Consider the following 56,791-nt stretch of genomic DNA (forward strand, 5'->3'; position numbering starts at 1 on the left):
TGGGGGCGATCAAACTCTAGCTCGGCCCGGCATTCGCAAGAACGTCGACCTGCCATTTCACGATCCGTCCCCCATCGCCGGAGAAGGATGGCCGTCCTCTCCGGCGCTTCTTTATCTCAACAAGAAGGGTGGAAATCATAAGACAAGCCTTTCCGGGTTAGATTGAAGCATTCTGCCGGAGCAGGTTTTCGTCAGGGCAAAGGCGATTGGCGAAGGGCATACCCCAAGGTACGTCCGAGCCAATCGCCTTTGATCCTGGCTAGAGATGCCCGGCCCACCGGCCGCACCGCTTCGCCGTGGCGAAGCGATGTGCGTCCGGCGATTCTGAAGTCTTGCAGATTTGCCAGCCAAATCTGCGGGAGGGTTGGCTGAAACAGGGCGGCTGATCGACCGGCCGGCTTGGCCGTAGGGCTGGGCTACGACGCGCGCCGGCCGGTCGACCATCCGACCCGTTTGAGCCAACAGAATGCTTCAATCTAACCCGGAAAAGCTCCAGTGCAATAGACGACGACTTCCTGCTCTATTTCGCGGCAGAGCTGCTCATATTCGGTGATCAGCGTATCTTCTCTCGGACGCTCATTTCGGAACCGATCCAATGCATCGACGGCAAGGTCATAGGCTTCAAACATCTCCCCCAGTGTCTCGCTGGTCACGTCAGCGAGACGATGACGAACATCGGGCAGGCGGAGCATCAATTTCCTTCGTCCACGCTCTCGGCTCATAGTGTAACTCCGGATATTTGCACGCACCGGTAAACAATCCGAACTCGATGGAACCCCGTTCGTTCCCCCTCACCTGCTCCGATCATCCGTCCGGCGGTGCGCTCGCAGAACGGATGCGCATTTCCAGGTCAATGTGCAGCAGAACAGGATTCAAGGCTCCCGGTCGTCCGCATCCAGGGCTTTCACGGTGACTGCGGCGACGATGCCGGTCAGCACAATGCCCGCAAAGCCGATCATCAACGCCAATATCCGCGACGAGATATGTTTGGGGGTAAAATCGCCGTAGCCGATCGTCAAGCCGGTGACGAAAGTGAAATACATGGCTTCGTCAATGCGCCAGTTTTCGATACGCCAGATTGCGAGCCCGGATCCGACCATCAGGGAGACGATCGCTGAGACGATTGGCCAGATCACATGAAGCTGCCTTGCGAGCGCGACGAAAAACAGCCGCCGCATCTGTCTAGGGTTCGATATTCGGCCAGTTCTTACCGACACCTTTCGACCTCCCTGCAATTGGTTCAGGACATTCATAAGACTGACGCAGTCCATGGGGCTGGAATCCGCGCGCCCCACATTCATCCCGTGCACCATGCTTGCCAAGGCAACCGCTGCGGTGCCCTACCTCGATGCTCTCCAGACCCGCTTCATAAGCCCCGATCGGGCAGAACATATAAAGTCGTGGCGAAGATCATGTAAACCATCAGCACCAATATGCCGACGAACCACGCCGAACGCCCGCTGTTGGTAACGAACATCGCCGTCATGGTCGCCAGGAAAACCATGACGACAACGCCCGGCGAAAACTGCAGATCCATCGGTGTCGGACCGATGACGTAGCTCAACAGCACAAGCACGGGCGCCACGAACAAAGCTATCTGCGAGGCGCTCCCGAGCGCGATGCCGACGCTCAAGTCGAGGCGGTTCTTGCGCGCACCGGAAAATGCCGAAGCCATTTCGGCTGCGCCGCCGACCAGTGCGACGACGATGAAACCGACAAAGGCAGGCGTCATTCCAAAAACCTTGGCAGCCTCCTGCACGGACTCGACGAAGATCTCGCTGACCAGCGCGACCAGTATCGTGACACCGGCAAGCGTGGACAATGCCAGGCCAATCGGCCACGGGGTTTCGTCCGCCTCGGCGTGCTCGGCGGCGGCAAAGAGCTCGCGGTGCGTCTTCAGCGTGAACAGCAGTCCCAGCGCGTATCCGACAATAAGCAGGATGGCCAAGCCTAAGCTGAGCTTGTTAAGCACTTCCGTAGCCGAGGTCGAATCTGAAGCAACCGCCGACGGTATCAGCAGGGCGATGGTGGCGAGGAACAGCAGGCCGGCCTGAAGACGCGCATTGGCTCGGTTGAATTCCTGAGTGTGATGCTTCAGGCCGCCGAGCAAAAACGAGGCTCCCAGCATGAACAGCGTGTTGGTGACGATTGCACCGGCAACCGATGATTTTACCAGCGTATACTGTCCGGCACGCAGGGCGGCCAAGGCGATGACAAGCTCCGTCAGATTTCCCAGCGTGGCGTTGAGCAGTCCGCCAGCGGCGTCGCCGGTTTTTGCCGCAACGGACTCGGTGGCGTGACTGAGGAGGCCAGCCAGGGGTATCACGGCAAGGACCGACAAGATGAACAGCAACGTGTGAGCCTCGGGGGCAACGCGCGCCGCGACAAAGACCACCGGCACCGCAACGAGCAGCCAAAGCATGGGGTTGGCACGAATTTCTTTCCAAAGGAGGTTCACCCGTCACTCCCCGTTCAGTTGCTTCAGGCGTGCCGCGGGTTACGGGTCAATATGACCTGCTCCGGGCGCGCCAGTTGTTTGACGGTTGATGATCCGTCATGCAGGGCTACTCCGGCAGCGCTGTTTGCCGGAAGAATGTCACCGTCGCCTCATCCGGCGGCCCGAACCAGGTTGTGAAGAATGTCCGGAAATCCGGCCCGGCATAGGTTTGGCTGAGCGCACGATCGACGGCAAGGCGGAAGTCCTCATCGCCGCGCGCCAACTCAAGAGCGAGCGCTTCGTAGGTGAAGTGGCGCTGCAGGACGATCAGATTACCGGAATTGTCACTGCGGGCGGCGGCATCCATGAGGATCGGCATGTCGCCGAAGAGCACCGCCGAACTGCCGTCCATGACGCGCTCGATCCCCTGCTGGTAGTTGTCGACCGGCGCAGCCGTTGCCGCGAGTTGAAAAGTCTTGATCCTGTCGCTCAGCCAGCCTTCGCTCGTCGTGCCCGCGATCGAGGAGAAGGTCTTGTGCTCCAGGATCGTGCGGGCCGGTGAACCACGCCAGAGCGGACGGCTGGAGGGTTCGCCATATTGCAGCACTTCGCGCAAAGCCAGCGGCGAGCTGGTGCTCAAGAGCGCGCCGGTGCCGCTTGGGAAAATCGGGATGGAAAACGACACCTGCTGCCGCCGCGTCAATGTCACCGGCTCCGCAGCGCAGACAAGATCAGCCGTACTGCTTCCTATTGCCTGCATCTTGGCGTCGCCTGAAAGCGAAACCCATTCGACATCGAGCTTCGGCAGGTTCAGCTGTGCCCTAAGACTATCGGCAATCTTGTTGCAGAGGGCGACGGCATAGCCGTCCGGCCGTCCCTGTTCCCCGTTGAAGGAAAAGGGCCTTGCATCCGGATCGTAGCCGAGCTTCAGAGCGCTGCCCGCTTTGATACGGTCGAGCGTCTGAGCCTGCACGGGCATGCCGAAGGCCAACATGGCCGCCGCGGTGAGCACAGAGGCGGCGATACCCGCCCAGCGATCATTTGTTCCTGACATGTCTGATCCTCCTCTCTTACTCGGCCGGAAGCTGGTTCGTGTTGCTGGCGAAACGCGGGGCGATCAGGCCGTAGATGATGAAACCGATGCCTGTGACGATCATGCCGCCGAGAACCGCGTCCTTGCCGGAGGCATAGATGGCGAAGACGCTGTAGGCCATGCCGACCAAGGCGATGGTGGCGTTCAGCCGATATTTCGGCTGTGGCACGCGGGCGGCCTTCATCATGACGAAAAGGGCAGACAGCGCGATGATATAGGGCAGTACGTTGGTGACGACGGCGAGGTTGACGAGCGCCGAAAACTGTTCGCTCAACGTCGGCGAAATGGTCATCAAGGCAAGGCATGTCTGCACGATGCCGAGAATGATCATGCCGGCCACGGGCGCCCCCATCTCGTTCACCCGCGAGAATATGGATGGGAACATCCGCTCGTCGGCGGCGGTTTTCGCCGTCTGCGCGATCGTAAACTGCCATCCGAGCAGCGAGCCGAGGCAGGCCAGTACGGCAAGCGCCATGACGATGGAACCAACCGTGGAATTGAACATGGTGGCATAGGCGAGTGCAAAGGGCCCCGTGGAGCTGGCGAGATCCGGATTCGGCACGATGCCCTGAATGACCGTCGTCGACAGGATGTAGATGACGGCCGCACCCAGCGTGCCGAACATGCAGGCGAGCGGCACGTCACGCTTGGGATTTTCGACGGCATCGGAATTCTGAGCGGCTGATTCCATGCCGAGGAATGCCCAGAGGGTCAGTGAAATGCTCGATCCCATGCCTTGCCCAAGCGTCAGGCCTTGCGGATTCCAGGCGGCGGCGAAAGTGCTGGAGCTGAACCAGAGCCAGCCGATGATCGACAGCAGTCCAACGGGCAGGATGACGCCCCATACCGTGACCGAACCAATGCGGCCGGTGATGCGCGGTCCACCGAAATTGGCGGCCGTGGTCAGCCACAAGAGCACGATCAGCGCCAGGCAGGTCATGATCGGGGTCGAGGTCAGCACCGGAAAGAACCCGGCCAGGTACCCGACGGCCGAGATGCCGATCGCCACATTGCCGACGGCAAGCGACAGGAAATACAGGAAGAACACCATGAAATAGCCGTCCTTCCCATAGGCATCCTCCGCATAGGCGGACATGCCTCCGGGCCGCTGATTGAACAGTCCGGCCTGGGCGAAGCCATAGGCGATCGCCATCGAGCCGATGGCGGTCACAAGCCAGGAAAGCAGCGAGATCGCCCCGACCTGCGCCATATTGGCGGGCAGCATGATGATCCCCGACCCCATCATGTTGACGGCGACGATGAAGGTGAGTTGCACCAGGTTCATCTTTTTCTTGGCCGTGGCCTCGGCCGCAAGATGCATCGTGTTGTCGGTCATGACGAAGTCCTCCCTAAAGCGCGTCGCGTTCCTTCAGAATGGCTTGATCCACGCTTTCATTCTTTGTTTTCACTCAATGTCGCTACCGCAAAGCCGCTGCGCACTTTTCGTGACATGCTCCAGCCCTACTCGCGGACGACATATGTGTGAAACTTGATCCGCCCATCGATCCGCTCCTGGAACACGCCCTGGACCTCGTAATTGAAGCCGGGGAAGCGGTTGAAGGATTCTTCGAAGGCGAGGAAATAGTCCCGCATCGGCCGCGCCCTGTCGTCCCAGCGCTCTCCCGGCACGATCACGCCGATACCGGGCGGATAGATCAGCGCCAGCGTCGCAGAGATGCGGCCGGCGGCTTCCGTCAGCGGCACATAGTCGACATTGTTGGCGACCAGTGCCTCATAGGCCTGCTTGGGTGCCATCGCCGGTTCGGGGAAGCTCTCGGAGCGGAAGCAGAGGCGCTGCAACTCCTTGACCCCCGCCTCGCGGTAGAAGGAATGCATCTCATGGCAGACCTGGCGGACGCTATAGCCGGCATAACGCTCGCGATGGGCGGCGAAGACGGTCGGCAGCACTTCCTGCAGCGGCGCATCGCGGTCCCACAGGTTCTTGAACTTGACGAGCTTGGCGACGAGCGTGTTCAGCTTGCTCTCGTCTTCGGCAGGTGTCAGGAGGAAGAGCAGGCTGTTCAGGTCGCATTTTTCAGGCACGACCCGCTGCTCGCGCAGATAGTTGGCGACAACGGTCGCCGGAATGCCGAACTCGCGATACTCGCCGGTCTTCCGGTCGATGCCGGGGGTCAGCAGCGTAAGCTTGTTGGGATCGACCATGGTATAGCCGGGCGCATAGCCGGCATAACCGTGCCAGCTCGCCTCCGGATCGAACCGCCAGCATTGCTGCTCGCGTTTCAGTACCTCCGTCGCGACATCTTCCCACTTGGCGGCGGCGAGATCGCCGGTGTGCTTGGAGCCCGAAACCGTCACCCTGTCCGGCACGAAAGGATCGAAGAACCACTGCTCCTCCGGGGTCGCGGCCTTGGTTTCGTAATGCTCCACGAAACCGCGCAGCTTCTTGCGAACCTCGATCCCGAGCTCGATGCATCGGTCCCAGAGCATCTCGCCGGCCTTGCCCTCATGCACCTTGGCATTGACGTCGAGCGAGGCGAAAAGCGGATAGAAGGGAGAGGTCGAAACGTGCATCAGCAGCGATTCATTGAAGCGCTTGTGTTCGACGAACCTGCGCTGGCCCTTGATATGTTCGTCCCGCTTGTGGATCTGCGATGCCTGGGAAAAGCCGGCGCCCTGCTTGTGGACCGATTGCGTGGAGAACAGCCCGGGCATATCAGCCCTGAGGTCCTTCAGCCGCATCGGGCTATGGCCCTCGAAGAGCGGGTGGAAGGCGTTGTAGCCGATCCAAGCCTCGTCCCAGAGCACGTAGTCGCAGAGATGGCCGAGCTTCTCCATGACCTGGGCGACATTGTAGATGGTGCCGTCATAGGTCGCGAGCTGGATGCAGGCCAGACGGAACGGCCTTTCCGCCTCCGCACGGCTCTTGTCGGCGACGAGTGGGTGCTCCTCTATCTTTTGCCGCAGCCAGCTTTCGTCCCAAGCCGACCAGTCGACCGCGCCGATCATGCCGAAGGAATTGCGGGCGGTCGGCAGATAGATCGGGATGGCGCCGGCCTGCACGAGAGCACCCTGATGCAGGGATTTGTGATTGTTGCGGTCGAAGAGCACCAGATCGCCGCTGTGCAGTACCGCATTGGCGACGACCTTATTGGAGGTGCTCGTGCCGTTCAGGATGAAATAGGTGCGGTCCGCGCCGAAGATGCGCGCCGCCTGCTTCTGGGCTTCGACGGCGGGGCCTTCATGGATCAGGAGGTCGCCAAGATCGACATCTGCGTTGCAGAGATCGTTGCGAAAGATGCTCTCGCCGAAATATTTGAAGAAGATCTGTCCGGCCGGCGATTTTCGATAGAACTGGCCGCCCTGATGCCCCGGGCAATCAAAGGCGATATTGGCCTCGCCGTCATAGGCCATCAAGCCGCCGAAGAATGGCGGCAGCAGCGATTTGCCGTAATTCACGGCGCTGGACACGATCTGCTTGGCATAGAAGGTCGGCGTCTGCTGGCCGAGATAGACGAAACCATCCACCTCGCCGGCCATCTCGACGACATCCATATCCGCAATCGTCAGCGTATCGGCCATCGCCCAGATCGGCGTGCGGAAACCGATATCCCTGACGGAACGAAGGAAGCTGCGTGCCGAAACCAGCCGCCCGCCCTCGACCGAGCCGATATAGGCGCCGACGTCAGCATCCTCTGACACGTCGGCCGAATAATCGTCGCGCTGTTCCACCTCGAAGCCCTGGGCGGTGATCTGTGACACCAGTTCCTGCGCCTGGGCATTGTCGCGATCGATGATCGCGACGATCTTCAGCATCTTGTGGAACGGTATTGCGACCGTCGGAGATTTCACGTCGCGCGGGATCATTCTTGCCCCTCCCCTGCGATGCAATCGACGAGGTAGCGGCGACCGCCGTCACCGGGCGCGAAGCGAAGGCCGTGGATATCGGTTTCGAAACCGGGGAATTTTCTGTCGAAGTCACGGGCGTAAAGCAGATAGTCCTGAATGGACTTCGTCGACTGGGTGATCCGTTCGCCCGGCATGATCAGCGGAATGCCGGGCGGATAGGGAACGATCATCACGGCAAGGATGCGATTCATGAGGTCGTCGATCTCGACGCTCTCGATCCGGCCCTTGACCAGCCGGTCATAAGCATCGGCCGGACGCAGTGCCATGTCGGGCAGGACCGTATACATTTCGCGCTGCGCCTTCGGCACGTCGTCCTTGCGATAGATCGCGTGGATCTGCTCGCAGAGATCTTTGAGCCCCATTCCGGCATAGGCTTCCGGATGTGCCGCGGCCAGTGCCGGCAGTGCGCGGGTCAATGGCGCATTGGCGTCATAGAGATCCTTGAAATTCAGCAGTTCGGTGACGAGCGTGCTCCACTTGCCGCGGGTGATACCCATCGAGAACAGCACGAGGAAGGAATAGAGGCCGGTCTTCTCGATCTCGATGCGCCGCGAGGACAGGAACTTGGTGACGACCGCCGCCGGAATGCCGTGATCATCCATCACGCCGCTGGCCGAGAGGCCCGGCGACAGGATGGTGACCTTGATCGGGTCGACCATGACATGGTTTTCGGCAAGGCCGGCAAAACCATGCCAGGCATCATCCGGCTTCAAGACCCAGTCGGCACGGGTGTCGGTCGGCGTCTGCCCGGCAATCGTCGGCTCCCAGACGTCGAACCACCAGGTGTCTTCCGTCTGTTTCCTCACCGCGTTCATCGCCCGGCGGAAGCTGATCGCCTCGTCGATCGTCTCCTGGATGAGCGCGCGTCCGGCCGGCTGCTCCATCATGGCGGCCGCGACATCGCAGGAGGCAATGATGCCGTATTGCGGCGAGGTCGAGGTGTGCATCATGAAAGCTTCGTTGAAGCGGGTGATGTCGAGACGTTTGGTCTCGGCATGCTGGATATGGATCATCGACGCCTGCGAAAGGGCGGCCAGCAGCTTGTGCGTCGATTGGGTGGCGAAGGTGATGGCGTTTTGCGACCGCGCAGGCTGATTCGACGAGATCGCGTGGAAGCCATCGTAGAATTCGTGGAAATTGGCGTAGGCGTACCAGGCTTCGTCGAAGTGCAGCACCTCGACCGCGTCGCCGAGCGACGCCTTGATGGCATCGACATTGTAGCAGAGGCCGTCATAGGTCGAGTTGGTGATGACCATCAGCCGGACCTTGCCGCTGGTCTGCCCGGCAAAGGGGCTTGCGGCAATCTTGCCGGCAATCGACTCCGGCGTGAACTGGTCCTTCGAGATCGGACCGATGATACCGAGCCCGTTGCGCGAGGGCGTCAGATAGATGGGCGTCGCGCCCGTCATGATCAGCGAATGCAGGATGGACTTGTGGCAATTGCGGTCGCAGAGCACGAGATCGCCGCGCGCCACGATGCCATGCCAGACGATCTTGTTGGCAGTCGAGGTGCCGCCGACGACAAAAAAGGTCTCATCGGTGCCGAAAATGCGTGCGGCATTGCGCTCCCCCTCGGCGATGGGACCGACATGATCCAGCAGCGAACCGACGCTGCCGACCGATACGGAGATATCGGATCGCAGCGTGTTTTCACCGAAGAACGTGTAGAAGAGCTGGCCCACTGGGCTCTTGCGAAACGCGACGCCGCCGCCATGGCCGGGCGTATGCCACGAATAAGCGCCTTCCAGCGTATAATCCATCAGCGCCTTGAACATCGGCGGCGGCAGCCGCTCGAGATAATTGCGGGCTGCCTGCGCGATGGCGCGCGCCATGAATTCCGCCGAATCCTCGAACAGGCGGAAAAAGGCGTTGGCATGACGCAGAACCGCTGTCGGCACGTCTTCTGCGGTGGTGTCATCGCCGAACAGGAAAATCGGCAGCCGGTCATTTCTCTGCCGCTTTGCGGCGAGCACCTCTCCCAGCACCTGCCAGCGCGTCGTCTTGTCTTCGGTGCCGTCGACGGATACCAGCCAGCAGGACTCTGTATTGAAGACATGCACGAGACGGCGGGCGTCCTCATAGGAAACGCCGGAGACGATCCGGAACCCTTCCCTTTCAATGGCGGCGGCGAGATCGCGCATACCGCGTCCGGCTGCGCTCTTGCCGTCAAAATCCTCGTCGATAACGGCTATCGGAAATGCCGTCTGGAATTCCATGCGTTCCTCCAGAACCTGACGTCAAGGCTACGGCCGCCGTGCAGACCGCTGGATCTCAGGTTGAAGGATCGTACATGACGGGTCGTGCAGCGTCCTTGATTGCAATCAAGGTGACGCGAAGCATTTCGATGTCGCCGAAGGACTTGGATTTTGATCAGGCTATTCGGCCCACTCCGCATCGGCGGTGAAGGCGATCGTCAGCCAGCGATTGGCGCTTTCGTCGCCGATCGCGTTCCCGATCTCATCGCGGAGCGCGTCCCATTCCTCCACGGTCTTTGCCGGAAGCCCTTCAGGGACGATGAAATAGAGTTCGATCTGCATCGCGCGGCCGACCCGGGCAACATAGGCTCGGTGCGAGAGGAAGCCGAGCCGGCGAACCGTTTCCGAGGCGACACGATCGACATGCTCCTGGAGGTCGACAGGGGCGATCAGCAGGATCTCGGTGAACGCCCTCCAAACGGTGCCGATCGGAAGCGGGACCATGATGAGGCAGACCAGCGCCAGAACCGCCGGGTCCATATAGCTGGCAAGCCAGGCAGCCGGCGTCGCCTGCACGGCCATGCCGATCAGGAATGCAATGAGCAGGGCAAGCGCAATGCCGCCCGACATGATCCAGGCCTTGATGTCCAGCGAGATGAAATCGGATTTGATGCGGGCGTTCAGCCTGACGCCGAGAAAGGCCATGGCGGCGCAAACAAGCAGGGTCGCCGCAGAATAGGCGATCGCCATGCCGAAGCGCAGTTCGTGACCGCCGTTCAAGATGCTGATGATCGCGCTGATCAGCGCATAGATGCCAACTGTCATCAACAGGCAGCCGTTGAGCATCAGCACGATGGGCTCGAGATGCCAGAAACCCATGGTGAAGCGGTTCCGGATTCTGCCGGACCGAGCGTCGCTCTGCGTCGATTTCAGGATCAGGCTCGAAACCCAGAGCGCAAGTCCGGTCATCGCCGCATCGGCCAGCGAATAGACGCCGTCGAAGGCGATCGAGAAAGAGCCGGAAAGAATGCCGAAGACGACCCCGAGCGTTGCCACCACGACGGTCGCCGCGATCGATATCCGGAGAAACCCCTGCTCGCTCAGCATCGTCGACCCCGCCTCCGCTTCGGCCCGTCATGCGACATGCTTTAGCAGCTTTATCCCGATGACGAAGGTAGTCTAGGCCAGCCCGGCGGACTACGCATTGATCCGGATTGCGGCAGCCGGTTTTTGCAACGACAATTGCGGTTTGATGGCGGTCCGCAGAGACATTGGCTCCGGGCAGCCGTCTCTCGGGGGAAGCTCATGACGACGTCGCCAAATGGCAAGAGCCTCGGACTTGCTGCCTGCACCGCCATCGTGGTCGGCAATATGGTGGGATCGGGCTTTTATCTTTCACCGGCCGCGGTCGCGCCCTATGGCAACCTTGCGATTGTCGTCTGGATCGTCATGGGCGCCGGCGCGATTTGCCTGGGTCTGACCTTCGCGCGCCTGGCGAGCCTCGTGCCCGCTGTCGGCGGCCCCTATGCCTATACCAGGCTCGCCTATGGCGATTTCGCCGGCTTTCTGATCGCCTGGGGCTACTGGATATCAATATGGACATCGCTGCCCGTCATCGCGATTGCCTTTGCCGGCGTGATGGTCGATCTCTTCCCTGCCCTCGCCAATCGCTTCGCCGCGACCGTGCTGACGCTCGGCGTGATCTGGGCGGTCGTGCTCGTCAATCTTCGCGGTGTTCACGCGGCGGGTGTCTTCGCGCAGGTCACGACCTACGCCAAGTTGCTGCCTTTCGGCGCCGTTGCCATTATCGGCCTTCTCTACATCGATCCGTCGCATTTCGCCGAATTCAATCCAAGCGGTCAGCCGCTGCTGCAGTCCTTTGCGACACTGGCGCCTCTCACCATGTTTGCCTATCTGGGGCTGGAATCGGCTACGGTTCCGGCCGGCGACGTGGAGAATGCGGAGCGGACAATCCCACGATCGACCGTGCTCGGTATCTCCATCGCCGCTGCCCTTTATGTGTTCGGCACGATCGTGGTGATGGGCCTCGTGCCGCGTGAACAGCTCGTTAAGTCGGTTGCGCCATTTTCCCAGGCGGCAGGGATCATGTGGGGACGCCCCGGCGAGTTGGCGATCTCGCTTGCAGTCCTCGTGTCCTCCATTGGCGCGCTCAACGGCTGGACCCTGCTGATGGGGCAGGTTCCGATGGCTGCCGCCCGCGACGGGCTATTTCCGCCGCTTTTTGCCCGGCTTTCCCCGCGGGGCGTGCCGGCATGGGGCATGACCATCTCGGCCTTGTTCGCAACGCTCCTCGTGCTCGTCCAGGCGCTCGGCTCCGAAGGCTTTGCCGCCGTCTATCGGCTGATGGTCGGGCTCAGTACCATGGCAGCCGTCGTTCCCTATGCTTTCTGCGCGCTTGCCAGAAGCCTCATTGCGGGCGTGTCTGATGGGCGGATGCCGCGGGTCAGCGCGATCGAGCTTATCGCGTTCGTCTTTGCGATCTTCACCCTTTACGGCTCCGGCGCCGAACCGGTGCTCTACGGCCTCGTGCTGCTGATGCTCGGCATCCCGGTCTATGTCTGGCAAAGACGCAATGCGGCTGGCGCGACGGACAAGGAGACGGCCGCGAGCGCCGTAACGCAACCGCTCCCGTCTCAGGACAAGTTTGCCTGACGGACCACGCCGTCAGGCGTGCCAGCTCAAGGTGTCAAAACGCTCGTTGATGATCGTCCCACGGTCGCCGCGAACCATCCCGGCAATATCGGCAAGGGTGCCAATTGCGGCCGTCTTGCCGTTTGCCCGTGCAAAATGGCAGGCAGCATCGACCTTCGGTCCCATCGAGCCGGCCGGGAAGGAGAACTGGTCGAGATCGCCGGGACGAGCGCAATGGATCGCCTTTTGGGACGGCTTGCCCCAATCGACACAGACAGCCTCGGCATCCGTTGCCATGATCAAGAGATCGGCATCAAGTTCGCGCGCCAGCAGTTCCGAGCACAGATCCTTGTCGATCACGGCTTCGATGCCGATCAGCTTCCGATCGGCGCCCTTCTCGTACATCGTTGGAATACCGCCGCCGCCAGCGCAGATGACGATGGTGCGCTGCTCCAGAAGCCAGCGGACGGGCCGGATCTCGAAGATGCGCTTCGGCGCCGGCGAGGCGACAACGCGTCGCCATTTTTCGCCGTCCTGCTTGAAGATCCAGCCTTTTTCCCCACGAATCCGATCCGCCTCGCCCTTGTCGTAGACCGGCCCGACGAACTTGGTGGGGTTCTGGAAACCGGGATCTTCGGCGTCGACTTCCACCATGGTGAGAAGTGTCGCTAAGGGCTGCTCGAACGGCAGGAGGTTGCCGAGTTCCTGTTCCAGCATATAGCCGATCATGCCTTCGGTCTCGGCGCCGAGAACATCGAGCGGATAGGCCTCTTCTGGTTTGTAGGCCGCTCCCTGGAGCGCGAGCAGCCCGACCTGCGGACCGTTGCCGTGGGTGACGACGATCTCATGTTCGGCCGCCAGTGGCGCGATCGCCTCAGCGGCGGTGCGCGCATTTCGCCTCTGGGTATCGGCGGTCATCGCTTCCCCGCGCCGGAGAAGCGCATTGCCGCCAAGCGCAATGACCACACGCATGCTAATCTCCCAACGTGGCGACAAGCAGTGCCTTGATCGTATGCAGACGGTTCTCCGCCTGCTCGAAGGCGACATTGGCCTCGGACTCGAACACGTCGTTGGTGACTTCGAGGCCGTTGTCCATGCCGTAATCTTCGGCGATCTGCTTGCCGAGTGTGGTTTCGGTGTCGTGGAACGCCGGCAGGCAATGCATGAATTTGGTCTGCGGATTGCCTGTCGCCTTCATCAAGTCCTGGTTGACCTGGTAGGGCGTGAGCAGCTTGATGCGTTCGCGCCAGACGTCTTTCGGCTCGCCCATCGAAACCCAGACGTCGGTGTGGATGAAATCGACGCCCTTGACGGCCTCGTTGGGATCTTCGGTGACCAGCAGCCGCGCGCCCGAGGCCTGCTGCAAATCCCTGGCGATCTTCATATATTCTTCTGAAGGCCACAGCGACCGCGGGCCGCAGATGCGCACATCCATGCCGAGCAGGCAACCGACGATCAGCAGGGAATGCCCCATATTCGAGCGGGTGTCGCCGACATAGGCATATTTGATCTCAGCGATCGGCTTGTCACTGTGTTCGCGCATGGTCATGACGTCGGCGATCATCTGCGTCGGATGATATTCGTCGGTCAGGCCGTTGTAGACAGGCACCCCGGCGTATTTTGCCAGCGTCTCTACGCCTTTCTGTGCCGAGCCGCGATATTCGATCGCATCATACATGCGCCCCAGCACCCGCGCCGTGTCCTTGAAGGATTCCTTGTGGCCGATCTGTGAGCCGGATGGATCGAGATAGGTCACGTTGGCGCCCTGGTCCGAGCAGGCCACTTCGAAGGCGCATCGCGTTCTCGTCGAGGTTTTCTCGAAGATCAGGCAGATTTCCTTGCCCTTCAGATGCTCCTGCTCGGTGCGGGCATATTTGGCCCGCTTCAGGTCGCGGGCGAGATCGAGGAGATAGCGGAATTCCCGCGGCGTATAGTCCTGCACGGTCAGAAGCGATCGATTGCGCAGATTGAAACTCATGGTCTTGCTCCGTCGTCTGGTTCGTGGATGGAAAGGTCAGTAAGCGGGGTCGCGCCAGATTGGGCATGTCATGCAGTGCCCGCCACCACGCCCACGTCCGAGTTCGGAGCCGCGAATGGTGATGACCTCGATACCTGCCTTGCGCAGCAGCGTATTCGTGTAGGTGTTGCGGTCGTAGGCGACGACGACACCGGGTTCGAGTGCAACGACATTGTTGCCGTCGTCCCATTGTTCGCGTTCGGCCTGATAGGAATTGCCGCCGGTCTCGACGGTTCGCAGCTTCGGCAGATCGAGCGCTTCGGCGACGACATCGAGCATCGGCTTGCTTTCGGGATGGATCTCGAATGTGCCGTCGTCGTCCTTGGGATGCATGCTGTAGCAGCGGATCTGGTCGACCACCTCGGCAAACAGCGTGACGACGTCACGGTCGCAGAAGCTGAAAACAGTATCGAGATGCATGGCCGCGCGGCTCTTTGGCATCAGGCAGCCGATCACCCGTTTCGCCGCCTTGCTTCTGAAAAGGGCCTGAGCCACCTGGCCGACGGCCTGATAGGTGGTGCGCTCGCCCATGCCGATCAGCACCGTGCCGTTGCCGATCGGCATGACGTCGCCGCCTTCCATCGAGGCGTTGGCGAATTGATGGTCGGCATCACCCCACCAGATCTGGAAATCGCCGCCCTGGAAGATCGGATGAAACTTGTAGATGGCACGCTGGACCAATGTCTCGGCGCGTCTCGCCGGCCAGAACATCGGATTGCAGGTCACGCCGTTATAAATCCAGCACGAAGGGTCGCGTTGAAACAGCGTGTTGGGGATCGGTGGGATGACGAAATCGCTTTCCGGCAAGGCGCTGAGCATCAATGCCTTGGCCTTGACATCGGGCAGGTCGGCAATCGCGATGCCGCCGATCATGAATGCGGCAAGCTGTGTGGACGGCATTTCGTCGAGCCATGGCCGCATCGCCTCGGCAACCTGCGAGCCAAGCACGTTCGGGGTTATGCGCCGGTCGAGGATGAAATCGCGCGCCTGCTTGTTTGAGAGCGTCTGACCGAGCAGATCGTGGAGCTCGAGAACCTCGACTCCCCTTTCCTGCATCTTCAGGACGAAGTCATAGTGGTCCTTCTGCGCCTCATGGACCCAGATAACATCGTCAAAAAGAAGATCATGGCAGTTTGCAGGCGTCAGGCGCTGATGAGCCAAGGATGGTCGGCAGACCATGACGGTTCTCAGCTTTCCGACCTCAGAATGAACACCGAAACCACGCATGTGGTCCTCCTTCCAGCCATCGCCGGCTCTTTGAACAGCGTCAGATTATTTTGGCCGGTCCACTCATGTCATTGATTGCAGACAAGGTGCGGTGCAGCATTTGACTCCGGTGCCGCCCAGCACGTTGAAATGTCGGCGCTCAGTGAAGATCCGACCTATCGTCTTGCCGTATCTGCCATGCGCGCCAATGGGTGGGATGAACGTCCAGCATCTCGCCTGTCAGGGCATTGGCCCATCCCCTTGCCAGGCGCTGGCAGGGAAAAACCAGCGCGTGGATACCATCGCCGTCGATGACGGCGAGTTCGATATCCTCTTCGAATGGAGCTTCGACGACCAACCGCCACTTCACCGAACCCTCCCCGATCGTGCACGAGCGTCGACTGGATACGGGGCTGTTCTTAGGCAGGCCGGTCGCTCGCCCGGCATTGGTTCCCCAGCCGGCGCTTGGTGGGCGGCGGCGCAACGACATCATTGTTCCGCCCTTCCGTTAGAAGATGAGGTCCTGGGCTCCAGCAACACTCATTCAATATAGAAGGTCAGGTTGCCGTTGCGGGCGCGCGTCACCCATTCTATTTGGTTGGGCGTCAGCTTCTTGGCCTTCAGTTGCTGGACGAGCCACGTGTTGGAACGGATAGCCGCCCGGATTTCCTTCACATGTTCTTCGCTACCAGGCGAAGGCATGGAGCCAACTTCAACCGCAGTTCGAAAGCTGACGATTGAAAACCGCTTGTTGTGATAGGTTTTGATGTGCCCCGGCAGGCTTTCGGCCCAGTTCATGCGCCGGTATTCCTTGCGGGTCTGCTGGGCGTCGACAGGCGCCGCAACCAACGCCGCGGTCGCAATGGCGATAGCCAGGGCAATCTTCTTCATCTTCCTGCTCCTCAAGTGGCCGTGTGCCCATTGCCTGCCAGAGTAGCGGAAGAGTGAGCTCGCGGCATTGAGCCGGATCAATGGAGGGAGCCGAACCAAAAACTTAAGGCAGGTCAGGCTTTTCGGTCTGTCACTGGCACGGAGATACCCATAGAGGCTACGCGATACTACACCGACCCCTTTCCCAAAGGTGGTAATCTCAAGTCCTTGTGAGGGGCAAAGAGCCCGTCAAGGGGCTGACCGGCTCAAAGGGCGGAGGAAACCATCGTGTCCATCAAGATGGAGGCGCCGCATGTTGACGAATGCGATCGCATTGACCCGGACGTCGCCGGACGAACCTCGTTCACGGGCGGGATAACAGGGCGCGACCGGCCAGGCGCTTTGCGTGCGGAAGATGGCGAGCCGTCGATAGACTGGATCCGGCAATTCTATCAACACCTGCCGGACGCGGTGTTCTTCATCACCGACTGCCACCGAATTTCGGCCTGCAACGGGGCCGCTGTGGCGTTGTTCGGTTATGAGGAAGACGAATTGCTTGGTCAGAGGATCGACCTTGTCTGGTATCCGACGCCGGATGTTCCGTTGAAGGGACGCTGGGCGGACAGGGGAGTGGTGCGGGCCGGTGTGGCGATGACCAGGAGCGGCGTCCAATTTCCGACCGCCATGACGATCATCAGACAGCAAGACGGCAAAGGACACTTCTCCGCGGTGATCTTCGAGGACTTCCGCACCGAGCGCGAGACTTTGCAGCGTGTTCAGGAGCTTCAGCGTGAGCTTGCCCGTATCGCCCGAATAGTTGGGCTCGGGGAAATGACATCGACGCTGGCCCACGAACTTGCCCAGCCGCTGACGTCGATCGCCGCATACGCGCAAGGTTGCGCGCGGCTTGTGACGAAGGATCGTCATGGCCACGGCGAAGAACTCCGTGAAGCCTTGTCCGAGATTACGCAGCACGCCCTGTGGGCGGGAAAGATTGTGCAGAACATCAGGGAATTCGCCAAGCGCGGCGCCGACGAGAGAAAGATTGAAGCGATGCACGCGCTCATCCATGAGGCGACGGCGTTCGCGCTTGCCGGATCCCAGCGAAACGGCCTTCGCGCCGATTTTCAGCTCGTAGCGGAACGGGACGTCGTGCTTGCCGACCGGGTCCAGATCGTGCAGGTGCTGACGAACCTTGTTCGCAACGCCGTGGAGGCTACCGACGGTATTGCGCAGCCGCATATCACCATCCGAACCAGAACCGACGATTTATCCCGTCTCATTGTCGACGTGTCCGACAATGGCTGCGGAATTGCGGTCGACATCGAAGAGGCGCTGTTTCGTCCCTTCGTGACCAGCAAACCGCGCGGCCTCGGCATGGGCTTGGCGCTGTCCAAGCGCATCATCGAGGCGCATGGGGGCCGCATAAGCGCGCGCAATCGAATGGATGGCGGTTCTATCCTTTCGTTTTCCCTTCCGCTGGTGGAGACAACAACCAATGGCAAACGACCTTACGATCCATCTCGTCGATGATGAGGAGTCGCTCAGGCGATCTTTGACGTTTCTGTTGGTGTCGGCAGGTTTCGCGGTTCGGACCCATAGCTCTGCCAAAGCCTTTCTGGAACTGTTGCCGCTTTCGGGACGAAGCTGCCTCGTGACGGACCTGCGCATGCCCGAAATTGATGGCATCGAGCTGCTCCAGCGCCTGCGCCGTTTGAGACTGAACGTTCCGGTCATTGTCATTACCGGTCAGGGCGATATCGCCGCCGCCGTCCGGGCAATGAAGGCCGGCGCGTCGGATTTCCTTGAAAAGCCCGTCAGAGAAGAGGCGCTGATAGCCGCGATCAACGCGGCGGTGGGACAGAAGCGCCCCGGCGGGGCCGTCGCTGATTCTGAGAGCGTTGCAGCACGGCTTCGCCAGCTCACGGAGCGCGAACACCAGGTTCTGGCCGGCGTTCTTGATGGCTTGCAGAACAAGATGATCGCCTATCAGCTTGGTATCAGCGCACGCACGGTCGAAGTCCACCGCGCCAATGTGATGGCGAAAATGGGCGCCCGCAATCTGGCGGAACTCATGCGGATGGCCATCACCCTCGATACGGCAGCGCAGCCTGTCGAAACCGCCAGGGCCTTGTCCGACCACGGTGCTTGGACGCCTGCCCGATAGGCCCGGCACCGCGCCAAAGAGCTGCCGGTGATCGGGCTTCCGTAGCGATACTTAAGGGGTTTCTCGAATATCAGAGCAGACGGCGATTGGTTATGTTGCCAGACGATTGGGGGTGACGCATATGCTTCAACACCACGCGACCATAAGGCAAACGGCAATTCCGGGCCGCCGACATGGAACAGCTGTCGGAACAACCAGAGATCAGTCGATCAAGCTCAAGGCCAACGAGACAATCTACAGCGAAGGCGAACATGCACTTGCGATCTATCAGGTCGAAACCGGTGCGGTGCGGATTTATCGCCTGATGGCCAGCGGACAGCGATATATCCTAACATTCTGCGGCGAGGGCGAATGGTTCGGCCTTGAAACCGGGAATGTTCGAACCGACTTTGCGGAAGCCGTCTGCGAGGCCTCCATCAAGCCCTTTCGGACCAACCAGAACGCAGTCGTTCCTGTCGACCTTCTTCACATCGCGCTGACGAACCTGGCAAAGGCGCAGCACAAGCAGCTCGTCATCACCGAGCAAAGCGCGCTGAAGCGGGTCGCGGCCTTCGTTTGCGAAATGGCCGACCGTCATCCGAAGGATCTGGAATTCGACATGATGATGTCGCGCAGCGATGTGGCCGACTATCTCGGTCTGACCGTCGAAACCGTTGCCCGCTGCTTCACGAAACTCCGCGAAAAAGGCGTCCTTTGCCTGAAAGGCAAGCTGCAGCGCGTCGTTCGCCTTCTGGACCGCGACGCGCTCATCGCGCTGACCATCTGATGCATGACGCCCGGAAGCGTGGACGATTCCGGGATAACGTCCTGGCCACAGCAAAGAAGCCAAAGCGCACCGCTGAATCAAGTTTCATACGGTGCGCTCAGCGGTCATGGATTGAAATCGATCGTGCAAAGGGGGATTGAACAATGAGATGCCTATTCTGCCGGAGATCGAATGCAGCGGTCACAACATGCATTGCGGTCCTGCTGTCGCTGGCGACCTTTCCACTCGCGATCGTTCAGGCGCAGGACGATCCGTTTGAGCAATTTCCCTTGGTCATCCAGTGCAAGTCCAACGAAACCTACCACACTTTCTACCTGTCGCGCATTTCACAGGATGGCATCGCAACCTATCGGGCATCCGAACGGATCGCCGGCACGATCACCCTCGACGGCAAGGCCAAGGCAACCGGCAGTGAAGGTGGAGGCACATGCGTCGGCAAGACCTTGACTGAGCTTCGCGCCTCCCATCAAGCCTACGATCTGAAACGCTAGGCTATATGGCCCCTTGAGGCTCGACCCGCAGAGGTCGATGCCTGATTGCTGGAACCGGCCGAGACCGCAATCTTGCTGTAAATCATGCAAAGTGAAGCCCCATATCTCACATGTTCCAGCAGCAGGCTCGGCTGCGGCCGAGAAGGAATGACCGATTTGGAGCCGTTAGCGGCCTGGCGGCTTTTGGCTGCCGAGGAACGATAGCTGATGCTCTCCAGCGTTACGCTGGGACCAAGCCACGCACCATACGGAACATCATAGGAAATGACCGGGGTCCATCGGGCAAGCCAACCAGATACCCAGCACGAACATGCTGTTCGATCGAACCGCGGGCGTCGTCAGAAAGTGCCGTCAATGTGCTTGTGGTGCTGCCTGGGCCGTCGGTGAACGTAGCCCAATAATCCGCGAAGGACGCATACTCGCAATCCACGACAATGGGAATCTCGGTCACGTCAACGAGGCCGATCTTCCGCCACAGCGTCGCCTGACCATCAGGCCAGAAGAGCTGACGTCCCGCCCGCATGGATCTCAGCGTTGCAAAGTCGGCCTCAAGCACGGCGCCGGTGTTAATGACGAGGTCAAATGCGGGCATGCCACCAAAGAACTGAGTAACGGCGGACGCGACCACGCCGCCTGGACGGGTCACGCGCTTCATCTCGGCAACGACCTGTTCAATTTCCGGGATGACGTCCAGGGCCAGGGTGGAAACTGCCGCATCGAAAGAGTTGGCGTCGAACCGCAGTTGCCGGACATCGCCGTGTTCATATGCGATATTGGGGTGAGATCGTCGACGGCGGGCTCCTTCCAGGTATCCCTCCGATGCGTCAACACCGATCACATGCGCTCCCGCCTCGGCCAGGGCTTTCGACAACACACCCGTCCCACATGCCACATCGAGCACGCGACTGCCCGGAGCAACATTGGCACGGGTGAGAAATGGTCTCGCCAGATGTTCGCTCCAGCGCCCTATGAATGACTCGTAGACGTCGGGATCGGCCCAATTGTATCGCAGTTCTGCGGTTTCCATGGCGCCATCCTCCCTTGATCAAGAATGGACATTACCACGGCCAAACAGGTCGCGCGTATCGCCGTCACGCCGGGCAGTCCAGCGGAAGCTTATTAGCACTTCTCAAGAAAACATGACATAGCGGAAGCCCCTGGAATCACACCGGCCCTCCGTCGGACGGTGTTCCGAGGTATCGCGTGTTTGACTGCCATCACACCCGAAGATCGTGTACTGTGACCAGAAGTCGTAGTCGAGGGATCATCGGACATGGATGAGGAGGGCCTGGCTGAGATCTCAGCCCGGTATGTTCACTTCGCCGATACGGAAGCCCACGGCCGTTCGCCGCTCTACGAGGCGTTGGCTCGTGCGGTTGCTGGAGACCGGGAGACACTCGGCTTCCTATCGACCCTCCCGGACACCAAAAGGCAACCGAACCTTCTGCTTGCGGCGGTGCGTCACCTGTTCGGCACGCCGAAGGGCTGGACCGAGTTTCGTCAGGTGCTCCTGGCCCACCCCGATGCAGTCCGTTCGCTGATGCTCGAGCGGTCGACACAAACCAACGAACCAGGAAGGTGCGCCTCGCTGCTCCCCGTCCTGGCGCGATTGCCGCAGCCGCTGGCGCTCCTCGAGGTCGGAACCTCCGCCGGGCTCTGCCTCATGCCCGACCTCTATGGCTACGACTACGGCCGCAAGGCGATCCGCCCACCCTCGATGGCCTCCGAGCCGCCTGTCTTGCGTTGCTCCGTCAGCGAGACGACCCCGTTGCCGACGGCCGCGCCACACGTCGTCTGGCGAGCGGGGCTGGACCTCAGCCCAATCGATGCTTCGGATGCTGCGCAAGTCGCATGGCTTGAGACACTGGTCTGGCCGGAGCAGACGGAACGGCTTGCCAACCTGCAGGCGGCCGTCAAGATCGCCGCTTCGGTCAAGCCACGGATCGTGAAGGGCGACTTGCGCGGGAGCGAATTCGCCCGGCTCTGCAGCGAAGCCCCAAAGGACGCCACCCTTGTCGTCTTTCACACGGCGGTGCTCGACTATATCTCCGACCCCGCAGATAGGGAGGCTTTCGCCCAACAGGCGATGCGGCTCGCTCCGTATTGGGTATCGAACGAGTTCCCCCGCGCATTCCCGTTCATCGCCACGCGCGCAGGAACAAGCTGGCCACCCGGGCGCTTCCTTCTGTCTGTGAACCGCACTCCTGTCGCCTGGACCGACCCACATGGAGCTTCGCTCGCATGGATCGCGGATGAGGCCTAGGGGACCTCCGGCCTCGTCATTCCAGGCCTTGAGCCTGGAATCCATGGCCAAGGCCGATGATGCCGGCGTGGTCCTCGGGTCAAGCCCGAGGACGACGGAGGGCGGGTGGACCGGTATCCGCGTATGCGCGCGCTCAAGAAGCGCGCGCTTTTTTCTCCCATCTCAGCGGAAACCGCCGCTCGCGAACAGCCGTTCGCCGGTCAGCCAGCGGGCGTCGTCGGAGGCGAGGAAGACGGCGATGTCGGCGATGTCGTCCGGCTGGCCGATGCGGCCGAGCGGCGTCTGGGCGGCGATGGTCTGTTCGAGCTCAGAGCCGATGACGCCAGCCGTGTGCGTTCCCTCGGTCTCGACCATGCCGGGCAGAATGGCGTTGACGCGGATCTTGCGCGGGGCGAGCTCCTTGGCGAGCACGCTGTTGATGCCCTCGACGGCGCCCTTGGTGCCGGTGTAGACGGCCGAGTTCGGGAGACCCAGGCTGGTGACCACCGAGGAGATGTTGATGATGCTGCCGCCCTCGCCGAGATGCCTGGCCGCCGCCTGGGTGGTCAGGAGAACGCCGAGAACATTGACGTCGAACATGCGGCGGTAGTGTTCCTCGGTCACCTCGCCGATCGGGGCGAATTCATAGACGCCGGAATTGTTGACCAGCACGTCGAGCTTGCCGAATTCCTTGACTGCGGCATCGACCACGCCCTGCGCCTGTTCGGCCTTGGAAACGTCGCCCTGCACCGCGATGGCCTTGCCGCCGGCCGCGTCGATCGCCTCGACCACGGCGTCGGCTCCGGCCTTGCTCGAGGCGTAATTCACCACCACTTGTGCACCTTCGGCCGCCATCGCCTTGGCAATCGCGGCGCCGATGCCCTTGGAGGCTCCCGTGACCACTGCGACCTTCCCTGTGAGCTTAGCCATCTCTCGTTCCTTCTGATCCGGAAGGCCGCCGGAATTGACGGCCTTGTTCCGTAGTTCAGAAATTCGGAACTGTTGATCTCGGTTTCAAGGGGCACTATATAAAATTCATGCGACCGCTCTTTCACCCAGCTCTCGAGGATATCAAGCCCGATGCGATCCTCTATGCGCTGTCGGATCCGGAGCGCGTGGCGATCTTCGCCAAGCTCGCAGGCACCGCCTGCGGCGGCACCTGTTCGGCGCTTGCGGATCTCGGCGACCGCATCATTCCAAAATCGTCGCTGTCGAACCATTTCAAGGTGCTGCGCGAATCCGGCCTCATCCGCAGCGAACGCCAGGGGGTGGAGATGCGCAACCAGACCCGCTGCGCCGAGCTCGACGAGCGCTTCCCCGGGCTGGTCAGGGCGATCCTGACGGCTTACGGACAGCTTCCCGAGCAAATGAAGACGGGTTGACGGCTCTTGGAGCGATAGCAGCTGCCGTTGGTGGCTCGCCTGGGTCCTCGGGTCAAGCCCGAAGGACGACGGAGAGTGTGAGGTGCCCTGCGGTAACAGGGTGAGGTTCGGCAAACCCGATGCAATCACACTCTCTGATCTCGCTGCCAGACTTCGTCATTCACGCTACCCGATGCCTATCCGCTGCGCCGACGGCGCGTTTGGCGAGAACGCCTACCCCACTCTCATCCCAGGGCTTGACCCCGGGATCCATGCTCGACTGTGCCGACGCATGTCGGGAAACCAGTTAGTTATAAGGTCTTGGCAGAAACTTATAACTGGAGATCACGGCCAAAAGGAGTTATAAGGCTTTGGCAGATACTTATAACGCGCATGTGAGCGAGCGAGGACTGCACTCAAGCGGGGAACGCCGCTTTGACCCGTGGTCGCTGCACTCGAAAAGGACGAGCCGCCAATGATGAAAGAGATCGACATCAGCTATAGGACAATGTTCGCGGAACTGGCGCAGCGGACGTTGGACGGGCAGTTTCTGTCGGACTTTCCATTGGAAGGTTGGTTTGTGACCGTCACCGTGAAAGGGCGCGACTACTGGTATTTCGATCTCCCGACTCCCGAAGGCAAGGACAAGCGAAGCTATGTCGGTCCGCAGAGCGATGACGCGATCACGGCGCGGGTGATGGCCCACAAGGAGATCAAGGATAACGTCCGGGAGCGACGGCGGATGGTCAGCACGCTCCGTCGTGCCGGCCTTCCGGGTCCCGATAATTTTGCGGGCGACATCACCAAAGCCCTCGCGGATGCGGGCTTGTTCCGTCTGCGTGCAGTCCTGATCGGGTCGGTGGCATTCAGCACCTATGCAGGCATGCTCGGCGTTCGCCTGCCCTCATCCGCCATGCAGACCGGCGACGCGGACTTCGCGCAGGACTTTGCTATTTCTGCGGGTGTCCAGGACAGCCTGGCTCCGGTTCTTGAGGTCCTCCAGTCGGTCGATCCCGAATTCAGGGCCGTTCCCCATGAGGCAGACAAGGCTAGGGTCGTCGCCTTTCAGAACGCCAAGGGCTATCGGGTGGAATTCCTGACGGGAAACCGCGGATCGGATGACTATACCGGCAAACCCTCCCCCATGCCTGCCCTCGGCGGTGCGTCGGCGGAAAACCTGCGCTTCCTGGACTACCTGATCTACGAGCCCGTCCGCACGGTTCTCCTCTTCCGCGAGGGCGTGAACGTCCTCGTTCCCGCGCCCGAGCGATATGCAGTCCATAAGCTCATCGTGTCGTCCAGAAGGTTCACGGACACTCTGGGACGCGTAAAGGCCGACAAAGACCTCACGCAAGCGTCACTGCTTTTCCAAGCCCTCGTCGAGACACGCCATGAGTCCGAGCTGACAGATGCTTGGGCGGAAGCCTGGGATCGAGGGGATTCATGGAAAGACGGCATTTGCCACGGTCTCCTGAGGCTTCCTCATAAGGGTGTCGAAGCGCTCGGCAAGGCTCTTGGATCGGAGATGCCCGATCTGGAGAAGTTGAGAGCCAAAACTCGGCAGAAGTGATGTCGCTGCCATTGCCATGCCGCCGTCTACGCGTAGCTTGCCGGCGCCGCCTAAGGCGGTTGTCATTAGTCTAATTCACCAACGATTGGGTTGCTGAGAATACCAAGCCTGTCAATTTCCACCTCCACGACGTCGCCCGGCTTCATCCACAGCGGCGGCTGCCGCTTGGCGCCAACCCCGCCTGGTGTGCCGCTGGCAATGACGTCGCCCGGTTCCAACCGCGTGAAGCTGGAGCAATATTCGATCTGCCGGGCGATATCGAAGATCATCTGACCGAAGATAGCGTCCTGCACGATTGTCGCATTGAGACGCGTCTGGATGCGAAGATCGGGCAGAGGACCGAGCTCATCCGGCGTCATCATCCAAGGCCCGAAGGCGCCTGTATCGGGGAAATTTTTGCCCGGCGTGAACTGATGTGTATGACGCTGGAAATCACGCACGCTGCCGTCATTGTAGCAGGCATAGCCGGCAACGTATCCCATAGCCTCATCGCGGGTGATGTAACGGCCTGATTTGCCGATGATGACCGCCAGCTCGCCTTCGAAATCGAGTTCCATCGACACTTTCGGGCGCACGATCGGGGCGAGATGGCCCGTCTGACTATTGGCATAGCGGGCAAAGATCGTCGGGTTTTCCACCTCCGCACGGCCCGTCTCCTGGCGATGCATTTCATAGTTCAGGCCAACGCAAAGGATCTTGTCGGGATTGGGAATGACCGGCAGCCATTCGATTTCACCGAGCGGCGAGGCGGCAGCCGAAGCAGCCGCCTCGGCAACGCCGGCAAGACCGGCTGCTACGGCCGATTTGAGATCGACATAGCGCGATGCGAGAGCTGCGCCGGTATCGAGGAAGCGATCGTCCTCGATGACGCCCCAGGTCATGCGGCCGGCGATCTTGACGGTGGACAGTCTCATGGTTCTTGCTCCTGTGGGGTCAGACTGGATGGCGGGCGCTTTCACACCCGCTGCATTTGATCGGTGAAGCGCGTCATCTTGCCGAAGCGCTCGATGGTGCGATCCGGAAAGATCAGCGCGAAGGCTGAAATTGCGCCGATGATGAGGATTGCGGCCGTGAACAGCATGGCGTTTGCATAACCGGCTGCCACATGATCGGGTCCAGCCGCCTGCACGATCATGCCCGTGACGGCGTTGGACGCGAGTGCGGACACCGCATTTGCCGAATAGATCACGATGATCAGCCGGCCGCGCTGGACTGCAGGCGCGACGCTACCGAGCGTGATCGGACCGTAGATCGTCGTCAGACTTGGAGCAGCAAAGGCGATCGCGATCAGCCCCAGCTGCAGCGGACCACTGACATGAACCGAGGCGATCAGCGCTAGACCGCTGACGAGCAGGGCATAGCCCGAAGCGCTGCCGAGCGCGGCGCGCTTGCTCACGCCCTTCTGAAGCATACGCTGCGCGATCCATGAACCGACCAGCAACAGCGGCGACTGGAAGACATAGACGGCCGAGATGATCGAGCCGATTTCGGTCTGCGAATAGCCAAGACCCTGCTGCAGGAAGGGCGGCAGCCACGTGGCCGACATGCCGACGATCCAGTAGGACATGGTCGACATAATGATGACGCCAATCACGGTCGGGTCGAGCCAGAGCTTGCGGGCTGGAACCGGGGTCTCTCCTACCACGGCCCGAGTCTTTCCATTTTCCGCGACGGCATGCGGCCCTTCGCCGCCGATGAGCAGCCAGGCGATGATCCAGGCAATGCCGATCAGACCGCAGAAAAGGAAGCCCGAACGCCAGCCGTAATTGACGATGATATAGGTGAGGATCGGTCCGCCGGCGAGCAGGCCGACACTGATGCCCTGCAGCACAACGGCGCTCGGGACGCTGCGCTTTTGCGGGCTGAACCAGTTATGGCAGGCATGCAATGCCGTCGGCAGTCCGGGTCCTTCGCCGAGGCCGAGCAGGATGCGGCAGGCGACCAGAACCGTTACCGAACTGGTGAAATAGATCGGGATCTGCGCGATCGACCAGATTGCAGCGAGGATGACAAGGATCCATTTGACGGGCACACGGCCGATCACGAAAAGGCCGACGAGAACGCCAGAAATCGAGAACAGCAGAAAGAAGCTGCTGCCGATCAACCCGAATTGCTGCGGCGAAATGCCGAGGTCTTTCATGATCGACACGGCGGAAAGGCCGAAGACCAACTTGTCGAAGAAGTTTAACGTCTGGAACAGGAAAAGCAGGATAAGGACGGCAAAAGGTTGCCATGTGCTGGCGGTATCGGCGGTTGACTCAGACATATGTTCCTCCCAGAACCTCACTGAAAACTGCAATTGTCGACGCTGCCTCAAGCGAGCCGCGTCCGTAGATCGGCGATTTGTTGGCGAAGCGCCTCGATGCTCCGGGCAGCGCCAAAGACATAATGATCAGGACGCACGAGCGCGGCGACCGCGCCATGCCGCTCGAACCAGGCCGAAAGCACGCCGTCCTTCTCCCGGAGTGCCGACGGATCGATTGCGTCTGCATCTCTGGGCACAACGGCTTTCACCACGATCCCGTCGATCGCGTCGGCGAGTGCCTGTCCCTGCGTCATTTCGATGCGGCGGCCGTCGAGCACAAGTCGCCAAACCGGTCCTGTGAAAGCGTCCATCAGCCATTGATCCGCCTCCCCAACGATGATCGGCTGCGGGAACAGCAATCCTCGCGCCGGCGTTCCCTCCTCTGCGATCAGCCCATCCTCGATGGGCGGGACGATTTCCTGGCGGGTCATCGTCAGTGGCCGACCGCCACCCTCGGCAAGAATGCGTGCGTCACGCGCGGCGGCAGCCTCCGGATCGCGTTCGCAGATCGTCTGGCCAATCGCCTTGATCTTGCCGGTCAGCGTCCGCACATGCCGCTTGCGTTCCACCGCATAGGTGTCCAGCAGCGCTTCGGACGACTGCCCCTTCAGGATGCGGTCGAGCCGCCAGACGAGATTGGAAACATCGCGCAGGCCCTGGCACATGCCTTGTCCAATAAAGGGCGGCTGCTGATGCGCGGCGTCGCCGGCGATCAGCACCCTGCCCCGCCGCCATTCGTCGGCAACGAGCGCATGAAAACGGTAGGCGGCGGCACGCCACAGCTCACCGTCTTCGGGCATCAGCCAGGGCGACAGCAGCTTCCAGACATTATCGGGCTTTTCCATCTCGCGCGGGTCTTCGCCCGGCAGAAGCATGATTTCCCAGCGGCGGTGGTTCCTCGGCCCCATGATGTAGCTGGTCGGTCGTGCCGGATTGCAGAACTGGGCGGAAGTCTGTGGTAGTTTGCCAAGCGCGGTTTCGTGTACCTGCACATCGACCACGAGCCACGGCTCGTCGAATACGAGATCCTCGAGCTTCATTCCCGAGAGTTCACGAACGCGGCTCCAGGCACCGTCACAGCCAATCACATATTTTGCAGCGATCCTCCGACTTTTGCCGGACGAATCCCGAAGCGTTGCGACCACTTCCGCTGCCTGAGGATCAAGGTCGACCATTTCCGTGCCAAGCTCGATCGTCACGCAATCGAAGCTCTCCGCATGGCGCCTCAAGACAGCCTCGACCGGAGGCTGGGTAAACACCATGCTTGGGGTGTAGCCGAGAGGATAGGGCTCAGGCACCATGTCGATACGGCGGATGAGCTGCCCCTCTGCCCCAAAATGCTGGGATGCCCTGAACGGTGCGATATGGGGACGCACCTCGTCGGCAATGCCCATGTTGTCAAAATGGCGGAGGATTTCGTGGTCGAGGGCGATGGCGCGCGGTTTGTCATAGATGCCCGTCAGCCGATCGACGACGAGGATGGAATGGCCTCGTGCGCCAAGCATGCCGGACGCGACTGCCCCTGCAGGGCCGAACCCGACCACCAGCACGTCATAAGAGTTCGAAATATCGCTATCGTTCGTCACAGGCATGCCTCTGCAAATGTCTCTTGGGCGCATCAGGCGCCGGAAAAGCCGATGGAAATCTGCGCCTTCTTGCAGGCGTCGCTCTTTGGAGGCGCGATGCCCCAGTGATCCGTCCGGCCGGGCGGCCAAACCCATTCCTCCGGCCCTTTGAAGCGATAGCCGTCGTCTACCTGCAGGACTTCGGCGGTGTATTCGATCACCACGCCTTGCGGATCGACGAAATAGACAAAAACGTTGTCGCCTGGTCCATGCCGACCGACGCCCCAGCCGATCGGATAACCGTGATCGACGACGCGGCCGGAGCCTCTCATGACGGATTCGAGATCGGGCATCAGGAAGGCGACGTGGTTTAGTCCATTGACCGGAGCTTCGGCCAGCACGACCGCATGATGGTCGTCGTTGCAGCGCAGGAAGGCCATCAGTTTCGATCGGTCCGTCAGACGGAAATCGAGGATATTACGATAGAAGTCCGAAAGCGCCTCGATCTCGGCGCTGTTGATGTTGACATGGGCAAGACGCTGCGGTCGGTTGGCGACGACGACGCCCTGCTTGCGGCGGTCTCCGTGCACGAATTCCAATGCCGAGCCTTGCGGCTCGCGAATCACGAAACGCTCGCCGCCGGCCGGACCATCGGCGAGCCCGATTTCACGCAGCACAGTGCAACCTGCGGCAACCGTCTTTGCCAAAAGCCACACTAGCGCTTCAGCCGTGCCGACGCGAAAACTGATCTTGCGCAACTCCGAGCGGTCGCTCTGCTTCAGTTCCAACACATGAAAATCATCGCCCGTTGCTGCCAGGAAAATCTTGTCCTCCGCTTCGGCGACGACATCCAGGCCCCAGACGCGAGTATAAAAATCGACAGACGCTGCAAGATCGGGTGTGGCCAGCTCTACGCTGCGCAAAGCGATAACAGGAAATTCAGCCATAGGATCAAACCTCGTCCAAGCCCAAGAAAGCTCGCGCATTCGCAAATGTCAGGCGCTCGCGCAAACTTGCATCCGCAAACGCTTCCTCGATGCGAGCGACAGGCTCTTTCTCTTGAAAATCAAAGGGATAGTCGGTTCCAAGCAGCACGCGCTCCTCCCCGAACACGGCGACCAGGTGGCGCAGAATGTCCGCATCGAAGACCAGCGAATCCACATAGAGGCGTCGCGCCTGCACAGCAGCGCTCTCCATCATGATCTCATTGAGCGCCGGGAAAGCGGAATAGCCCTTTTCAAGCCGCGGCAGCAGCGAGGCAAATGTGCCGCCGCCATGGCTGAAAGCGATCCGCAGTTTTGGGAATTTCTGAAGCAGCCCGCCAGTGATCACCGATGCGGCTGCCAATCCGACATCGGTCGGGTACCCGAGCACCTGCTGAAGCGGGGCCGGCCCGAGCAACCGCTCCATCCCGGTCGGGCGTACCGCATGCACGAAGACCGCCGCATTAAGCTTCTCCGCCTCCGCAAAGAATGGTTGGAAACGAGAATCGCCGATCGGCACGCCATTGATATTGCTGCCGATCTCGACACCGCGAAAACCGAGTTCGCCGGCAATGCGATGTAGTTCAAGGTTGGCAAGATCAACATCCTGAAGCGGAAGGCCGCCAAGCCCGACGAAGCGCCCCTCGCCTTCGGCAACGATCGCGGCAATCGTATCGTTGACATATCGGACAAGATCGCAAGCTGCGTTCGTTTCGATCCAGTAACCGAAAAGTTCCGGCATAGGCGACAGAGCCTGAACCCGGATGCCGGTTCTGTCCATATCTCCCAGCCGCCGTTTGGCGACCCAGCACGCATCGCTAACTGTGCGGTACGGCTTGTCATTGATGACGACGGTCGCATGGCAGGCATCGGCGGCCATCATCGATGGCCAGCCGCGGACCGTTAGACGGTTAGCCCGGGCCGGAAAGTGGGCAGGCACCACATGACAATGGACATCGATGCCACGGCAAGTGCAGCCACTCATAAAGGTGCCAGGCACCCCTTTTTCCGCTCCGCCCATTGAATCCTCCCTCGTCAGCATCCGTCATAATGTACAAACTTTTCTGTGTAAAGGTAAAATTTATAAATTTCCCTTCACCCCTCCATCGTGTATATAAAAAGTGATTTGCAAGCCAGAGAACGCCATGAACGTCAACCTGCTGAAAAAGGGGGCGGAAAGCCCCGCCACATTGGCAACCAGCATCTATGAGCGGCTGAAGGCCGATATTCTCTCAACGCGCCTGGAGCCCGGCCGGAAGCTGCAGCTGCGCTTCCTGATCGAGCACTACGATGCCGGCCAGACTCCGTTGCGCGAGGCGCTGAACCGATTGACGACAGAGGACCTCGTCATCGGAAAGGAGCAGCGCGGCTTCTTCGTCAAGCCGATCAGCCTGGACGAGTTGCACGAGCTGACGAAAACACGGTGCTGGGTGGAGACGCTGGCGCTGCGCGAATCCATGGCGAATGCGACGCCCGACTGGGAAGAGGCGCTTTTAGTCGCTCATCACCGGCTGGAGCGTACCCCACGCTCGCTCAATGCGGAGCAGTTCGAGGACAATCCGGAATGGGAAAGACTTCATCGCGCTTTCCATGCGTTGCTGATCGGAGGCTGTGGATCAAAACCCTTGGTAGGCTTTTGCGAGCAGCTTGCCGACAGGCTCTACCGCTATCGAGCGCTTTCGATCCGTAAAGCCTTTCGCGTGCGCAAGGTCAGTGACGAACATGCCGCGATCCTGAAAGCCGTGCTCGATCGAGATATCGCAGAAGCCGAACGCCTGCTGCAGTTTCATTATGAAAAAACGGCCGACATCATCCGAGCTGATCTCCGCGCGACAAATAACGGCACTACCGCCCCGCAATTAGATGCCTGAAGCGGAACGGAAGTGGAGGTCCCGACAGCCGGATAAGAGGCAACACGCGGCCTCCGGCTTTTTCACACCTTCGCAAGGCTGCCGCCAGCCCTCTGGTTCGGATGCAACAGGCGTGTTTTCTTATTTTAAAGCAGACGCGACCGCGGCACGGATGATGGCGACCGCGAATTCCCATGCAATCTGGTGAGAATACAACCATACGTATTTGCCTTTGGTTTAAGTTCCGCTGCTAATGATCGCGCATCGCGATCGGGTTGCGACACAGCCACCACGGGAGCGCCGCCTTTGCATGTTGCATCGTTTCATTGTTAACCGATCCGGCAATTTCGGAAACATGGAGGCGGCACGGGGATGATGAGAGTTTTTTCGTTGGTGCTTGGTTGATCGTTGGCCGCGTCCGGCGTGCTGTTCAGATCTTTTTGATTGTCCGAATGGGGTGTGCCCGGCTTCATCTTCCTCGCGTGGCTCCTGGCCCTCGGTTTGGGGTGGGAAGGAAAGGGCAAGCCATACTCGATCCGCTTCGGCTTCATCTGCGCCAGCAGCATCGCGCTCGTTCTTCTGGCCACGGTCTACGTCCACCGCTATTTCGGAATCGCCCTGTTGCTCGGGCTCGTTTATCTCGGCGCGAAGATGAAATTCTTTGAACGGCAATGGGGAGCCGCCGCACCCGGACGGACGGATCACCGGCAGCAATGAGCGCCACTCTTTCCCGGGGCAGCGTTGGAACGATCGAGGTCCAATCTCAACGGTGCAGCGCGATGCCCACCCTTACCAATCCGTAAGTTGCCGCCGGGCCGCCCTCTCGGCTAGATCTTGCCGCACCAGGCATGCCGGAGCGGCCGATGCGAATCCTGCTGATCGAGGACGATATCAAGACGTCCGATTATATCGCCAAGGGCTTGTCCGAGGCCGGGCACGTCTGTGACGTCATCGGCGACGGCCGCGACGGGCTGTTTCAGGCGCAGCGCGAGACCTATGACGTCATCGTCGTCGATCGCATGCTGCCGGGCCTCGACGGGCTGGCGATCGTCCGTTCGCTGAGGGCTGCCAGGATCGGCGCACCGGCGCTGTTCCTGACCTCGATCGGCGGCGTCGACGATCGCGTCGAAGGGCTGGAGGCGGGCGGCGACGATTATCTCACCAAACCTTTCGCCTTCTCCGAGCTTCTGGCGCGCATCCATGCGCTCGGTCGGCGTCCGCCGGTGCAGGAGCAGCGGACGGTCTTGAAGGTTGCCGATCTCGAGCTCGATCTGATCCGCCGCGAGGCCCGCCGCGCCGGCCAGCTGATCGAGCTGCAGCCGCGCGAGTTCACCCTGCTCGAGGTGCTGATGCGCGGCGAAGGCCGGGTGATCACCAGGACGATGCTGCTCGAGCGGGTCTGGGATTTCCACTTCGATCCGAAGACCAGCGTCGTCGAGACCCATATCAGCCGCCTCAGGGCCAAGGTCGACAAGCCGTTCCAGGCCCAGCTTCTGCACACGATCCGCAACACCGGATACAGCCTGCATGCGCCTCGAACAGGATGATTTCAGGCCCATCGGCCTGAAAATCTCAAATCCTGTTCGCAAGTTAAAGAGCAAGAGGCATGATGTCGTCCGAAAACCGCGCACACTTTTCGGCATCATGCTCTAGCCTGCGAAGAAGCACGCCGTTCCGCCTGGCCGTTACCTTCGGCGTCCTCTTCGTCGTCGCCTTCATCTTCAGCGGCGCGATCATCTATCACATGCTGCGCCTCGGCCTTGACCGAGACGTCGACCAGTCGCTCACCGAGATGAATTCGCTCATCGCCTCGACCTATGAGCCCGGCGACACCCAGGATCTGATCAACACGCTGAACAATTATGCGAGTTTCCAGTCCACCTCTGACGGGCTCTATTCGCTGACCGATGCCGGCGGGCGCAAGCTCGCCGGCAATTTTGCGGCGCCCCGCATCCCGGACGGCGTCTATACCGTCACCTCGGGCGATGTCGGGCTGAAGGGGCGTGAGCGCTACCGGATGCGGGTGTCGACCATCGGCCCCTACAATCTGGTGGTGGCGGAAAACTTCAACGATGTCGACGAGATGCTGCGGATCGTTCTGGTAAGCTTCGAATGGGCTGCGGCAATCGTCGTGGCGACGGCGATCGGCGGCGGCGTCTTTCTGGCCGTTCGCGCCCAGGCGAGATTGGACGGGGTCGCCAACACCATGAACGACGTTTCTCACGGCGCCCTCGACGCTCGCGTCCCGATCACCGGCCACGGCGACGATCTCGATACGGTGGCGATCCAGATCAACGCGGCACTGGAGCGGCTGCAGAGACTGGTCGAGAGCATGCGGCAGGTGAGCGCCGATATCGCCCACGATCTGAAAACACCGCTCAACAGGCTGCGCCTAACGCTGGATGCCGCCGTGGCTGGAATCAACCGGCAAGCGGATGTTTCGGCTCTGCTTGACGAAGCGAGAAACGAGAGCGACCGGATCGACGCCACCTTCGAGGCGCTGCTGCGCATTTCCCAGATCGAGGCCGGCGCCCGCAAGGAGCGCTTCCAGGCGACCGATATCGACGCCGTGCTGAGCGTCATCTCCGAGGTCTATGTCGATGTCGCCGAAGATGCGGGGCAGTCGTTCCGGATCGCCGAGCGCGCGCCCGCCGTCATCGGGGGCGACCGCGATCTCTTGACGCAGATGATCGCCAACCTGGTGGAGAACGCGATCAACCACTGCCCGCCCGGAACCGGCATCACGCTGTCGCTTCGCCGCCAGGGCGGCCGCGCCATTCTCTCGGTCGCCGACACCGGCCCCGGCATCCCCGCCGAGGAAAGGGACAAGGTCTTCCGCCGCCTCTACCGCATCGACAAGAGCCGCAAGACGCCGGGAAGCGGCCTCGGCCTCAGCCTCGTCAGGGCAATCGCCGAGCTGCATTCGGCCGAGATCGCACTGGCGGACAATCATCCCGGCCTTCGCGTTTCGATCGCCTTCCCGCTGATGCCGGAGAAATCCTGAGCCGCCATGCCGCGAGCCGGGCGAAACGGGCGGCAAAACGGCGGATCTCGGCAGCAGCGCGAAAAGACAGCACGCTCCACGGCCGGCGGCGGCCGAGCCGGTAGGCCGAAAGCCCCGCCTGGATCTGCGAGCAGGGATCGGCCCTTTGGCTCACCGGCAGCGGATCGACGAAGCAAGCGCGCAGCCCCTCATCGAACTCCAGGTCGAAGGCGAGATCATAGGGCAGCCGCATCGGCAGCAGCGCCCCGGCAATCCAGCCCGCCGCCTTGCGGTTGACCAGATAGGCGCCCGATCCCTTCTCGCGGGTCAGCGCGATGGCGAGCGAGCGCGAGCCGGTCAGCGGCTCGACCCGGTGCTTGCGACCGGAATTGACCGTCGACAGCCGCAGAATGTCCCAGTGCGCCTGGTGGCGAAGCGCGGCCTCGAGCAGTTCGGCAAAATCGTCGTCTAAGTCGAGATCGTCTTCCAGAATAAGCGCGAATTCCGCCTCACTGGCGAGGAAGCGTCTGGCGCATTCGACGTGGCTGAGATAGCAGCCGATCTCGAAAGGGTTCGGCCGGCGGCCATGCCGACGGAGATAGGATGCTTCATCAAAGTCGGGATGCGGCAGGCTCAGCCCCGCCCCGTCGACCGCCGCCACGCGCTCATAGGCAAGGCCGAAGCCTGCCAGCAGCCGTTCCATCCGAAACCGCCGCAACGGCGCGCGGTCGAGATTGATGAGGTAGGTATTCACCTGCAGGCTGACGGGATGAAGAGCCGGCATAAGGGCGGCAGGTGTGGCGCGCATGTTCATGAGATTTGGCCTCGACTTGGCAATGACGACGCCAAGCCTGCGCTGCAAACCTCACCGGGACTTCGCCCGGACCATACATTTTCGTAAGCTGCGCCATCGCCAGCCGAGGAATGCATCCTTACGGATCGGTATTGTCCCGGCAAAGAGCCGGTAAGAATGCCGCGCTACATCCTCGCGTGCTGCACGCAATGGGTCACTTCCCTTCCCGCGATCATGACGACACCCATCAGGCCTTCGATGACGACGGCGACCCATTGCGTGCCGCGCCTCGCGTCCAAAATACTCCGCCAGCTCGGGAACAACAGGCTTCGCCGATCGTAAGGTTTGTGGGCCGTGCGGAGGTGCTTTAACACAGCCATGCACTTCGATACTCTGTGCGGCCCACTCCAGTCGAAGCCAGGGCGCTCCCGTATGTTTGGAAGCGCCCACGCCATTGCCCAGTCCCGATCGGCATCGCGATGGGAGCGACAGCCCGGAGGCACGTCCGGCGAGAACACCCGCCGCAACCTCCCTCATCCCAGGCCTTGAGCCTGGGATCCATGGCCACGGCAGTCCAGGCCAGGGTGGATCCTCGGGGAAGCCGGCCGCTCACAGCCGCGACGTCTCGACGCGGAACGCGAAAGGCAATCGCGCGCCGGTCAACCCCACCACGCGACCTTACGAGCGTTCAAGGACGCCCTCGGCCGGTTTGATGATATCCCACATCCCTACTATGGAGGGCTGAAGCCCCAGGCAGCAGGCTCGAGATAAGCACGGGGTGGCTGGATTTCATCCATACCCACCGGCCGGCGCGTCAGCGTCACTATTTTGAATCCCTCGCTGTCTCCCCAGCCAGACAAGTGGGCGTCGATCAGCGGTATGCCGTCCGAAGTCAGGCATTGCCTTAGACCCATATCAGCCGTATTCGGTGTCCGGTCATACCATGCGCAGTCCTCGCCGAGCAGCCGGTCCTGCTCTCTCAAGTCGACGATTCCATACGCCTCGTCAAATCTCCTGAACTTCGGCGAGACAATCGAGGAGGAGCGGACAGCTTCGAACATGCGCTCCCCCTTGGATACGGAATATCGAAGCCCCTGGTCTTCAAGCTCGTTCCAGACGGTGATCAGGATCGATCCGTCTCCACGGTCGCGCTGTCGGAGCCACCAGGGATAATGACGCAACAGCCTCTCCTTGGATCTGTGGCTAACCAGCTCCGCCTCGAAGTCTCCAGGATTTGGGGTGTAATCGTCGTAACGTGGCAAGGGCGCGAGCCAGGTACCGGCTTCGAGAAGCTGCATTGGCGGTCGTACCACCGCTTCCGGCACAGGCCCGCGCCGCAGTTCCGTCAGCCGCGTCTCGGACATGACCTCCCCGCTGGAGAAAAGGACTTTCGTCGCGATCTCTATTCCGTCCTCGGTCAGGCAAGTCATCCAACTGGGACTGGTCTCGCCCCTGTCCATGCGCCGGACGATCTGCCGCCAGCGACACTGCTCACCGCCGACGGTCTCAACATCATCCGTCTCCCTGACTTTCGTGATGCCGTCATAATCTTGAGATGGTTCGACCTGCCTGACCTGAAATGATGAGATTTCACCATTCCTCCTGGTTGCCCTCAGAACCACGTTCTTGAAGAAATGTCCGTAAGAAAGGTTCGTTTCTTCGTTTCCTTGCTCTTCAACAGCCTTTGTGATGCTGGACGACCCGCTGGCGGTCCCCTTTGGCACTATGGGCGTCACGCACGATCATCTTTGCGGTATAGTCGGGCACATCAGGACTGGCGAAAAACGGAACCTCGCTCGCAAAGGCGGAACCGGCCGCAATCGTGATCACTGCGAAAACAATCAATCTGTACATGAGACTCCTCGGCGGGAAGGCCCGCACAACCAGTGGGATTGACAGGAGCAGCGACAGGTCAGCGTAACTGAAGGCAGCTGCAGGTCAACTGATAGCCTGCAGCCTCAAGCCGAATGGTGGTCGACCGCACCACCGCCGCATCCCAGGGGCGTAAACGACTGCCCCGATCATCACCAAAACGTAGCGCATACTGCCCTCCGGAGTTTCTCATCTTCTGCAATTTTTAGCTGCAGTCTCTCGTTAGTGGAAGCACCAATCTTGGGTGGCGCCCCGGCACATTCCGCAGACCGGTGAAGGCGCCGCCCTTGCCGTAACGTCATCGCGCCGACGCCGCCTATCTCTCCCGGCACCACCTCTCCTCCGTCATCCCAGGGCTTGACCCTGGGATCCATGCGGGCGAGGCACCGCGTGCCGACGGTGTGCGACGCAAACAACTGCAGCCGCGTGCGTGGCTGTGGATCCCAGGGTCAAGCCCTGGGATGACGGAGTGTGGGGTTGGCCTTGTTGCCCAACGCACCGCCGGTGCGGATTGCGCCCGCTGTTGCCGGAGCGACCGCCGGTGAAGCGCGTGAGGCGCCGCCCTTGCCGTAACGTCATCGCGCCGACGCCGCCTATCTCTCCCGGCACCACCTCTCCTTCGTCTCCTCGGGTCAAGCCCGAGGAGACGAAGGATGAGGCACGCTCTGCGGCAGACCCCCGCATCACCCCTTCGCCCTGCGCAGCGCAATCAACCCCCGGCGAAGCCACAGCAATTGCTGCGGCGGCATGTGGCGCAGGTGTTCGTAATCCATCACCGCGACGTTATAGACGGTGCTGCGCACCTGCGGCCCGTCCTCGCAGCGCAGAAGCACGGCCTGCAGTTCCATCATGCGGTTGCTGGCCTTGCGGGCGCGGTCGGCGAGGCTTTCGGTCACCTCGCCTTCGTGGCCCTTGACGGCGAAGAGCGATTGGGCCCTGGGGCTCGGGGCGGGAATGCCCGTCGTCTTGTGGTAGCGGGCCATGACCTCGGCATAGTCGTCGCCGGCCTGGCGCTGCTCGTCGGTGATCAGCCCGTCGAGGAACATGCGGCCGAGGGTATAACCGGCATAGGGGCTTCTCACGGTCTCGTCGGCTACCGTCCTGCCGAAGCCGTGGATGCGCCGGCGCGCCGCCATCGCCACGCTGATATTCTCCTTCTCGGTTTCGAACGGCTTGATCTTGCCGCAGGGGAAACGCTCGACATTGGCCTTGCGCGGCCGGCCGGCGCCCTTGTTTGCCCGCTGTATCTTCACCTTGGTGGCCTTGCCGCCCATCGGGATCTCCTTCCTATTGAATGATGCCGTTTCGAAGTGCGGCGGCGACCAGGGCAGTCTCCTTGAACACGCCGAGCTTCGCCTTGGCGTTGGCAATGTGGGTGTTGACGGTGATCGGCGAGATGCCGAGGATCGCGCCGATCTCGGCAGCGGTCTTGCCTTGCGCCATCCAGCCGATGATCTCTCGCTCGCGCGGGGTCACGGCCCTCATGGCGCCGGTCCGTCGATCGTCGGCACGCGCGGCATCGTCACCTCGGCGCCCGACAGCGTCACCCGCCGCACCCGGTCTGGATGGCGGATCGGCGCGGGTGCCGCGCTGGTGGCCGCCAGCTGCTTGCGCGCATCCTGCCTGGACGGGAACCGGTCGCGGTTGCGATGCGCCATGTTGATGACGGTGTTCTTCTTCGAGCCGAAGAGTTCGGCGATTTGACGTGCCGAGAACCCCTCCTGCCAGAGCTTCTGCGCCTTGACGATCTTGTCTTCCGTCCAGAACAGATCTCTCATCCCACTGCCTCCTGTGCGTCTCGTGCGGCCCTTGCGATGACCGGGTTGTCGGGAAACATCTCAGCCAGCGCCCGCTTGGCGCTGCGGCTGCCCTTTGCCGCCTGCCTCAGCAGGGCCATCTTTTCGGCCGCGACCTTCGGCTGCGGCTGTTCGGGCTCAGCTTTAACGCGCGGGCGGCTTTGCGCCGTCATCACCGCCTGCTGCTGGCGGGCGATTTCGGCGAAGCTCGCCGAGCTCGGGGCGAAGGCGCGGTTATGGTCCCTGACCTGGCCCGACAGGAACAGCCTGGCGGCGCGCCAGACCGCCTCTGCCGGAATGCCGTCGATTGCGACGAGGTAGGCGCGGAGCTGCATGTCGGGATCAATGCCGGCGGAGGCCGGAAATCCCGAAAGCATCCCCGCTATGATCTTGACCGGAGAGGAAATCTCTTGCGGCATCGACCGTTGTCCTTCTGCCCATGCTTGCATTGATCGGCCCTGCTTGCCTCGCCTTCTCATTGAAATACCAGTCGGATTTGATCGCCCGCCAACCGCGCAGGATCTGCATCTCGGCGGCCTCGACCGGGTTGCCGGTCTTGAGGTACTCCTTGAGCTGGATCCTCGCCGCATAGACCGTGAGCGGCTTCTTCAGGCTGCGGGCGCGATGCTCGATGATCGCCGCCGCCAGCTCCTGCCCCAGCACAGGGCTGAGGATTTCCATGATGTCCTTGCTCATCTCCTGCCTTTCCATGCGATTGCCTTCCCGCTCGCGGCGTGTCGCCGTCGTCAAGCGCGCAGCTTCAGCCGCCCTCGGGCGAAGTTGACCAGGGCGCCCGGCCTTACGGCGCGGCCGGGAAAACGCCGGACCGCGCGGCTGGCATGATCCTGTTGGGCGGTGTCGCCCTTCTCGGCGCTGCGAAGCCGGTGGATCTCGTTTTCCACCGAGGGCACCGACACCCCGAGGATGGCTGATATTTCGATATAATCCCGGCCGGAGCGGAAGAGCTCGAGGGCGTTCATGTCAGTGCCTTGATGCGCCGGGGCGGTGCTCATCACTTGATCCTCATTTTCATTTCGATCCGCAGCCGGCCCTTCCCGCCAAGCGGACGCCGGCCAGATCGTTCATTTTCAAACTGGTGAAAGAGGCTGGCGTCGCCGAGGGAGCGCGACGACGCCAGCTGCCGATAGCCTTCAGGGAGGAGTGAGGCTGTCGGAATTGGTGATTGGCCGAGAACGGGGCAAGACCGGCGTCTGCCGCATCTCTTCCGGCTCCGTCTGCCGGCCGCAATTCTCGCAATGGCGCTCGATCACCTCGGCGATCGACAGCGCCCTGCCGCAGTGCGGGCAGCCGGTGTAGCGGGCATTGGCGGAACCCGAAAGCCGGGGCCGGCCGTTGATGATATCGGTGCTTGTCATGACAATAAGGGTATATAAAATACCTCGCACGTCAAGCGATTTAGGGCATTACATGTACCTTTTTTTAGGGTATAATTCATATCATGTTGAAAGATCAGGAACAATTCGAGCGCGAAGAACGCGCAAGGCGTCTGGTCATGGCCAGGAAGAACGCGGGCTTTGCCGGGCCGAAGGCGATCGTCGATCGTTTGGGCTGGAACGCCAATGTCTACAAGGCGCACGAGTCGGGCCGGAACGGCTTCGGCATCGCCGACGCGAAGAAATACGCCAAGGCGTTCAAGGTCAATCTCAACTGGCTGCAGTTCGGAACCGGCGACGCGCTCGATCCGGAGGAACGGCCGGTCTCGGTCGCCGACGTGCCAAAGATCTCCTGGGTCAGCGCCGGGCAGCTGACCGAGCAGGCGCCGATCACCGACTTTTCGGAATTCCCGACGGTCGCCGCGCTCGACCTGCCCGACGGCGACTGGATCGCGCTCGAGGTCGAGGGCAATTCGATGAACAAGATCTCGCCGCCGGGCTCGATCATTTTCGTCAACCGCCGTGACAAGCGCCTGGCGCCGAACGCCCTCTATGTCGTCGCCGACGAGACCGGGGCCGCGACCTACAAGCGCTACCGTCCCAACGACAATCCGCCCTTCCAGCCCGCTTCCTACGAGGACGTGCCGCCGCCGGAATTCCAGGGCGCCGTCACCATCGTCGGCCGCGTCCGCCGATCGGTGATCGAAATGTGAGAGTCCAAGCCTTTCAAAAAGATGAACTGATTCCGTGAGATAACTCTCTCTGTTCCCGCAAAGCGCCAACCTCTTCCCAGTTAGATTCAGGATGATCCGCCGCCCTCACCAGCCGGAAGAATTTGGTTCTCTTGCTTTGCTGATCATCGCTTTCAGCGCCGGCGACCCTGCTTTGAGGTGAACCTCTCAAGGCCGAAACCGGCTCTGCCCCTCGCTTCCATCGCCATGCGCATAATGCGTGCAGCGATCCTTGCGGGAATGACATGCCTGCAAACACGCGCTTCGAGCGCAGGCGCCAAATCTGAAAGCCGCGCCGCAGAGCAGAGCGGATCAGCGTCGCCGCCCGCGCGCCTGCGATATCCCGATCTCTCTCACTTCCTCTCTCTTCCATCTCTTTCCAGTTCCTGAAGGCTGGTGAGGGAGGGTTCCGGCCAAAGCTTCCCCCTACCCCATGAGCAAAGCCCATGAAGCCGGGAGAGCATTGGCCATGTCCTGAAGGCCGGAGCCGGGATGGGACACGTGCCAGAGGGGCCATTCGCTTCACCCTCGTCCTGATTTTCTGACAGCGCACTTAAGGACTTTCGCTTCCCGCGCCGCTGGGCTTCGTCAGCTCGGGAGTTGCACCCGGTCGCCCAATCACTTGGCTGTGACATACGCCTACGATTCGTACCCCGTCAAGCATTGAGGTATTTTTTATACCTTTCTATGTTGACGATATGGGGTATTCTATATACCTTCTTCAGCACGCCAATTAGCCGGCGCGAGAGAGGGCAGAGCGATGCAGCATATCCGCGGGATCGAGACCGAGCAGAGCCGGCGGGACGCCCGCTGGAATGGTGCGCGAAGGCTCGACGACTGCGATGCCTATATGGCCAACGAGGCCCAGCGCATGGGCGCCCTCGGCTTTGCCTATCTCGGCCGCCCGGAACATTCGGTCCGCGGCCCGTCATGGCTGCGCGGCGCCACGGCAAGCGTCGAAGCGCATTACCGCTACGCCCGCGAAATCATGGGCATCACCGATGGCGATCAGCTTTATGCCTGAGGGAGAAACGGGGATGTCCGCCGATTGCGTCATTAAAGCCTTTTCCGGCTGCGCCTGCCCGCCGGGTCAGTGCGCCGAGAAGCCCATCATCCCGGCGCCGGTCACCTTCGTCTCGTGGCGGATTCAAGCGTTCACCTGCATCGCCTTCGGCTTCCTGGCCGCGATCCTCTTGGCCGCCTGGATGGAGCCGCAACTCAAGCATCGCGATCTCGATCACCAGGAGCAGGTGTCATGGAAGTAAGCGAATGGTTTTCGACGCGCCACCGGTCAGGAGCTGAACTTGATGTCGCTCGCCCTGGCCGCGGTAATGAACGCCCGCCGCACCTGCTCGGGCTCGGCAACGTCATTGAAGACATCGAGCACCAGCAGCTCGGCAGCCTTGGCCGCCGGCGTCTGCTCGGGCCAATCGTTGAGCAAGGTATTGCCGGCCTGGACGACGTTATAAACGGTCCTGGTCTTGCCATTGATGGTGATCTTCACCGGCTTGAAGCTTCGTCGCCTGCTCATGATGCAGCCCCCACGCGGAACACGCAATTCAACGAACGAGGTTCGGACTCGTTTCGGTTGAAGTGACTATGTCACATCTCGCTGCCGTCAGGCGAATCAACTTGCCTGCAGCCAGACCTGCGAGAGCCGGCAAACCTGGCGACCCGTTTTTCGGTCGACCGCCTGACGTACAGGGACGCCATGCTTGGGGTTTAGCAAACGGCCACCGAATACCAAGAAATTATGAGCCTGAGTTGTGGATAGTTTGCTTCCCTGCAGAATAAAATGCAATCGTACGAATATTCCCTCTATTTATAGCCGCGATAATAGCACTCACGATAGTATTAATCATTGCAATAAATATTGATTTGTGTATAATAATTCCATAGCACCTAGACGCCAATACCTAGGAAACACCCCCTCTCTTGATCCCCGCTTTTTGCGGGGCTTTCTTTATCTCAGCCGTAGTTTGAGAAGCAGGTGGGCTTTTTGTTGTTTTTGGCATGCAAGTCAGGACTTCCGGCAGCACGCAGCGAGCGCGCTCCTGCCAATTCCCGACCGTGCCGGCGCGTCCCAAGCACCAGCAACAGCGGTTTTTCGACACGATTTGCCAATGGCAGCACATCAACCATTGCGTCTAAGCGTTACTCGGTAGATGCCGTTACCAGGATAGCATGCTCAAACTATGCAAAATCACCTGCAGCCCCAGAGCAGCCTGGGTAACGCCGAGCACCACTGCCAAAACCTGTAGGGAAGTTCCGATCCATCTGAGGATAGTCTCTGCGAAAATCATTGCCATCCAGTCCAGCGCCAAGATCAGTGCTACGATGGCCGCCACTGTGAGCCCTTCCGTTCGGCGCCCCCCGGCCAACGTGGCGAAGACGATGACAGCGGCTATACCATAAGGCGTCACGATCGTTGGAAACGCCAGCGGTGTGAGAGCCAGCCGCAGATCCGTCTGGCCCAATTCTGTTGGTCGTACCGGGAGGTCAGGAGTCGGCTGCAAGACGGTTCGCAAGGCCACGATGAACAGGATGATGCCACCAGTCATCGCCAGCACCGGCAATGAGATATCCAGATTTTCAAGCATGGTGCGTCCGAGCAGCCCGGCGATCGCCAGTGCCGCCGCCGAGAACAGGATCGCCCTGGCGGCTATTCGTCGCCGAAAGGTGGGCTCATGGCCGCCGACCAGCGCCTTGAACGGCATCAGTATCTTGATCGGACCGAGCATCAAGAAAAGCATGAGGAATATTTTGCGCGCACCGAACTCCACCGCTGGCACATCCGGTCCGAGCGGCGATTGCGCAAAGGATGATGCGGGAAGACAAGCCACCCAAACCATGGCCAGAACAGAAGCCAGGAGGTTCCACCGACCGGCACGACGCAACCAGAGGCCTGCATCTGCAACTTTCCCCCGCAGCCAAGTCATCGTCGGCCCGTCTCCAACCACGAAAGCGCTGGTGCTCGTTGCCCGATGTCGAATAGCCGAACCTCGGGATGTACGAAATAGCGGGCGACGGCGGGGATGATCCTAAGGAACCTGCTTCTGGTTACGACCGCAAGCCGTTCGATCTGTCGATGGTGGCCCGAGACAAATTTCAGATGAGCAGCCATGGCCTCGAAGCTCTTCCACCCGGGAAATGATTCAATGATGATCATCAGCCCGTTGAGTTTTCCATTTGCGTCGAGACAAAGCTCGACCTCTGTCGCGATCCTCTCGAAGTCCGCCTGCTCGAGAGGACCTTGCGGTGTAATGATCAGGATGTTTTTGTCACGCACGGGCTCAACGAGAATCATCTTCGCTCTTGTCCTCAATGCCACTCGATCGCCCCCTCCGCCGGCGGGGAGCAGTCAGACGGTGATGCCGGCCTGTGCGCCGAATGGCGGCTTGCCCCGTGGAAGGCCCCCGGTTCGCACTTTGCGCGATCGCCGATGGTCCCGCCGCAACTGAAAGGCCAAATCGGTTCAGTCGCTGTCATAACCAGCCGCCCGAGAACCCGGCCCGTCTTAGCCCCACAACCAAAGGCGCGCATCGACGCATGATGTTCCATAACAAGCCGGTTCGGTAGTTTTCGATCATCAGAACCACAGGCCCCTGGTCGATCCCGAAATGGTAGAGGCTGACCCAAGATCCGCCGTCGCCGTTCTCCAAAGTATAGGTCTGGTTGAAGGACGGTTTGAAACCGTAGAGCCGCGTCATGCCGAGATTCATGCGTGCGAAGTTTCGGACGGTCGGGATCACGATCTCCGGCGCAAATGGCAATGAAGCAATGACGACCCATGGGCATACGGTTCCATCGTCCGGCCCAAAGGGTGCACCGCGGGCGATGTAGTCGAAGAATTCCCTGTCGATACCGTCGACATTTCGCTTGATCCAACCGGGACCGTCGCTCGCCGTGAAGCCCCAGCAGTGGGCGCCATAGCCTTCAAAGTTCAAAGGGTTGCGGATTGCGTATTCCTGCTGGACAAAAGTCGCATGCCGGCTGTTCTGAAAGTAGTCGCTGTCATGTTCGCGCATGAACTCGTCACGGATGCTGCGGAAGTCGATCCACATATGCGAAAGCTGGTGGGTAAACAGCGGTCCTGAATAGAGCAGCTCGCGACCGTAGATATTCCGCCATTCATAGCTCTCGGTGTAGGCGGCATAGGATTCCGGCGGCAACGGATGCGTGGGGGAGCCGAGGCCGAGGATATAGAGGAGCAATCCTTCGTCATAGCCGCGCCAGCGATAGGGAATGAAGCCGCTTTCCGGTCGCCAGCCATGGGTCAGCGTCGCGCCGTGGTCGCAGGCCCAGTTCCAGTCCGCCCGCTCGTAGAGCGCCGCCGCGAGCCGTCTGACCTTCACCTCGTCCTCCGTGTCGCCGTCAAAGTAGGCGGCAACGGTCAGAGCACCGGCAAACAGAAAAGCCGAGTCGATGGTCGACAATTCACACTGCCAGACCCGCCGCCCCGTCTCGATGTCGAGGAAATGGTAGAAGAAGCCCTTGTACCCCGAGGCGTCCGGTTCCGGTCCCTGATGGCAACGCAGCAGGAATTCCAGCCGCCGTCGGGCGATCTTGGCGGCAAACTCCCTGATGACGACGCCGCGCTCCACCACGACCGGAACGGTCGCAAGCGCCATGCCGATGGCGGCGATGCTCGCCGGAGCACCCGCCTGGGTCTTGTCGCGCACCAATCCGTTGTCCGGGTTCGTACATTGGAGATAGTAGAGCAAGGTGGTGAACTGAAGGCGACCGAGATCTTCATCGGTTGGCATCCGGTTCAGTTCGGGATCGGTCGACAAGAGTTCCGACATGGCTAGCCCATCACCAACTGGATCTGATGGTTCTTCCCGTCGTCCTCAAGTGGAACGCTCTGCGCGGTGAGGTCCTCGCCGTCGGCGCTCAGCAGGCGATGACCCCGGCCAGATGCGGGATCCCTCCGCACCTTGATGGAATAGGTCGCCGATCCGAAGCGCAAGTCAGCCTCATAGCCAGGCCAGTGCGAGGGAATGCAGGGTTGGACGGAGAGCTGGTCTCCCTGTCTGCGAATCCCGAGAATGGCTTCCAGACCAACGCGATAAAGCCAGCTGGCCGATCCGGTATACCAGGTCCAGCCTCCGCGGCCGGTATGCGGAAACGCCCCATAGACGTCAGCGCTGACAACGTAGGGTTCGACCATGTATCGCGCAGCGTCTTCGGCGGAGAGGGAATGGTTGATGGGGTTGAGCATGCTCCAGAGCTCAAAGGCCCGATCTGCCTCTCCGAGCATCGCAGTCGCCAGTGCAACCCAGGCCGCCGCATGGGTATACTGGCCACCATTCTCCCGAATTCCGGGAACATACCCCTTTATGTAGCCGGGCTGCAGCGTCCCCTTGTCGAAGGGGGGATGGAAAAGCTGAATCAGCTTGTCTTCGGGCCGAACCAGCCGCTCCCAGACTGCTTGCATGGCAGTGGAAGCGCGTCCTGCGTCGGCGACACCGGAAATGACCGCCCAGGCCTGTGGGATGGCGTCGATCTGGCATTCGTCGTTGAGGTGGGAGCCGAGGGGGGTGCCATCGTCGAAGTAGGCCCGGCGATACCATGAACCATCCCAAGCCTCAGCCTCCAATGAAGCGCGCAAGGCTTCGGCGCGCTCGAGGCACCATGCCACCCGCTCCTCGTCGCCCCTTGCCGATGCGATGGTGGCAAACGACCTGAGCACGGTGAGGAAGAACCAGCCGTTCCACACGCTCTCGCCTTTGCCCTGCGCGCCGACCTTGTTCATGCCGTCGTTCCAGTCGCCCGTTCCTATGAGCGGAAGTCCATGCGCTCCGAGGCGAAGTCCCCGATCCAACGCGCGGCAGCAGTGGTCATAGAGGGTCCCATTTTCCTCAGTGACCCGAGGAACGCCGAAGCTTTCCTCCTGGTCGTCACTCAAGGGCGGCGACGTCACGAAAGAAACCCGCTCGTCAAGGAGCGCGTGGTCCCCGGTCGTTGATACGTAGTGCTGGACGACGTAAGGCAGGAAATAGAGGTCATCGGTCATGCGGGTGCGCACACCGACGCCTGACGGCGGATGCCACCAGTGCTGGACATCTCCTTCCGTGAACTGACGCGCAGCAGCTCGAAGGATGTGGGCGCGTGTTTCGTCGGGTGCGCAATGCACCAGGGCAGCAACATCCTGGAGCTGGTCGCGAAATCCGTACGCGCCTCCGGACTGGTAGAAACCCGTCCGGGCCCAGACGCGGCAAGACAACACCTGATAGATGAGCCAGCGGTTCATCATGAGATCAAAGGCGGCATCGGGCGTTCGCACCGTTACCGAACCGAGCAGTTCGTCCCATTGGCGGGAGACGATCGCCTGCGAGCGTCGGGCGCCAGCCGGCTCGGCATAGTCGCGCGCGAGCCTGCGGACCTCGTCGCGACTGCCAGCCTGCCCAAGGACGAACACCAGTTCGGCGCCTTGGCCGGGGGGAACCGTCATCTCGACCATCAGCGCGGCGCAGGGATCGAGCAGGCAGCCGACGCTGCCGCCGAGACGGGAACCTTCCAGTCCGGCCGGTCGGGAAACGGACCCATTGATGCCGAGAAACTCCCGCCGGTCGCAGGTGAAGGAGCGCGGTGGCGCGCTTGAAGCAATGAAAGCCAGCTTGCCGGAGAAACCACTGTCCCAGAGGTTCCGCGCGACGATGGCGCCGCTCTCGCCGTCAATCTCGCATTCGATCCGTCCGGCTGCGGTCTCGCGCAGCGTACCGAGAACCCATTCGACGAAATAGGTGGCGGTAAGCCTGCGCGCGTCTGTTCCATTGTTGCGGATCGCCAGGTGAACGATCTTGACGGGGTCGGCGTCCGGGACGTGGACCGTCATTTCCTGCCGCAGAGATCCGTGGGTGCTCTCGTAACGGCTGTAACCCTGCCCATGACTGGCGGTCACCGAAGACGAGTGCCCAAGAGGCAGAAGTGTCGGCGTCCAGAACTCCCCGGTCTGCTCATCGCTGAAGTAGACGACTTCGCCTGGAGGGTCCGAAACCGGATCATTGGCCCATGGCGTAAGCCTGTTCAACTGGCTGTTGCCGGCCCAGCTATAGCCGAGGCCGCTTTCGCTCGTCAGGCAGCCGAACGCGGGGTTGGCAATGACGTTGCACCAGGGCATGGGCGTCATGGCCTCTCCATCAGCCGCGATCACATACTCGCGCCCGTCAGGGGTAAAGCCGCCACAACCATTCCAGAAAAGCAGGTCGCCGCGTGCGGCCGCGCGAGGTTTCTCGCCCTCGCCTCGAGACGGCTCCATTGGTTCCCGGGCTTTAGGCATGGTGGCCGCCGGCGTCTCAACCTGACCGGCAAGTGTTCCCTTGCTGCAATAAAGAACGACGCGCGCTGCAGCAGCGAGGGCATCCGCCGATGCGCTTGAAATAGCGGCCGCCGACAGGAGGTGGATGCCTCCGGCCTTGCCGAGCGTCTCCGCCACTTGGCTTCTGTCCACCGCCTCGCCCGCGCCGGCTTCATCGAGGAGCGCAAGGTCGAAGGGAAGTCCGCGGCTGGTGATGAATGCGTGAGCGGCGATAATCTCCTCAACGAGAGACTTCTGGTCCGCCTGGTCCATGCGCAGCAGCAGAATGGGCAGATCTCCGGATATGCCCAGCGACCACAGTCCCTCCGTGGTCAGCCCTTCCTTGACGGGAGCGCCACCATATCGAAGGCCGGGATTCGAAAATGCCAGGCTTCCGGCAAGGCGATTGTAGGCGGCCACCGTGGCCGGCGAGAGCTTTGAGGAAGCAAGTTCAGCGGCATGCCTCTCCTTCGCATCCGACACGGTCTGGACAACCGCATCGATGGTGGCAAAGCGCTCTGCAATGGCTGCCGCGCCCGCTTCGCTATCAGCCGCGCCCGTCACGAATGCGATTGTCTCCGTTCCGGAGGGCTCCAGGCGGACGGTCCTGCGCAAGCTGAAGATGGGGTCGAGTACCGGACCGGTCGTGCCGGTCAGTTTTCCGCCACGCTCGAGCGCGCCGGGATTTGACGGTGTCCTTCCGCGGCCGAGAAACCTGTAGCGGTCCGTGTCGTACCCGACTGCTGGATGGGTGTCGTCGCTTGATGCCGAAACGTGCACCGCCCAGACCGGCTTCTCCGAGCCGCTGCGTGGCCGACGCCTTGCAAACAGTGCGGTGGTTTCAGCGACAAACCAGGTCTCGACGAAGAGCTTTGCAAATGCCGGATGCGCGCTGTCGGCACGCCGGCCATTCAGGCAGATCTCCGAATAGCTCGTCAGCTCGAGTTCCCTTGCCTTCGCCCCCCTGTTGAACAGACGAAGCAGACGCAGTTCGGCGTCATGGTCGGCTGCGACGCAAACTTCCCACGAGATCTCGATGTCCCCTGCCGAACAGCGAAACTCGGCGCGATCCCCTGGAAAGCTGTGCTGGTAGTCGGCATCGGCCCGGCAGACCGGCTGCCGGGCGATGGACCAGACCTTTCCGTCTTCAAGGTCCCTGACGTAGCAGAACTGGCCCCAGCAATCTCGCGTACCGTCCTCCCGCCAGCGCGTCACGTCGAGGCCGAGCCAGGATCCGTAGCCGGAACCGGATTCAGTCAGCAGAACGCTGTATCGACCGTTCGAAAGCAGCGTGATCTCGGGAGGCGCGCCCGCCGGACGCGCCTCACCGACGTCTTCAATTTCGCCAGTCAATCGAGCCATCGGACAAACCCCTCAGTCGAAGCGGGCACCGGCCCATGGCATCTATGCGTTGTCACCCTCAGTGGAAGTAGCCCCCTTCACGCGAACCGTGCTCTTGACGCCCCACTTCCAACCGCTGATCTCAGGCATGTCGTCGCCATGCTTCTCGATATACTGACGGTGCTCGATCAGCTTCTCGCGGATTGCCTGCTTGAAGTAGGCGGCGCGAGCGCCGAGTTGCGGCAGTCGATCGATAACGTCCTCGACAAGGTGGAAGCGATCGAGTTCGTTGAGGACGACCATGTCGAAGGGTGTTGTTGTCGTCCCCTCCTCCTTGTATCCGCGCACGTGCAGATTGCCATGATTGGTGCGCCGGTAGGTCAGCCGGTGGATCAGCCAGGGATATCCATGGAACGCGAAAATGATCGGCTTGTCCTTGGTGAAGAGCGCGTCGAAATCCCGATCGGAAAGTCCGTGCGGGTGCTCGCTCGACGGCTGCAGCTTCATGAGGTTGACGACGTTGATGACGCGCACCTTCAGTTCGGGCAGGTGCTCCCGGATCAACTGCACCGCAGCCAGCGTCTCAAGCGTCGGCACGTCGCCGCAGCACGCCATCACGACGTCCGGCTCGCTGCCCTTGTCGCTGCTGGCCCATTCCCAGATGCCGAGGCCTTCAGCGCAATGCTTGATCGCCTCATCCATCGTCAGCCATTGCGGCGCTGGCTGCTTGCCGGCAACGACGACGTTCACGTAGTCGCGGCTGCGCAGGCAATGGTCGGTGACGGAAAGCAGCGTGTTCGCGTCCGCCGGCAGGTAGACGCGGATCACCTCCGCCTTCTTGTTGACCACATGGTCGATGAAGCCCGGATCCTGGTGGCTGAAGCCGTTGTGGTCCTGGCGCCAGACGTGCGAGCTCAGGAAGTAGTTGAGCGACCCGATCGGCCGCCGCCACGGAATGTGGTTGCAGATCTTCAACCATTTGGCGTGCTGGTTGAACATCGAGTCGATGATGTGAATGAACGCCTCGTAGCAGGAGAAGAAGCCGTGGCGGCCCGTCAGCAGGTAGCCTTCCAGCCAGCCTTGGCACTGATGCTCGCTCAACACTTCCATCACCCGGCCGTCGGGCGAGAGGTGATCGTCCTCGGGATAGATCTCGGCCATGTAGCAGCGATCGGTGACCTCGAGTACGTCCTGCCAGCGGTTGGAATTGTTTTCGTCGGGGCTGAACAGCCGGAAGTTCTTGTTGTTCAGGTTCAGCTTCATGACGTCGCGCAGGAACTTGCCCATGACCCTGGCGGATTCGGCGGTTGTCGCCCCGGCGCTCGTCACCGACACGGCGTAGTCGCGGAAATCGGGCATCTTCAGGTCACGCAGCAGCAGGCCGCCGTTTGCATGCGGGTTGTCGCTCATCCGGCGTTTTCCGGCCGGGGCGAGCGCGGCAATTTCGGCGCGCAGCTTGCCGTCGCCGTCGAAAAGCTCTTCCGGCTTGTACGACTTCATCCACTGCTGAAGGATCTCGATGTGCTCCTGCTTGCCCATCTCGCCCATCGGGACCTGGTGCGACCGCCAGTAGTCCTCGCATTTCTTGCCGTCGATTTCGCCCGGGCAAGTCCAGCCCTTGGGTGTGCGGAAGACGATCATCGGCCAGGCCGGCCGCTTGAGGTTGCCCTTGTCGCGGGCCTCTGACCAGATTCTCTTGATCTCCGCGACAGCGGTATCCATCGCTGCGGCAAGTTGCTGCTGCACCCTGTCTGGCTCACGCCCTCCCACGAAGAGGGGCGCATATCCCATCCCTTCGAAGAACTTCCTCAGTTCTTCCTCGGGAATGCGGGCAAGGAAGCAGGGATTGGCGATCTTGTAGCCATTGAGGTGCAGGATCGGCAGCACGCAGCCGTCGCGGGCAGGATTGAGAAATTTGTTGCCCTGCCATCCCGTCGCCAGCGGGCCGGTTTCCGCCTCCCCATCGCCCACGACGCAGGCGACGATCAGATCCGGGTTGTCGAAGGCAGCACCATAGGCGTGGCTCAGGGCATAGCCCAGTTCTCCACCCTCGTGGATGCTTCCGGGCGTTTCGGGAGCGACGTGGCTCGGAATGCCTCCGGGAAAACTGAACTGTTTGAACAGTCGCTGCATGCCTTCGGCGTCCTGGCCGATATTTGGATAGAACTCGCTATAAGTACCCTCAAGATAGGCATGCGCGACCAGCGAGGGTCCGCCATGGCCGGGGCCGATGATATAGATCATGTTCAGGTCATCGCGCTTGATCACGCGATTCCAGTGCACATAGAGCATGTTCAGGCCGGGCGAGGTTCCCCAGTGTCCGAGCAGCCGCGGCTTGATGTGCTCGCGTTTCAGCGGCTCCTTGAGCAGCGGATTGTCGAGAAGATAGATCTGCCCGACAGAGAGATAGTTCGACGCCCGCCAGTAGGCGTCCATCAAGCGGAGTTCCTCGGCTCCGAGTGGTGCGGTTGTCGTCTGATTGTCGTTTATTAAAAGAGCGGCATTGGCCATCATCAGCCTCCTAGCGACTTGTCTTCGCCTCTGCATGCCTGCAGCCGTCACACATGAAGCCCTGCCTCCCCGACAGCTCCTCAAAGGCACATTGCGCCAAATAAGATCGCCAGCTTGCAAGGCAAGCGGCGACTTCTCCACGCAATTCCCAGGCACACAATTCCCGAGACGATTGATCCTGGCCGCGTCAATGCGCCGGAAACCTTGGCTGGCAGCATGGCTGGCGCTTTCATGATCCGCCCCTGCGAAGACCCTACACCCCGGAGGGAACCTGGAACATTAGGAATGGCCACTACGTGTTTTTACCAATCCCGGGCCCGTTCTTCGTCGACTGCTTTTCAGGTTATACTTCTGCAGGCACAAACTTGCGGAGGCGAGCATGAGCCAGCAACCTGTTCCGCTCAAGTTGACGGCCAGAAGATTCGTCCGCGCGGTCAAGATATTCATGACCTCGGATGTCGGCAGGCGAGCCAGGCTCCTTCTCGTCGCCCTGGTCGCCCTTTTTGGCGGCATCAGCGCTCTGAATGTCGTCAACAGCTACGTCGGCCGATACTTCATGACGGCAATCGCCGAAAAGCAAACTGCCGAATTCATCCGTCAGGCGATCCTCTATACTGGCGCATTCGCCGCTTCGACGATCGTTGCGGTCATAGCGCGGCTCGCCGAGGAAAGACTGGCATTGCTCTGGCGAGAGTTCCTCACCCGCCGCGCGATCGGCTTCTATATGAGCGACGGCACCTTCTACCGGGTCGGGGTGCGAGGCAAGCTCTCGCACCCCGACCAGCGAATTGCCGAGGACATCAAGGCCTTCACGATCACCACGCTTTCCTTCGTGCTGATGCTCCTCAACAGCGCGCTGACGATCCTGACCTTTTCCAGCGTGCTGTGGCTGATCAGTCCGCTGCTTTTTATTGCGGCTGTCGTTTACGCGGCCTTCGGATCCTACATGACAATCGTGCTGGGCCGCCCCTTGATCAACCTCAACCATGATCAGCTCGACGGCGAAGCAGCCTTCCGGTCCAGTCTCATCCGCGTGCGGGAGAACGCAGAGTCGATCGTGATCGCGGGAGAAGAGCAACGCCACGCAAACCTGCTGTTGAGACAGTTCGATGCACTCGCGGCGAACTTCAGACGCATCATCGTCGTCAATCGCAACGTCGGCTACTTCACCACCGGCTACAACTGGATGATACAGATCATACCGGTCGTCATCATTGCGCCAGCCTTCTTCCGCGGCGACATGGAATTCGGTGTGATCACCCAGTCGGCCGCAGCGTTTGCGATGCTGGTCGGCGCATTCTCGTTCATTGTCAGACAGTTCAATTCGATCTCGAACTTTGCGACGGTCGTAGCGCGCATCAGTTCGCTTTTGGAAGCAATCGAGGAAGCTGGCGAAGCGTCAACAACAGACGTGGACGTTTACGAAACCGAAGGCAAGCTCGCCTATGAACAGCTTACGCTGACGTCGCCGACACAAGAGATACTGCTGAAGAACCTGTCGATGGTCGTCCCAATCGACACGCGATTGATCGTCGCGGGAGAGGGCGAAGCTGCGGGCACGGCGTTGTTCCGGGTCACTGCGGGAATTGGCGCCTGCGGAACCGGACGCGTCCGCCGCCCGCCGCGCGAGCATATGCGCTTCATCGCCCAGCGCTCCTATTTCGCTCCCGGAACGTTGCGCCAGATTTTGGTGCCGACGGAGCGCCCGACGGAAGAGCCGGATGACGAGATCCTTGGCCTGCTCAAGAGGCTCGGTCTTGCCCGCCCCCTGACCTCCACTGACCTCGACGAGGATCAGGACTGGTCGACACTATTGTCACCGCGCGAGCAACAGCTGATTGCGATTGCCAGCGTGCTGATCACGGCTCCATCCTATGTCGTTGTGGAAAAAGCCGACACCATCTTCGGCCACGAGCTTCTGGCCGAAATCCTGAAGCTTCTCGCGGACCGGAAAATCGCATGCATCAACTTCGCGGAAGCGGACGCTCCGCGCGCCGCTTATGATGCCGTTCTCGAATATCATGCGGACGGCTCCTGGAGGTGGATCGACCAAGGAAAACGGCCCTGACGGTCGTGGTGCGCACGCCGCTTTATCAAATTCTCATCCGGCGACCGCGAGCGACCTCCCTTGTGACCAATGACACCGAAGAGTGGTCGGCTCTCCGGAGCCCCTGCGGGGCTTGGGACATCAATGATGCCATCAGGGGAAGCTCAGGTCCAAACCGAGCATCCTGCTAAGGACGAAGGCGACGAGCCCCACGACCAGGAGCGCTAGCACGAAGACTGCGGCCATCGCGACGCCTGTGCGCAGTACCGCTCGCCGATCCCCCTTCTCGCCTTGATCGTAATGCCACTTGATGGCGAAGAACATGGCTATGCCTAACGCGAGAACCTTGAACGTAACGAAGACTATAGGGACCCAATCCAAACAACGACTCTCCTGTGCATCAGCTAGGCGCCTTATGCTCGCATCTTAGGCAAACGCATATTTCTTATTATGCAATGCTGATATGTAGCAGCAGGTGGCGGCTTGCGGGCCTGTATCGTTGGGTTCAGGAATGACCGCTTAGGGCGACAGCAGACTTCAGGCGCGTGTTTGCTCCCGGCAATTGGATAGTGGTCGATATCCAATGCCGCTCGGCGACCACTCGGTGCCTGAGGTAGCAACCCCGGCCCCGGCAAAGTACGGCGTAAAATCGCGTGTCCCCATGGAACTATTGCCCTCAGGCCAGCTTTCACAATTATCTCAGGGATGGAGCGAATGACGGCACAATCCCAGAAGGCAATAGCGCATCGAAGTGCGCTTGGGCTGCTATTCCGCCTGGCTCTCGACCACACGCGTAGCAAACTTCGAGTACGCGGCCGGCAGGAGCGTTTGTATCGACGCATGGCGCGGATACACGGAAGACTGTTGTCAACGATGAACGGATGGCTATTGATGTAAGTGCTGCAAAGGGCTTGCGATGGCTGGCGATCATGGCGGTCTGCGCATGCTGTGCCTGTACGACCACACAAACACCGAACACGTATCGCAGCAAAGGATATGTTTCCGAGAAGGTTTACGGTGTGACGGCGAGCCCGCCACCCGCCCACGGCAGGAATATTCGCAAGGGTGGTGGCCGTTATACCGTCGGCAAGCCCTGGTGAAAGGCAAACTTTACTCACCGAAGGAGGACCCGAGTTACGACAGGAATGGTGTCGCTTCCTGGTACGGCTCAGCGTTTCATGGTCGCTTGACTGCAAATGGCGAAGTTTACGACAGGCATCACCTTTCCGCCGCGCATCCCACCCTCCCTTTGCCCAGCTACGTGAGGGTGACCAATCTTGAAAACGGTTCGTCGCTCATCGTGCGTGTTAACGATCGCGGTCCCTACCATAGGGGCCGCATCATCGACCTTTCCAGCAAGGCAGCAGATTTGCTGGACCTGAAGCACCATGGCACGGCCTATGTTCGGGTCCAGTATGTAGGCCGCGCCCGCTCGGACGGACATGATATGCCTTTTCTTATGGCGTCCTACGTCAGCAAGCGTGATCGCCACCAGGACATCAAACCAGAGCCTCGGATCGCGACCGCCGTGACGGTAGCCTCGAACCAGTCGGCCGGCGATCATTTCTCGTCGTCACGGGCGAACCCTGCCATCAAGGCGATGAGCGCCTCCTACCAGCCGGGGGCAATCGCCGCGGCGGCGTTTCAGACATTCGGGCAATTCGTGATGTTCCCTGAGATCGGCCCTACCACCTTTGAGCGGACGCCCGAATTCGCTCCATCGATGCCGCGACAAAAATACTGCCTGAACGAGGATAGTGATGGTCGTGAGCGCGGCTCCTGCGAGGTTCAGGCTCTCCCGTTACAGGGTGTCAATCGCAATGTGCGTCTGACGGTGGTTGTGTTAATAAAGCGACGCCGCTCTCGACTCAGAAGCCACCGCCGGCGAGGAATAGCAATGGTTCTTCCCTGGAGTGCGCAAGAAGCCGCCACGAGACATGCCCACCCGCGGCCATCGTGCCAGGATAGCCGCCGATAGCGCCCGGGCCCAGCCCATGATCGCGATCCGCATGCCCCCGACGACAAAAGCCTTGGCTGCAAAAGATCAATAGCAATTCTACCGCCCCAGAGCGGAATCAAATGCTAAGTCCGGGGTGGCTGTCATGATGGCGGATCGCAAGGCATATTAGCAATAAGAAAAAAGCCCGCTTTCGCGGGCTTTTCGGCTGGTCGGAGTGGAGTGATTCGAACACTCGACCCCCACGTCCCGAACGTGGTGCGCTACCAGACTGCGCTACACTCCGTGACCAGCGGCGCTTCTATAGAACAGCCTATCTGGTTGCACAAGCACCAAATTTCAAAAAGCCGAGGGATTTTTTGACGGGTTGATGACAGCGGCCGGAAGAGGCCGCTGCTTGCAAAAAGACACACCGCAAGCAAATCGAAC

52 protein-coding genes, 1 tRNA gene and 1 pseudogene are annotated in these 56,791 nt (G+C 60.9%); 17 read left to right on the forward strand and 37 right to left on the reverse strand.

From position 1 onward, the window contains the following. Positions 1–476: 476 nt before the first annotated feature. The 8 genes from HJB91_RS07115 to HJB91_RS07150 form a co-directional block, all read right to left on the reverse strand. A complete protein-coding gene (locus HJB91_RS07115) occupies positions 477–722 on the reverse strand; it encodes a hypothetical protein (protein ID WP_210628821.1) in 246 nt (81 codons plus the stop codon). Positions 723–872: 150 nt separating this feature from the next. Then, positions 873–1,178 carry a potassium channel family protein gene (locus HJB91_RS07120; RefSeq protein WP_210631680.1) on the reverse strand — a complete coding sequence of 102 codons (306 nt, stop codon included), beginning with the start codon at positions 1,176–1,178 and terminating at the stop codon, positions 873–875. 188 nt (positions 1,179–1,366) lie between these two features. Beyond that, positions 1,367–2,458 carry a calcium/proton exchanger gene (cax, locus tag HJB91_RS07125; protein ID WP_210628822.1) on the reverse strand — a complete coding sequence of 364 codons (1,092 nt, stop codon included), beginning with the start codon at positions 2,456–2,458 and terminating at the stop codon, positions 1,367–1,369. Between the two features lie 106 nt (positions 2,459–2,564). Beyond that, on the reverse strand, positions 2,565–3,491 hold the full coding sequence (locus tag HJB91_RS07130; protein ID WP_221120441.1) for an amino acid ABC transporter substrate-binding protein: 927 nt from the start codon (positions 3,489–3,491) through the stop codon (positions 2,565–2,567). Between the two features lie 16 nt (positions 3,492–3,507). Continuing rightward, complete coding sequence (gene potE / locus HJB91_RS07135; protein ID WP_210628824.1) at positions 3,508–4,866, reverse strand: putrescine-ornithine antiporter; 1,359 nt, start codon at positions 4,864–4,866, stop codon at positions 3,508–3,510. 125 nt (positions 4,867–4,991) lie between these two features. Beyond that, positions 4,992–7,355 (reverse strand): ornithine decarboxylase, encoded by a 2,364-nt coding sequence (gene speC, locus HJB91_RS07140; protein ID WP_221122583.1) that lies wholly within the window; start codon positions 7,353–7,355, stop codon positions 4,992–4,994. Continuing rightward, positions 7,352–9,613, reverse strand: a complete 2,262-nt coding sequence (locus HJB91_RS07145) for an arginine/lysine/ornithine decarboxylase (RefSeq protein ID WP_221154087.1) — start codon at positions 9,611–9,613, stop codon at positions 7,352–7,354. Before HJB91_RS07145 ends, speC begins: the two co-directional genes overlap by 4 nt. A 159-nt stretch (positions 9,614–9,772) precedes the next feature. Then, complete coding sequence (locus tag HJB91_RS07150) at positions 9,773–10,699, reverse strand: cation diffusion facilitator family transporter (protein ID WP_221122582.1); 927 nt, start codon at positions 10,697–10,699, stop codon at positions 9,773–9,775. Positions 10,700–10,897: 198 nt separating this feature from the next. On the opposite strand from HJB91_RS07150, the gene HJB91_RS07155 reads away from it, so the two are divergent. Further along, positions 10,898–12,265: an amino acid permease gene (locus HJB91_RS07155; RefSeq protein WP_210628828.1), complete on the forward strand. Its 1,368-nt coding sequence runs from the start codon at positions 10,898–10,900 to the stop codon at positions 12,263–12,265. 12 nt (positions 12,266–12,277) lie between these two features. Here HJB91_RS07155 and arcC read toward each other — a convergent pair whose 3' ends face one another. The 5 genes from arcC to HJB91_RS07180 form a co-directional block, all read right to left on the reverse strand. Next, a complete protein-coding gene (arcC, locus tag HJB91_RS07160) occupies positions 12,278–13,216 on the reverse strand; it encodes a carbamate kinase (protein WP_210628829.1) in 939 nt (312 codons plus the stop codon). Between the two features lies 1 nt (position 13,217). Next, entirely contained in the window at positions 13,218–14,222 is a 1,005-nt protein-coding gene (locus HJB91_RS07165; RefSeq protein ID WP_210628830.1) for an ornithine carbamoyltransferase, read from the reverse strand. A gap of 36 nt (positions 14,223–14,258) precedes the next feature. Next, a complete protein-coding gene (gene arcA / locus HJB91_RS07170) occupies positions 14,259–15,488 on the reverse strand; it encodes an arginine deiminase (protein ID WP_210628831.1) in 1,230 nt (409 codons plus the stop codon). 139 nt (positions 15,489–15,627) lie between these two features. Next, entirely contained in the window at positions 15,628–15,837 is a 210-nt protein-coding gene (locus HJB91_RS07175) for a hypothetical protein (protein ID WP_210628832.1), read from the reverse strand. A gap of 170 nt (positions 15,838–16,007) precedes the next feature. Next, positions 16,008–16,358, reverse strand: a complete 351-nt coding sequence (locus tag HJB91_RS07180; RefSeq protein ID WP_210628833.1) for a hypothetical protein — start codon at positions 16,356–16,358, stop codon at positions 16,008–16,010. Positions 16,359–16,637: 279 nt separating this feature from the next. Here HJB91_RS07180 and HJB91_RS07185 point away from each other — a divergent pair, with 279 nt between their 5' ends. The 4 genes from HJB91_RS07185 (at position 16,638) to HJB91_RS07200 (ending at position 19,761) form a co-directional block, all read left to right on the forward strand. Beyond that, positions 16,638–17,870: a sensor histidine kinase gene (locus HJB91_RS07185; protein WP_210628834.1), complete on the forward strand. Its 1,233-nt coding sequence runs from the start codon at positions 16,638–16,640 to the stop codon at positions 17,868–17,870. After that, positions 17,836–18,504, forward strand: coding sequence for a response regulator FixJ (gene fixJ, locus HJB91_RS07190; RefSeq protein ID WP_210628835.1), 669 nt, complete (start codon positions 17,836–17,838; stop codon positions 18,502–18,504). The genes HJB91_RS07185 and fixJ overlap by 35 nt, the downstream gene beginning before the upstream one ends. 121 nt (positions 18,505–18,625) lie before the next feature. Beyond that, positions 18,626–19,270, forward strand: a complete 645-nt coding sequence (locus HJB91_RS07195; RefSeq protein WP_221122578.1) for a helix-turn-helix domain-containing protein — start codon at positions 18,626–18,628, stop codon at positions 19,268–19,270. A 143-nt stretch (positions 19,271–19,413) separates the two neighbouring features. After that, positions 19,414–19,761: a hypothetical protein gene (locus tag HJB91_RS07200; RefSeq protein ID WP_210628837.1), complete on the forward strand. Its 348-nt coding sequence runs from the start codon at positions 19,414–19,416 to the stop codon at positions 19,759–19,761. Positions 19,762–19,981: 220 nt separating this feature from the next. Here the strand turns inward: HJB91_RS07200 and HJB91_RS07205 are convergent, their stop codons facing one another. After that, entirely contained in the window at positions 19,982–20,788 is an 807-nt protein-coding gene (locus HJB91_RS07205) for a class I SAM-dependent methyltransferase (protein WP_221154090.1), read from the reverse strand. 246 nt (positions 20,789–21,034) lie between these two features. Here HJB91_RS07205 and HJB91_RS07210 point away from each other — a divergent pair, with 246 nt between their 5' ends. After that, positions 21,035–22,024 carry a DUF2332 domain-containing protein gene (locus tag HJB91_RS07210; RefSeq protein ID WP_221122575.1) on the forward strand — a complete coding sequence of 330 codons (990 nt, stop codon included), beginning with the start codon at positions 21,035–21,037 and terminating at the stop codon, positions 22,022–22,024. Between the two features lie 162 nt (positions 22,025–22,186). On the opposite strand, the gene HJB91_RS07215 is transcribed toward HJB91_RS07210, so the two are convergent. Beyond that, the gene (locus tag HJB91_RS07215) at positions 22,187–22,933 is read right to left on the reverse strand and encodes a glucose 1-dehydrogenase (RefSeq protein ID WP_221154093.1); all 747 of its coding nucleotides are present in this window, start codon (positions 22,931–22,933) and stop codon (positions 22,187–22,189) included. Positions 22,934–23,040: 107 nt separating this feature from the next. On the opposite strand from HJB91_RS07215, the gene HJB91_RS07220 reads away from it, so the two are divergent. Continuing rightward, the gene (locus HJB91_RS07220; RefSeq protein WP_210628841.1) at positions 23,041–23,385 is read left to right on the forward strand and encodes a helix-turn-helix transcriptional regulator; all 345 of its coding nucleotides are present in this window, start codon (positions 23,041–23,043) and stop codon (positions 23,383–23,385) included. Positions 23,386–23,839: 454 nt separating this feature from the next. Further along, positions 23,840–24,934 carry a GSU2403 family nucleotidyltransferase fold protein gene (locus HJB91_RS07225; RefSeq protein WP_221154094.1) on the forward strand — a complete coding sequence of 365 codons (1,095 nt, stop codon included), beginning with the start codon at positions 23,840–23,842 and terminating at the stop codon, positions 24,932–24,934. 65 nt (positions 24,935–24,999) lie between these two features. Here the strand turns inward: HJB91_RS07225 and HJB91_RS07230 are convergent, their stop codons facing one another. The 5 genes from HJB91_RS07230 to HJB91_RS07250 are packed head-to-tail and all read right to left on the reverse strand — an operon-like array spanning position 25,000 to position 30,808. Next, positions 25,000–25,848: a fumarylacetoacetate hydrolase family protein gene (locus tag HJB91_RS07230; RefSeq protein WP_221122571.1), complete on the reverse strand. Its 849-nt coding sequence runs from the start codon at positions 25,846–25,848 to the stop codon at positions 25,000–25,002. Positions 25,849–25,889: 41 nt separating this feature from the next. Beyond that, positions 25,890–27,200, reverse strand: a complete 1,311-nt coding sequence (locus HJB91_RS07235; protein ID WP_221154095.1) for an MFS transporter — start codon at positions 27,198–27,200, stop codon at positions 25,890–25,892. Between the two features lie 47 nt (positions 27,201–27,247). Then, entirely contained in the window at positions 27,248–28,825 is a 1,578-nt protein-coding gene (locus HJB91_RS07240; RefSeq protein ID WP_311043571.1) for a bifunctional 3-(3-hydroxy-phenyl)propionate/3-hydroxycinnamic acid hydroxylase, read from the reverse strand. A gap of 32 nt (positions 28,826–28,857) precedes the next feature. Further along, the gene (locus tag HJB91_RS07245; protein WP_221122568.1) at positions 28,858–29,751 is read right to left on the reverse strand and encodes a VOC family protein; all 894 of its coding nucleotides are present in this window, start codon (positions 29,749–29,751) and stop codon (positions 28,858–28,860) included. A 4-nt stretch (positions 29,752–29,755) separates the two neighbouring features. Further along, positions 29,756–30,808, reverse strand: a complete 1,053-nt coding sequence (locus HJB91_RS07250) for an amidohydrolase family protein (RefSeq protein ID WP_221154096.1) — start codon at positions 30,806–30,808, stop codon at positions 29,756–29,758. A gap of 124 nt (positions 30,809–30,932) precedes the next feature. Here HJB91_RS07250 and HJB91_RS07255 point away from each other — a divergent pair, with 124 nt between their 5' ends. From HJB91_RS07255 to HJB91_RS07270, 4 genes are all read left to right on the forward strand, one after another. Next, complete coding sequence (locus tag HJB91_RS07255; protein WP_221146764.1) at positions 30,933–31,658, forward strand: GntR family transcriptional regulator; 726 nt, start codon at positions 30,933–30,935, stop codon at positions 31,656–31,658. Between the two features lie 438 nt (positions 31,659–32,096). Then, positions 32,097–32,354, forward strand: coding sequence for a hypothetical protein (locus tag HJB91_RS07260; RefSeq protein WP_259669849.1), 258 nt, complete (start codon positions 32,097–32,099; stop codon positions 32,352–32,354). A 146-nt stretch (positions 32,355–32,500) separates the two neighbouring features. Next, complete coding sequence (locus HJB91_RS07265; protein WP_221154106.1) at positions 32,501–33,184, forward strand: winged helix-turn-helix domain-containing protein; 684 nt, start codon at positions 32,501–32,503, stop codon at positions 33,182–33,184. Between the two features lie 59 nt (positions 33,185–33,243). Beyond that, entirely contained in the window at positions 33,244–34,641 is a 1,398-nt protein-coding gene (locus HJB91_RS07270; protein WP_221154107.1) for a HAMP domain-containing sensor histidine kinase, read from the forward strand. Here HJB91_RS07270 and HJB91_RS07275 read toward each other — a convergent pair. From HJB91_RS07275 to HJB91_RS07315, 9 genes are all read right to left on the reverse strand, one after another. Then, positions 34,538–35,434: a glycosyltransferase family 25 protein gene (locus HJB91_RS07275; protein WP_210628846.1), complete on the reverse strand. Its 897-nt coding sequence runs from the start codon at positions 35,432–35,434 to the stop codon at positions 34,538–34,540. The two genes, HJB91_RS07270 and HJB91_RS07275, sit on opposite strands and share 104 nt — an antisense overlap. 710 nt (positions 35,435–36,144) lie before the next feature. After that, entirely contained in the window at positions 36,145–37,149 is a 1,005-nt protein-coding gene (locus tag HJB91_RS07280; protein WP_259669850.1) for a hypothetical protein, read from the reverse strand. Between the two features lie 819 nt (positions 37,150–37,968). Then, positions 37,969–38,559, reverse strand: coding sequence for a hypothetical protein (locus tag HJB91_RS07285; RefSeq protein ID WP_221146761.1), 591 nt, complete (start codon positions 38,557–38,559; stop codon positions 37,969–37,971). A 13-nt stretch (positions 38,560–38,572) separates the two neighbouring features. Further along, on the reverse strand, positions 38,573–38,770 hold the full coding sequence (locus tag HJB91_RS07290; RefSeq protein WP_221146760.1) for a response regulator transcription factor: 198 nt from the start codon (positions 38,768–38,770) through the stop codon (positions 38,573–38,575). Further along, positions 38,767–39,063, reverse strand: a complete 297-nt coding sequence (locus tag HJB91_RS07295) for a GcrA family cell cycle regulator (RefSeq protein WP_210628850.1) — start codon at positions 39,061–39,063, stop codon at positions 38,767–38,769. The genes HJB91_RS07290 and HJB91_RS07295 overlap by 4 nt, the downstream gene beginning before the upstream one ends. Next, positions 39,060–39,458 (reverse strand): hypothetical protein, encoded by a 399-nt coding sequence (locus HJB91_RS07300; protein ID WP_210631682.1) that lies wholly within the window; start codon positions 39,456–39,458, stop codon positions 39,060–39,062. Before HJB91_RS07300 ends, HJB91_RS07295 begins: the two co-directional genes overlap by 4 nt. Continuing rightward, positions 39,424–39,792, reverse strand: a complete 369-nt coding sequence (locus HJB91_RS07305) for a hypothetical protein (RefSeq protein WP_221154443.1) — start codon at positions 39,790–39,792, stop codon at positions 39,424–39,426. The genes HJB91_RS07300 and HJB91_RS07305 overlap by 35 nt, the downstream gene beginning before the upstream one ends. A 35-nt stretch (positions 39,793–39,827) precedes the next feature. Then, on the reverse strand, positions 39,828–40,094 hold the full coding sequence (locus tag HJB91_RS07310; protein WP_221154109.1) for a sigma-70 family RNA polymerase sigma factor: 267 nt from the start codon (positions 40,092–40,094) through the stop codon (positions 39,828–39,830). A 138-nt stretch (positions 40,095–40,232) separates the two neighbouring features. Further along, entirely contained in the window at positions 40,233–40,457 is a 225-nt protein-coding gene (locus HJB91_RS07315; protein WP_210628852.1) for a hypothetical protein, read from the reverse strand. A gap of 83 nt (positions 40,458–40,540) precedes the next feature. Between HJB91_RS07315 and HJB91_RS07320 the strand changes: the two genes are divergently transcribed. From HJB91_RS07320 to HJB91_RS07330, 3 genes are all read left to right on the forward strand, one after another. Further along, complete coding sequence (locus HJB91_RS07320; RefSeq protein WP_210628853.1) at positions 40,541–41,188, forward strand: S24 family peptidase; 648 nt, start codon at positions 40,541–40,543, stop codon at positions 41,186–41,188. A 778-nt stretch (positions 41,189–41,966) separates the two neighbouring features. Continuing rightward, complete coding sequence (locus HJB91_RS07325) at positions 41,967–42,230, forward strand: hypothetical protein (protein WP_210628854.1); 264 nt, start codon at positions 41,967–41,969, stop codon at positions 42,228–42,230. Positions 42,231–42,243: 13 nt separating this feature from the next. After that, positions 42,244–42,471: a hypothetical protein gene (locus HJB91_RS07330; protein WP_221146758.1), complete on the forward strand. Its 228-nt coding sequence runs from the start codon at positions 42,244–42,246 to the stop codon at positions 42,469–42,471. 26 nt (positions 42,472–42,497) lie between these two features. Here HJB91_RS07330 and HJB91_RS07335 read toward each other — a convergent pair whose 3' ends face one another. The 6 genes from HJB91_RS07335 to HJB91_RS07360 form a co-directional block, all read right to left on the reverse strand. Beyond that, positions 42,498–42,737 (reverse strand): DUF982 domain-containing protein, encoded by a 240-nt coding sequence (locus HJB91_RS07335; protein ID WP_210628855.1) that lies wholly within the window; start codon positions 42,735–42,737, stop codon positions 42,498–42,500. Positions 42,738–43,377: 640 nt separating this feature from the next. Continuing rightward, positions 43,378–44,145: a MarC family protein gene (locus tag HJB91_RS07340; RefSeq protein WP_210628856.1), complete on the reverse strand. Its 768-nt coding sequence runs from the start codon at positions 44,143–44,145 to the stop codon at positions 43,378–43,380. Beyond that, positions 44,142–44,513 carry an STAS/SEC14 domain-containing protein gene (locus tag HJB91_RS07345; protein ID WP_221154112.1) on the reverse strand — a complete coding sequence of 124 codons (372 nt, stop codon included), beginning with the start codon at positions 44,511–44,513 and terminating at the stop codon, positions 44,142–44,144. The genes HJB91_RS07340 and HJB91_RS07345 overlap by 4 nt, the downstream gene beginning before the upstream one ends. 178 nt (positions 44,514–44,691) lie before the next feature. After that, positions 44,692–46,011, reverse strand: a complete 1,320-nt coding sequence (locus tag HJB91_RS07350) for a glucoamylase family protein (RefSeq protein ID WP_221154115.1) — start codon at positions 46,009–46,011, stop codon at positions 44,692–44,694. A 2-nt stretch (positions 46,012–46,013) separates the two neighbouring features. Next, positions 46,014–49,868 (reverse strand): GH36-type glycosyl hydrolase domain-containing protein, encoded by a 3,855-nt coding sequence (locus HJB91_RS07355; RefSeq protein ID WP_221154119.1) that lies wholly within the window; start codon positions 49,866–49,868, stop codon positions 46,014–46,016. Positions 49,869–49,910: 42 nt separating this feature from the next. After that, positions 49,911–52,361, reverse strand: coding sequence for a phosphoketolase family protein (locus HJB91_RS07360; protein ID WP_221154121.1), 2,451 nt, complete (start codon positions 52,359–52,361; stop codon positions 49,911–49,913). A gap of 376 nt (positions 52,362–52,737) precedes the next feature. Here HJB91_RS07360 and HJB91_RS07365 point away from each other — a divergent pair, with 376 nt between their 5' ends. After that, entirely contained in the window at positions 52,738–54,426 is a 1,689-nt protein-coding gene (locus tag HJB91_RS07365; protein WP_210628861.1) for an ABC transporter ATP-binding protein/permease, read from the forward strand. 132 nt (positions 54,427–54,558) lie between these two features. Here HJB91_RS07365 and HJB91_RS07370 read toward each other — a convergent pair whose 3' ends face one another. Next, positions 54,559–54,729 carry a hypothetical protein gene (locus HJB91_RS07370; protein ID WP_259669248.1) on the reverse strand — a complete coding sequence of 57 codons (171 nt, stop codon included), beginning with the start codon at positions 54,727–54,729 and terminating at the stop codon, positions 54,559–54,561. A 557-nt stretch (positions 54,730–55,286) separates the two neighbouring features. Between HJB91_RS07370 and HJB91_RS07375 the strand changes: the two are divergent. Further along, positions 55,287–56,107, forward strand: a pseudogene (locus HJB91_RS07375) (septal ring lytic transglycosylase RlpA family protein); the annotation flags it as partial. 464 nt (positions 56,108–56,571) lie between these two features. Here HJB91_RS07375 and HJB91_RS07380 read toward each other — a convergent pair. Next, positions 56,572–56,648: transfer RNA gene (locus HJB91_RS07380), tRNA-Pro, on the reverse strand. Positions 56,649–56,791 lie beyond the last annotated feature (143 nt).

This window comes from Rhizobium sp. NLR10b (genome assembly GCF_019685435.1).
GTDB lineage: Bacteria > Pseudomonadota > Alphaproteobacteria > Rhizobiales > Rhizobiaceae > Rhizobium.

Bases quoted from the DNA above. Each gene is read 5' to 3' on its own strand.
- HJB91_RS07130 (WP_221120441.1), bottom strand. From the start codon at position 3,491: ATGTCAGGAACAAATGATCGCTGGGCGGGTATCGCCGCCTCTGTGCTC.
- HJB91_RS07315 (WP_210628852.1), bottom strand. From the start codon at position 40,457: ATGACAAGCACCGATATCATCAACGGCCGGCCCCGGCTTTCGGGTTCC.
- HJB91_RS07340 (WP_210628856.1), bottom strand. From the start codon at position 44,145: ATGACTTGGCTGCGGGGGAAAGTTGCAGATGCAGGCCTCTGGTTGCGT.
- potE (WP_210628824.1), bottom strand. From the start codon at position 4,866: ATGACCGACAACACGATGCATCTTGCGGCCGAGGCCACGGCCAAGAAA.
- HJB91_RS07150 (WP_221122582.1), bottom strand. From the start codon at position 10,699: ATGCTGAGCGAGCAGGGGTTTCTCCGGATATCGATCGCGGCGACCGTC.
- HJB91_RS07180 (WP_210628833.1), bottom strand. From the start codon at position 16,358: ATGAAGAAGATTGCCCTGGCTATCGCCATTGCGACCGCGGCGTTGGTT.
- HJB91_RS07370 (WP_259669248.1), bottom strand. From the start codon at position 54,729: ATGTTCTTCGCCATCAAGTGGCATTACGATCAAGGCGAGAAGGGGGAT.
- HJB91_RS07305 (WP_221154443.1), bottom strand. From the start codon at position 39,792: ATGGAAAGGCAGGAGATGAGCAAGGACATCATGGAAATCCTCAGCCCT.
- HJB91_RS07350 (WP_221154115.1), bottom strand. From the start codon at position 46,011: ATGTCGGAACTCTTGTCGACCGATCCCGAACTGAACCGGATGCCAACC.
- HJB91_RS07265 (WP_221154106.1), top strand. From the start codon at position 32,501: ATGCGAATCCTGCTGATCGAGGACGATATCAAGACGTCCGATTATATC.
- HJB91_RS07285 (WP_221146761.1), bottom strand. From the start codon at position 38,559: ATGGGCGGCAAGGCCACCAAGGTGAAGATACAGCGGGCAAACAAGGGC.
- HJB91_RS07255 (WP_221146764.1), top strand. From the start codon at position 30,933: ATGAACGTCAACCTGCTGAAAAAGGGGGCGGAAAGCCCCGCCACATTG.
- HJB91_RS07205 (WP_221154090.1), bottom strand. From the start codon at position 20,788: ATGGAAACCGCAGAACTGCGATACAATTGGGCCGATCCCGACGTCTAC.
- HJB91_RS07355 (WP_221154119.1), bottom strand. From the start codon at position 49,868: ATGGCTCGATTGACTGGCGAAATTGAAGACGTCGGTGAGGCGCGTCCG.
- fixJ (WP_210628835.1), top strand. From the start codon at position 17,836: ATGGCAAACGACCTTACGATCCATCTCGTCGATGATGAGGAGTCGCTC.
- HJB91_RS07295 (WP_210628850.1), bottom strand. From the start codon at position 39,063: ATGAGAGATCTGTTCTGGACGGAAGACAAGATCGTCAAGGCGCAGAAG.
- HJB91_RS07195 (WP_221122578.1), top strand. From the start codon at position 18,626: ATGCTTCAACACCACGCGACCATAAGGCAAACGGCAATTCCGGGCCGC.
- HJB91_RS07360 (WP_221154121.1), bottom strand. From the start codon at position 52,361: ATGATGGCCAATGCCGCTCTTTTAATAAACGACAATCAGACGACAACC.
- HJB91_RS07310 (WP_221154109.1), bottom strand. From the start codon at position 40,094: ATGAGCACCGCCCCGGCGCATCAAGGCACTGACATGAACGCCCTCGAG.
- HJB91_RS07145 (WP_221154087.1), bottom strand. From the start codon at position 9,613: ATGGAATTCCAGACGGCATTTCCGATAGCCGTTATCGACGAGGATTTT.
- HJB91_RS07335 (WP_210628855.1), bottom strand. From the start codon at position 42,737: ATGAGCAGGCGACGAAGCTTCAAGCCGGTGAAGATCACCATCAATGGC.
- HJB91_RS07210 (WP_221122575.1), top strand. From the start codon at position 21,035: ATGGATGAGGAGGGCCTGGCTGAGATCTCAGCCCGGTATGTTCACTTC.
- HJB91_RS07155 (WP_210628828.1), top strand. From the start codon at position 10,898: ATGACGACGTCGCCAAATGGCAAGAGCCTCGGACTTGCTGCCTGCACC.
- speC (WP_221122583.1), bottom strand. From the start codon at position 7,355: ATGATCCCGCGCGACGTGAAATCTCCGACGGTCGCAATACCGTTCCAC.
- arcC (WP_210628829.1), bottom strand. From the start codon at position 13,216: ATGCGTGTGGTCATTGCGCTTGGCGGCAATGCGCTTCTCCGGCGCGGG.
- HJB91_RS07300 (WP_210631682.1), bottom strand. From the start codon at position 39,458: ATGCTTTCGGGATTTCCGGCCTCCGCCGGCATTGATCCCGACATGCAG.
- HJB91_RS07185 (WP_210628834.1), top strand. From the start codon at position 16,638: ATGGAGGCGCCGCATGTTGACGAATGCGATCGCATTGACCCGGACGTC.
- HJB91_RS07200 (WP_210628837.1), top strand. From the start codon at position 19,414: ATGAGATGCCTATTCTGCCGGAGATCGAATGCAGCGGTCACAACATGC.
- HJB91_RS07235 (WP_221154095.1), bottom strand. From the start codon at position 27,200: ATGTCTGAGTCAACCGCCGATACCGCCAGCACATGGCAACCTTTTGCC.
- HJB91_RS07215 (WP_221154093.1), bottom strand. From the start codon at position 22,933: ATGGCTAAGCTCACAGGGAAGGTCGCAGTGGTCACGGGAGCCTCCAAG.
- HJB91_RS07345 (WP_221154112.1), bottom strand. From the start codon at position 44,513: ATGATTCTCGTTGAGCCCGTGCGTGACAAAAACATCCTGATCATTACA.
- HJB91_RS07120 (WP_210631680.1), bottom strand. From the start codon at position 1,178: ATGCGGCGGCTGTTTTTCGTCGCGCTCGCAAGGCAGCTTCATGTGATC.
- HJB91_RS07330 (WP_221146758.1), top strand. From the start codon at position 42,244: ATGTCCGCCGATTGCGTCATTAAAGCCTTTTCCGGCTGCGCCTGCCCG.
- HJB91_RS07325 (WP_210628854.1), top strand. From the start codon at position 41,967: ATGCAGCATATCCGCGGGATCGAGACCGAGCAGAGCCGGCGGGACGCC.
- arcA (WP_210628831.1), bottom strand. From the start codon at position 15,488: ATGCGTGGTTTCGGTGTTCATTCTGAGGTCGGAAAGCTGAGAACCGTC.
- HJB91_RS07320 (WP_210628853.1), top strand. From the start codon at position 40,541: ATGTTGAAAGATCAGGAACAATTCGAGCGCGAAGAACGCGCAAGGCGT.
- HJB91_RS07365 (WP_210628861.1), top strand. From the start codon at position 52,738: ATGAGCCAGCAACCTGTTCCGCTCAAGTTGACGGCCAGAAGATTCGTC.
- HJB91_RS07165 (WP_210628830.1), bottom strand. From the start codon at position 14,222: ATGAGTTTCAATCTGCGCAATCGATCGCTTCTGACCGTGCAGGACTAT.
- HJB91_RS07115 (WP_210628821.1), bottom strand. From the start codon at position 722: ATGAGCCGAGAGCGTGGACGAAGGAAATTGATGCTCCGCCTGCCCGAT.
- HJB91_RS07250 (WP_221154096.1), bottom strand. From the start codon at position 30,808: ATGGGCGGAGCGGAAAAAGGGGTGCCTGGCACCTTTATGAGTGGCTGC.
- HJB91_RS07230 (WP_221122571.1), bottom strand. From the start codon at position 25,848: ATGAGACTGTCCACCGTCAAGATCGCCGGCCGCATGACCTGGGGCGTC.
- HJB91_RS07220 (WP_210628841.1), top strand. From the start codon at position 23,041: ATGCGACCGCTCTTTCACCCAGCTCTCGAGGATATCAAGCCCGATGCG.
- HJB91_RS07245 (WP_221122568.1), bottom strand. From the start codon at position 29,751: ATGGCTGAATTTCCTGTTATCGCTTTGCGCAGCGTAGAGCTGGCCACA.
- HJB91_RS07290 (WP_221146760.1), bottom strand. From the start codon at position 38,770: ATGAGGGCCGTGACCCCGCGCGAGCGAGAGATCATCGGCTGGATGGCG.
- HJB91_RS07275 (WP_210628846.1), bottom strand. From the start codon at position 35,434: ATGAACATGCGCGCCACACCTGCCGCCCTTATGCCGGCTCTTCATCCC.
- HJB91_RS07225 (WP_221154094.1), top strand. From the start codon at position 23,840: ATGATGAAAGAGATCGACATCAGCTATAGGACAATGTTCGCGGAACTG.
- HJB91_RS07270 (WP_221154107.1), top strand. From the start codon at position 33,244: ATGATGTCGTCCGAAAACCGCGCACACTTTTCGGCATCATGCTCTAGC.